Genomic DNA, 57,671 nt, shown 5'->3' with positions numbered 1-57,671 from the left:
GAATACCGGTATTACAGATAGGCATTACCTAAAAACACACCGTTTGTCTTTAAAGAATTATTACCGGATTTCTGCCGGTTTTTCCAGAATGGAGCATTTGGCCAGCGCTGCTCGCTGTGGTACAATTGTGTTCTATGGGTAAAATAAGTACGGTAGGCTTCTTTACTATGCAGGGCATAAGCCTGCATTGCTTCGTTATCCCGGAATCCGGATTCAAAGAGCCTGGCGGCAAGTTTTCCGCTGCGTATGCCCAGCGATAAGGCTTTATGAATGCCTTGAGCGGCGATAGGGTCATAACAGGCGGCGGCATCGCCGGCAGCCAGCCAGCGGGAACCGTAAGGCTTTTCCAGAAACGACGAATATACCGGAGCATGATACCAGTTGCCCTGCTGCAGCTTTATACCCGAAAGGTGTTTGGATAACAGGAGCGTACGGTCGAGCGCCTGCTTACGGTATACAGCATCATTATAACCGGTCTGTTTTAATAATGGCGGTTCGGTGACAAATAACGTCACCAGCCGGTTTTCCGGCAGCCGGGCCATATACCACCAGCCGTTTTCTTCGGCTTCGATGAGCGTCTGAGCCGTAAGATGTCCGTCGGTAATTTTCTGCATACCGATAAGTGCCACCATTTGATCGTCGATGTGGCGTACAGCACCTTCAGCACGGGCAAAACGGGCACGGGTTCCGGATGCGTCAATTACAAACCGGGCAGTAAATTGCTGGTGTTTTTGGATAGTATGTTCGGCAAATAAAAGCCTGTAACCTGCTGTATCCGTATCAGGCTGATGTTTTATATAATTGCGTCTCCAGGCAAGCGTTACATTCGGACAGGCATCAAGTGCGGCAACCAGCATTTGGTCGAACTGCAACCGATTTAACCGGAAGGGAGGTCCCATAGGATCAAGCAAGGCATCGTTATAACCCGGTTCATTCCGTCCCCATACCGATGCATGGCCGGGATAACTGAAATGCTGTCCGTTGCTAAAAGATTCCGACAGTCCAAGCGCATTGATGTAGGAAAGCGCTGCGGGCGGTATGCTTTCTCCCGGACGATCAATACCGGGCAGACCGGCATCTGCAACCAATACTTTTAGATCGGTATGCCGGCCTAAAGTAATGGCTGCAGCGAGTCCGGCGGGACCTGCTCCGAGGATAACAATATCATAAGTATCTGCGTTCACCTGAAAAACTATGATTTGGGTGGATTGGTATTAAAAGGCCATTGCAGGATAGGATTATCCGAAATAAGTGAATCGTCAAACTGGTTTTGTACTTCCAGATAGTATTCCGGATCGAAATCGGGACCGATAGCGGTTCCCTGAATCACGATACCCAGCTTATGCCAGTCGGTTACAGCCTGTAGTGCTTTTTGAAAAGTACTGGCACTTTTCGGATCCAAGGCATAGGTGCCCGGACCGCGGATAGCCCATTTTTGGTGTGGCAACACATTGTCTACAACTTCATCGGCAACATACACGGCATCCGGACGTTGTGCCGGCCATGACCAATACAGGGTAGTACCGCTTCCGTTGGTCATGTTCACGCCACCGGTATTGATGCTCGGCTGGTGGATGGAACAGGAATTATAATCCGTTTGCCACGGTATCGCCATAAACTTGGAAAGATCACCGGGTTCAAGGCCGGAAGCGTTGTTTTGCATCGGAAACCAGCCGCCGCTAAGAAAAGGTGCCGCGGTTACCGCTTTGCTATAATCAAGCGGAATGGCTTTTACCCGGAAAGGACCGGCGCCGCTTTGTTTCCAATCCTGATGGTAGATCTCGGGACAACGCACCACATAGCTCATTTCGATACCGGGTACATAACGGCCGCCCAGGCAGTTGCTGAGTGAAGCCATGTCCAGTGTTTCACCGGGACCGAGTTCCGGGCCGTTACCTTCGTTATATTTTTTCCTGCTCCATTGCTCGAGGAAGAAATACTGTGTTTTGCTTACCGTTAAAAAAGAGGTGCCGGCATCGCCTACGGATAAAGGCATCAGCGGTACGCCGGTGTTTACCTCTGTTGGCGTGGCATTCGGGTTCCGGACGAAATTCAATCCGGCCATAATGGTACGATCCGGATTGTCTTTTGCCGTAATGGCATCGACCGCTTCATGCGCCCGCACAGCCATTTTGGGCAGGTTAACGGTCCAGCGCTGCAACAAGGCCGCCCTGAAAACCGGTCGGACCATCGATTCAAATGCGGGTAGGTAAGCAGGGTTAAAACTGTTGGTCTTGGTATTGTATAGCTCCGGCTGAAGGTTCATTTCCCTTACCCAGGTATCATACACATCATCCCAGATGGAAACTACATTTCGAATCTGCGGAGCATAGGCAGGATCACAGCAAACGACCCAGGCATTAAAAGCTTCTTCTGTAGATCCGTCTTCAAATACAATAGTGGCGGCTACCGGTCCGTCGGAAGTATCGTCAAACCAGCTGGCATTATTCAGGTCGCCGGTAAGCGGAACCGGATCGCCGTATTCGTCATATTGTGCCGCGGTACAGCCTTTTCCGGCTAATACCAGCAAACGTCCCTGCTCGTCGGTTTGTACGGAGCCTAACGATTCCAGTTTACCGGCCGGATAAAACAATTTCCCTTTTGGAAAATGCTGCGGATAGCTGTCGATCGGGGTGATTACGCCATTATGGGCATAGGTCGGTTTGCTGCTACTGTCGAAGTCGACACTGTTTTGTTGCCCTGCCGAAACGGCTCTGGGACCCGGATCGATCATCAGGCTGTTAAGTCTGGAAGGAGAATTGATATCGCCATATACCTGCGGATTGCGCAGCTGAGGTACTTTGCCGTCCTGATAGGCATCGATGCCCACAAGCGGCACGACATTATAAGCAGCCGATTTTTTGTTGGCCAGGTGTACCGTCCATACAATATCTTTTACGACACGTCCATCGGCCAGGCGTACGCCTTTTACGATCTCTACAGGTTTGTCGGGGCAGGGGTAAACACTACTGTCTGCCAGTTCGTAATAATACAGGCGGAAACGTGCTGCCTGGCGTTTCAGGTTGCCGTCCTTGTCCCTCAGGTCGTGAATATCGATAGCCGTATTTTCGGTTCCTGCCTTGATGGGCAGTCCGCCGGTAGTGTTGGTATCTTTTACGGGTAATCCGGCACTGGTTTCCGGCGAAAGATAATATTCGTCGCTGGTACCGATACGGGCAAAATTTATAGTAGGATGGATACGGAAAATTTTAGATGACATAGTTTTGGTAGGTTAAGTTTAGCTAAATTGAGGAGTAACGCCGTTTTTCCAGCAGTTCTGGATGGCTGCGCCCACACTGATCATTACGCGGACAAAGTCTTCGGGATTTTCACCGGCAAAGAGCAGCTCGATGCTGCGGCATAATTCGGCAAAATGCTCCTTCAGGATCTGTAGCAATTCCTGGTCATAGGCAGTGTATTCACTTTCCGGTTTCACGGGATAAGTGGGCTGTAGCTGTTTGGCCTGTTTGATTTGCATGAATTTAGCAAAGTGATCTTCTTCCATAAACTTATCATCTGCCGTGTTTTGAAAAGCGTCCTTGATCTGTACCTGCTGACTGGCACCTTCACCCTGATCGGTAATCAGGTTGATCAGCATCTTAACCTGATAAAAGCCATCGGCTCCGTTTTCGGTAACATTCATATTGGAAAGGTTGCGGTAAAAGGCGGAAAAATGACTGACCTGGCGGATACCACCTTTGATCTGATTTTTGAATTGCCCGGCTCCGTATTCCAGTGCCTTATAGAAATCGGCGATATTCGCGTATTCTTTTACATTTTGCTTCAGAGAAGGTTTTGAGGAAGAATCCCAATCGGGATATTCTACCAGACACATCGCGTTGATACGGGAAATGTCGAGCGGACCGATCTCGGCACTATACGGCAGGTATTCGCTGGTGGGATTGGGCACATCCAGGTTAAAATCAAGATGCGGAATGGCCTGCCCGGTATATACCGGCGGTGTGATCTTTGGCGAATAGCCGTAAGCATTGGCAATATTGGCTGCACTTTGCAGGTGTAACATTTCCTGATTCACGATGGACTGTATCAGCTGAAAGGAATCGGAAGTACGGTCGATAACGGAGTACATGGCCGACATATAGAACGGGATCGTCCACAGCTCCAGATCGGCAGCATATTGCAGATGCTCGTGCAGGTGTTTGATGTTCCATGACGGATTATCGGTTACTGTTGTCTGAGTTTGAGTTTGCATAAATGTTGTTTTTGTTGGAATAGTAAGGTTATTGAAAACGACCCAGTGATATGGCAACGACTTCAAGGTTGGATGTTTGTGCTACATCGGGATTATACAGGTAGTGCGGGGCTTCCATTCCGCCTTTCCAGGGACCGAAAATAAAACCGAGTGGCTCGTCGCTGCTATTGGTGAACATATAGAGCTGACCATAGCCAACGCCGGAGTCGGTATCGTTATCACCGGCCCGGGAATCGTTAAAATGCAGGGAGCTGCCGGATGCGGTACTGTCGTATACCGAAATGCGGTAAGCCTTACTGACAGCGCTGTCTAAGTTGTCAAACAGGCTGAGGGATACCTGTTCCGGAGCTTCGGTAAGTACCATAAAATGACCGTTGGATTCCCCGCCCTGATAGGCCATACAAACGATATCGCCAGCCTGGGCATTGGAAAAACCGCCTTTTGGAGCGCCGTTATAAATTTTTCCGGTTTCCTGTTTTTGTATGTTGGGTACATAAACATTGCCACAAACATAAGTCCAGCGTCCCGGACGAAGTACCGGCAGGGCTACTGCAAATTCAAAGGCAGAAGGAACCCAGCCCGGTGCTGAAAAATGTGCCGCATCGGGGTTGACCTGATTTTGAAACAAACAAAAGGCATTTTGTGCCGGATCATTACTGCCGGTTGCGATGAGCACTCTGGATGCGAAACCGACGCAATCGATATTGGCATTAAAAGAAGCTGTTGCGGCATCATAAGCGGCATTAGGGAAGCGATTGGTTTTGGGCCATACATTGGAAAAAGTATCCGGCGTAGGGATATAATATCCGTTACCGGGATTGATGTAATGGGTGCTTACCGTAAAAGCATTACCGTTGTAAAAGACCTGTTTGCCGGTTACGTTTATTCCGGGAAAGGTCTGGTTTTTTTGTTGTACAAGAAAGGGGGCGGCTATTCCGGCCGCGGCATCTAAAACAGTAGTGTAATACTCCGGTGTATAGCTTTCGGGATTGGCAAAAAAATTGATTAAGGCCATCTGACTTCAGGTTATTTATGGTTATTAATTCAGGACTTATCTCAAAGATAAAAGGATGCCTTTTTATGCGATAAGGTGTAAATACCTGATGTCGTAAAACCGTATAAATACCTGATTTCTGGTCGGTTGATTTATGATTTAAGAGGTGTTAATGTCTTGTTTATAAGTGTTGTAGTTCGGTAGTGTGGATTTTCTTTGACCGTTATTTTGTTCGTATGTCATTCGGGAAAAACAAAAAAACCGATAACTTGTGGTATCGGTTTTTTGTAGTGAAAGCGGAACGCCTTATGATATGATTAATGTCTTGTTTCCTAATGGTGGGAACCTGTAGCAGCAATCCGTTATTTTGTCCGGAATGAAATTTTATATTCCGGTTCTGCAAACAGATAGCCATCGATTGATTTGGTTCCCCGGTCTGTTATATAAAAATCATATTCGGTGTTTGGTTTCAATTCAGCCGTTTCGAGTGTTAAGATGGTTTTTCCCGCATCCAGACCTACGATATTTTTTAACGGGAAATGGTCTTTTCCGTTTTTAGAAAAGTTAATCGAAACCTTTTCATACATCGGTTTGGAGAAAACAATATGAATCTGTTTGATAGCGGTGTCTACATTTTGGTCGCCGTTTTCAAACTCCACGATACGGGCAACTTTGGGCTGACTGTTTTTATAGTCCGATTTTATTTGCCGGGCATTTACCGGGTCTTTGAAATACTTCGATTTTTCTAAAAACTCCAGAACAGCAGCTTCATTGTTGAAATCCAGGTCAATAATGTCCCGGATTGCTTTTTTCTTATCTTTTGCGTTTTCGTAGTATTTTTTAGCAATTACGTAGCCGGTAAAATAGCCTGAATCGGGATTTTCACTAACATCACTGTTATAAAACCAATTCCCGAAATTCTGGCTCAGCATTTCTTTTTTAAAGGCAGTCTGTACCGCATCATAATTTTTATACCCGTAAGCAATGTAGTGCGAAACGAATTTTTTGTTTAATGTCAGCTCCGAAATAAAATCGCAGGAACCTTCCTTAATGGCTTTCGACAAAACATTGATCTCGCCCGCTTTTTGAAAAGTATGTATAAATTCGTGAATGGTAATTTGTTCTAATTGAGCAGCATTGCTAAATTGAAACAGCTTCCGGAGGTTTTCATTTTCAAACTCTGAAACAACCGTGTTTTTGTCGCCTACAATTTTTTCAATTCCTAAAAGCAAATCCTGATTGTTCGTTGTACCGCCGGATTTTAGCGTTCCGATGGTATAATAGATATTTCCGTTTGAATTATTCGGATAAAGCGTTTTTAGTTTTTTCAGCGCTGTATTGATCTTCTTAATTTTTTGAGCATCAATTACCGTGTTGGGACGGATTGTATTCCAAAACTGAGGGTATTTTTCAATGACTTTCAGATAATCGTTTTCGTCAAATTTTTTAATGGCCATAAAGGCTTTCAGCCCTTCTGTTTTTTTGTTTAAAAAGAGGTTTTCAAGAACCTGCGTTTTATTGTTATCCGTCTTTTGGATGCTGTCGTATGCCAGCCAGAAATTAGTGATGTCGGATGTGTAAATCTTTTGGGCACCTGCATTATTGGAAAGTGCCAGCATAAAGATTGCCGGTAAAATGCGTTTCATTAGTGATTGTTCGTTTTGATGATTGACGGGCAAATAAACAAAATAAAACGATAACAGGATTATATACTTTTGGCTGTTATATCTTAAAATTTGAAGTGTTGCGTGGATGTGCCTGATTGTGTGGTTATAGTGATTATTCCAGAGGATCAGGATGAAAATTACGGCTGGTTTGCCCGATACAATTTATATTGCCGACCAATTACCGTTAACAGATTTGCTTAATTGTTTTGATTCTGCGCCTCAAAACCGTATCGTATTGCGGCCAGAAGGGGTTCAATGTGTATGTCTTTTAGCGCTTTGAATTTAATGCAATATCCGGTCACGCTCGCATTGCCTATTTCTTTTCCATACGTTTTGGCTAAGTAGGTCTTGTCATCAATACCAAGGATATAGACCGAGATTCCGGTTTTGTTAGCACTGATACCAATCTGGTAAAATTCCCTGGTTTTTCCGTCGGCATATTTTATTGTGTAGAAGCCGTATCCTATATTCGGATTAGCAACCGTTTTGTTTTCACTGTTTTTACCATCCAGGAACCATAATTTACATGCCGGCATGATTTCCAGAATGAGGTGGTGCAACGTTTGCATGTCGCTGCGTTTTGGTTCCGGCTGACTGCCGATATACACTTTGATCTGCTCTTGTGTGTCCATATAAAATGAGGGTTGCTGTTATTTCTTTTTATAATGCTTTAAGAGGAATGCGATGGAAATGATAAAGGTGATGCCATACACAACAGCTAATGCCGGTTTTTCAAATTTCAGATTCTGAAAGTCGAATTGCTTAAACAATGTTACTCCTAAAATGATTGCTATAATGGTAAAAACAAATACTAATGTGCTGTTCTTTTTCATGTTTTAATAGTTTTTCATTAATTATTGTTTGGTTGCAGTACAACAAAAATATACAAATATGCTAACTGTCGGCAGGGTGGGAGGGCATTATTTTTTAGTGTATCAGACCACAATTGGAATATATTACCGGGTGACAGCGGTTATTTGGCTTCAGCATAACAGCCTGATCCGATGCAGCAGCACGTTTTTTGGGATAGAAAAAGCAATATTCTTAAAATTAGCATTGATTAGAACGTACAACGGGTAAAAAACAGGTTGCCTGTTTAATTATATATTTTATTTTTGTGCGATTAAAAATCAGAATAAATAAAAGAAAACTCTTAAAAAATAAAATTATGTTTAAATTAAAAAGCCTGTCTTTATCTGCAATTGTATTAATTTTTGGTTTATCCTCTTGTAGTAACGACGATTCCTCGCCGGAACAAGCTCCCGTTCAGATTGAAGGTAAATGGCAATTTACAAAAGAAGGAAAAATAACAAACAGTCAGGAAGTTTTAAATGATTATCAGCATACTTCAGGCTGTTCCAAAGATTACACAGAAATACTTGCCGGTAATGTCATCAAAGATCATTATTTTGACAATCCAAACTGCCAGGAAACAATTGATACGGGAGTTTGGAATAAAAGTAACAATTCGATGACATTAGTATATCCGAACGGGTCTGCCATCAATGCCGAAATTATGGAATTGACCAATACTACTTTGAAAATGAAATATGTACTTTCCGGAGATACAAAAGTGGTCATTTTAACTAAGATTTAATCGTAAGTTAAACCACAGGTTTATACGATTGCTTAGTATAACTCAAAAAACAAAAAGCGCTGAATGGATTCAGCGCTTTTTTGTTTTCTTTATTTTAATTCAAAACGGATACACTTTTACAGCATCAAAATCCACCGTTTTTTAGCCTGTATTTTATAGAAGCACTTCTGCCGGATCGAGATTTTTTAATTTAAAAGTTCAATTATTTGTTTGTTTCCCCTTCCAATAGCCAAAGTCAATGCTGTGTGGCCTTCTGTTTGAATATTCTTGTCAGCACCATTCATCAATAGCAATTCTACTATTGCTGTATGCCCCATTTCTGCAGCCCTATGCAAAGCTGTAAATCCTCTGTTGTCTTTTGCATTTACCAACGCTCCAAATTTTAATAATAGCTTCAGGTGTTCTATTTTATTAGATTGTGTTGCGTTCATAATGGGTGTTGCACCCTGGATTGTCGTTACATTTGGGTCAGCGCCTAATTCTAATAGTTTTTGCATGGGTTCAACACCTTCTGTTACAATTGACCAATGCAGCGTAGCCAATCCGTCACCAGCCAGAGAATTGATATTTATTCCATTATTGACCTGCGCTACAATTCCATTGATATCAGATTTTGCTGCCGCAATATGCAATAAAGAATGGGAACGCAATGTTCCTGTTGTTGGGGCTACAAATGTTTCATCGAAAACCCCTAAGTGTGCCATATTACCATAACTTGAAAATGCCCAGAGTCCGGCATTTCTGGTGTTCAAATTTAATTCTTCCGGCAAAGGTGCAGGAATAACTTCTCCGATAGCATGGCTGATCAATAGAAAATTTAAATATGAATTCGTGAATGCTTCTGTTTCACCTTCCGTAAATTCACCGATTATATTCTCGATAATTAAGGTGTTATTTCTTTGTGATGTTTTAGCCAAAACAAAAACTTCCCTTAACCAGCTGCGAATAAAAATTAAAAATTCGCCATCAAAATAAATGGCCCATTTATGCTCCATTGCCTCAGGTTTAAATAATACTCCCGGTGCTAAAGAACCATCAATAGGAAATGTCAGGTCAGATACGATTGTTCTGTTATTTTTTGGCTTTTCTCCCCAAAAAGATGTTCCGTCTTCTCCTCCGTAAGAAATGGCGTTGGTAGCCATTTGTGAGTTTTGCGAACTTGAAAGCATTGTCTGACTAATAGGTCTTAAGTCAAGCAGTTTTACGTTCCAGGGGTTTTCTGAGGAGTCTATCCAGGGCAAAATCGCCTCTGTAGTTTCAGGTTCCGGTTTATTTTCTTTACCAAAAAGTTTCTTGAAAAATGACATATTTTTTTGTTTGTTATAGTGTCTTATTAAATTTACGCCAAATCCGTGTTATGGCTGTTTCCTTTTGTCTCAGAATTATCGATTTCTGAAAGGTCAAAGTCCTTTTCCGTCAGGAATATCGCTTTAATTTGTTTGACTGCTCCAATAGGTTTAAGTCTTAATAGATCGTCGTCGTCGTTTAATTCGGTTAAAAATCCGGTTTCAGAATTTGCTGTACCAAGAATAATCCATGGCCACCCGGATTCTGTCGCCATATAGTAAATATCCAGTTCAATATTTCCTTTGTCAGCATATAACTTGTCACCAATTGGATAGCCTTGAAATTCGCCAATAAATTCAAAGTTTGTCTTGTCATTCCGGTTATAATTTTTTCCAATTTGGGTCAGAATATATTCCCGTTTATTCTGCTCGATTTTGTCGGCTGCATTTTCCTGAATTTGGGAAGCATTCGAAAAACCCGGTCGTTCCGTTTGAAGTAAGAAGTATTTTTCCTCCTTTTGAATGCTGTAAATGGTGAAAATTTTCAATTCACTTGCCATAAATCAGTTGTCTTTTTAGCATGATTGGTTATCGTGTCGCAGCGTTTTCGGGCTTTGCGTTCGGACGGGAAATTTAAGGATTCCATTCTATATATTTTGGGGTGTCCACATTTTTAGAAACTTAAACTTTTTCGGATATTCCTCTCTTGGGCAAAATGCCAAACTAACTTCTTTATTATCGAGAGAAGATTCCGTTAAGACTACAAAATCAGTTTCATTTTTAAGGTTATCAAATTCCGTCTCATTCGTCAGGCAGATTACTTTTTTAAATATCCCATTGATCCATTTTATCATATTTTCATTTTCTTCAAATTTTCGGTAACAGGCTAATGAGGCGTGTGCTGTTATTACAGGAACTAATTTGTCAGGAATATTGTCTTTTACGATAATGTACATTTTCATACGCTGCTGTTGTCAATATGGTGTCTAAACATTGTTTTTTACAAGGCTTTTACCTGTTTTCGTGAAAAGCGATAGAGCCGTATTTCGTAAAACGGGTTTGCTAATGTAATTAATTTTGACCCTTATATTCAGGGATCAGGCATAATTTTTCCATGTTAATTATGATCAATATGATTATGGATATTGGTAAATTAAAATATATAGTTGTTTATATTTCCTGACAAAATGCTTCGGGTGTGATCCATTCCTGCTAAAAAAACGACAAGAAAAGAGAATGTTTTTTTGTTTGCATATTCCGTTTTTTCTTTCTGATCTTTCCAATATATTTGTAAGCATCAGTAATAAAGTGTTGCAACTTTAACAGGCAGCAATGCGTTAGCGTAAATTAAAAATAATGAGTGAATTTTCAGGATATGAAAAGATGCCTAGTAGCATGAAAAAACTAGGGCTAAGTGAAAAAGATTTTTCCGAAATGGAAAAATTAAAATGGGTTGTTACAGAAAAAGTCCATGGAGCAAACTTTAGTTTCATCTATGAAAAGGGTACTTTGAAATTTGCTAAAAGAAAAGAATACCTGATGTGGACAGACGATTTTTTTGGTTTTCAATTGGTTGTAAACAAATTAGAAGATGCCATACTTCGTCTCTTTGAGCAGCTGAGCAACGAAATAATCGGGGAAAAATATATTGTTTACGGTGAATTGTTTGGCGGCAAATATCCGCATCCGGAAGTCAATGTTATAAAGGATTTATATGCCATTCAAACCGGAGTGTATTATACGCCAGCAATTGAATTTTGTGCCTTTGATATTGCCATTGAAACAAATGGTTCCGATTCGAAATATTATCTGGATTATGAAACGTCACTGGCGTATTTTAAGCAGTTTGGAATATTTCATGCCAAACCATTATTCATTGGAAAATTTACTGAAGCGATGAACTTCAATATCAGAATAAACTCCACGATTCCGAAAGAATTTCAACTTCCGGAATTACAGGACAATTTAATTGAAGGTGTGGTGATCAAACCTTTTAATCAAATCGATCAGAGCACACTTTTATCAAGACCGATAGTAAAACTTAAAAACGCTGAGTTTGACGAAGAAGATAAATTTCATGAGGCCGAAAAATGGTCGTTCGTTCCGGATATTTCCTCTAAGACAGAAGATTTGTCTTTTATTGTAGCGGAATTAAGGAATTATGTCACTCAAAACAGATTGGAAAGCGCCGTCTCTAAAATTGGTCCGTTAGACAGGAGTAATCCGCTTCGGGTTTCTGAAATTAAAACCGAATTTTTAGATGATGTGCTCATCGATTTTAATGAAAACAACAACAATCTTTTAAACGATTTACTGCTTAGCGAAAAAGAGTGGATCATAGAAAGAGTGGATTTTGAAATCAATAAAATAATGGCTTCTGCTAACGGATAAACAGATGAATATTCTAAACAAGATAATGGCACTGTGCTCCGTTATGACGCTTTTTAGCTGTGTACAGGGCAATACTCAGATAAACAGGAACGAAAATCCTTTGGCCAGCTATACCAAACTGGAACCGTTCCAAAATGGATTTGCCCCGGTGGAAATGAATAAACTATCTGGATATATCGACAAAAAAGGGCGTAATGTTGTACCCTGTAAATACAACTTTGTATACGGATTCTATAAGGGGTTGTCGGTAGTTGAAGTGAATAAAAAACACGGTGTTGTAGATAGTACAGGCCGTGAAATAGTACCCCTCAAATATGATTTTATTGATGGTTTTGACGAGAGTAACAGAGCGTTGGTAAAATTAGCAGGAAAATGGGGCTATATCGACAGAAAGGGAAACGAAGTTATTCCTGTTATTTATGATCATGCCAGTTACTTTCGTGAGGAAATAACTACCGTTGAAGAAAACGGACAATGGTATATCATGGATACTATGAATAACAGAAAGCCGGTTCAATACGATGTTTACAAACTGGGGTCTTTTAATGACGGATTGGCCTCCATTAGCCTTTACGGACAATCGGGCAAAGGGTATATCAATAAGCAGGGGAAAATCGTTATTGCGCCTCAATACGACTATGTTTATGATTTTAAGGAGGGTCTTGGAATGGTAAAACGCGATGAAAAAGCTGGTTTTATTAATAAAAAAGGCGAAGTCGTGGTGCCTTTGCTTTATGATGGTTATCCTGATTTTATTAACGGAATGGCGGCGGTACACCTGAAAGACAGTGAAAACTATGGGTTTATCAATAAAAAAGGAACCCTGGTTATCCCGATGAAATACACGGGTCTACATGACTTTTATGACGGTTTGGCCATAGTCAGTGTGTCAGGAAAATATGGGTGCATCAACAAAAAAGGAGAAACAGTCATTCCTTTTAGCTATGATCAGATGTATTCAGGTGAGGGAAACTTTGCAGTGATGAAAGGCGGAAAAGGATATTATATAGACACTAAGGGAAAGGTACTGTTTCCGGAAGTGTATCAGGATGTGTATGCCTTTAAAGATGGAGTAGCCCTGGTAAAACAAAACGGCATCTGGTTTTATATAGACAAAAAAGGAAAACGGTTATTTTAAACAGGACAGAAGGCTAGCCTAAAACAGAAGGCGCAGATTTGCAATCCGTTGAACAACCGGTATCGTGACGGGTAGGCCACATTAAATTAAGAAAAAAAGATATGTACGATTACAAAAAGACAGCTGTTTTGCTGATAACTGTTATGATATTTTTCAGTTGTTTGAAAGGCAATTCCCAGGCATACAAAAGCGAAAATCCCCTGGCTGACTATACTGAATTCTATCCGTATAAAAATGGATATGCCACAGTGGGAATCAAAAGGAAATATGGATTTATCGACAAAAAAGGACGCAATATTGTACCCTGTAAATACAACTTTGTATACGAATTTTATAAGGGGCTGGTAGTTGTTGAGCTGGACGGAAAACACGGGCTTGTTGATACTACAGGTCGTGAGGTCGTGCCGCTGAAATACGATTTTATCGGTGGTTTTGAAGAGAGCAACAGAGCCATCGTGAAATTGAATGGCAAATGGGGCTATATCGATAAAAAGGGCAACGAAATTATTCCCGTTATTTATGAAAGTTCCAATCAGTTTTATGAAGACAAGACTACCGTTAAAGAGAATGGGCAATGGTACATTATAGATACCCTGAACAACAGAAAACAGGTCCAATTAGATGTGGACGGGCTCGGCTCTTTTCACGAAGGACTGGCAGCCATTAACTTACGCGGAAAACCGGAAGAAGGTTATATGGATAAGCAGGGAAAAATTGTCATTTCTCCTCAATACCAGAGTGCTTCTCATTTTCACAACGGTCTGGCATGTGTGAAGCGCAATGAAAAAAGAGGTTTTATAAACAAAAGCGGTAAAGTAGTTGTGCCGCTGCTTTATGATGGATATCTTCATTTTAAAGATGGAATGGCGGCTGTAAGTAGCAATGACCGATATGGATATATCAACACAGAAGGAACCCTGGTTATCCCAATGAGATACACGAATTCCTATGGCTTTTATCACGGTTTGGCAATAATCAGAGAGTCAGGAAAATATGGCTGTATCAACAAAAAAGGGGAAACGGTTATTCCGTTTAGCTATGATGAGATGTATTCTGGCGAAGGAAATTTTGCAGTGAAGAAAGACGGAAAAGGGTATTTTATAGATGCTAAGGAAAACGTGCTGTTTCCGGAAGTGTACCAGAGTGTGGATGCCTTTAAGGACGGAGCAGCCCTGGTAAAACAAAACGGGATCTGGTTTTATATAGACAAAAAAGGAAAACGACTATTTTAAACAGAACCGGACAATTAAAAAAAGAAGTCTTAAAAAAATCATAGACAACCACAGATAGCGCGAATTTACGTCGTCAGTTTGGCTAAAGCTGTACTTCTTGTTGTATGATTATTACATAATTAAAAAAAACCTGTAAATTTTGATTTACAGGTTTTTTTTATAGCCTTTTGCGAATACGGATACCGGACTTTTTATCGCTGTTGGCATAGGATAGCAAGAGAGTAACATTCGCTGCCGGAATAGGTATTTTTACCTGTAAGAAATCTGTGAAAATTTTATAGGTTCGGCATTCGAATAGGGAATGATTAAAAAGCGTATAAAAGCACTAAAAAAGCAACAGATGAAAAAAAAGGACATTATACTATTTCTGGTTTGTCTAATGGCAAATGTTTCGGTATTGTTTTCTCAAAATGATGCTTTAAAAATACTTCCGAACGGGAATGTCGGTGTAGGCACAACCAATCCGAAGGAGAAATTACAGGTAGCCGGAAACATTAAATCCGATGGACGGATCGAGGATAAAACCGGAAGTCTGATGCCGGTAGGTTCCGTCATTACTTTTGCCGGAACGCAGGCGCCGGATGGCTGGCTGTTGTGTGACGGAAGATCCTATCCGGTATCCGGCGATAAAAATGACCTTTTTAAAGTAATAGGAAATACGTATGGAGGCGCTAGCGGTCAGTTCAATGTACCCGATTTAAGACAAACCTTTGTTATGGGGGCAAATCCGGCAAACGGAAACGAACAGTTGGGCAGAAAAGGAGAAGCCGACAGGCATAGTCACAGTATAAATCCTCCTGCCCAGTCCTTTACCACATCGACAAACGGGGCGCATACCCATAAATTTAATTCCGGCTGGTATAAAAGAAATTTTGGAGGAGGAGGTTATTCCGGGATCGATACCAATGGTACAGATATTAAATACCAGACAACAGAAAGTGATGGAAATCATTATCACTCGGTTTATGTAGCGCTGCCCGCTTTTACAAGTGGGGAATATACGGGACAAAATCGACCGAAATGGACAGCTCTGAATTATATCATTAAATACTAAACATTAAAAATTAAAAAACTAATCATTATGGCAGTAACAATCACAGAAATTAAAAACCTTACTACTTCGGCCACTGTTGATGCAGCAGCTTTGGCAAACTTTAGTTTTAAAGGGACAGCAACCGATACCATTACGATTAAAGGAGATGCACCGGACTGGAAACCTACAGACAACATCCAGGTAACCTGGACCGATGGCGCTAAAGCAGGAGGAAGAGCTGTTAGCGGAATGCTGGATAAAGAAAATAAAACAATAACCGGATTAGTGGATGTTTCCAAATACAGTGTGAGCGTTAACGGACAACTTGGAATTGGCCCGGAAACAAAACCGGATGCCGTTTTAGTGAGCGTACGAATTGGAAATATTCCGTCGGAAAAAAATCCGAAAGGCGACTTGATCATCGATTTTAGCGATAAACAGGATGGAGCACCGGGTACGTCTATTAAATTAAACGAGCTGGTAGGCTGGATTCAGGGCAAATCAGGTGATAAGACAGCTGTTAGTTTTCCTCCGGGTCAGGGCGATGGTAAAGACGTCAAAGATTATGAAATCGAATTTAAAGAGTTTTACTACAACGTGACACAAAATACGTTCGATTTTAATGTACAGTCAAAAGAGGGGAATGAAATAAAATTTGGAAATTTCACCATTAAAAAAGCAGGTTTCAGAGTAACCAATACGCCCGTAACAGTTGCAACCAAAGCAATTGAAAAATAATATTCCCGTAGGAAAAAGATTTTAAAAATATAACATTACCATTCAAAAGGGATCCGGTTTATTCTATAAATTAAGGGTCCCCTTTGTATTGACTGACCTGTTGTTTTCTGATCAGGTTGATCAAATAGTAGCATTGCGTTTATTATGGCAGCGAGTAACTCTTTTTTAGTAGAAATCACAGGGCAGACGGAATTTCATTTAGGAAATCCGGCTGCTCCGATTGCTGTTGCTATTGCTCTTGGTTACAGAAGCAGGATTACAGAAAATACAAAAGAAGAAAGTTTTTTGTATGCCACCCTGACATCCGGAAATAAAAACGGGATTAGCGTACAGGATATTATGAATTGCTGTACGGCAAAACAGGAGGTCATACCGGAAATTCTAAATGCCGTTACGTTTAAACAGTTTTCGGTAACCTATGGTTCCGGCGGAATGGATGCCACGGAATTTAAAATCGAATTTAATTGTAAGATCAATATCAACGGAAAGTATTTTGATGCCGTTATAACGATCGATTACCAGAAAAACGGTTCGCAGACACGTTTTGCCTTCGGAGGCGTTTTATTGGTAGATGAGCACCGTTTTACCTTAAACTTTGTCCAGGAAACAGCGGCCGGTTATGTATATGCCGCTTATCAGTATTCCGGTAAAACAACGATCGATTTACGCGCTTTGGCCACGAAATTCTTTGGCGAAAGTGCGACCGGTAAAATGCCGGCTCTTTCCTTTACACTCGAAACATTTAAGGCCTTTTTACTGTATAAAAAAGAAAAAGACACCTCCGGTCTGTTCTTCGGAATGGGCGCCGGGCTCAACCTGGATGTAAAAGAGCTGCCTCTGGCCGGACCTGTTTTAACACAGGGCAATGCCTTTGCTTTTAAAGAAGTACTGGCAATTTATGCCAGCGGAACTTTTGAAAAAGAAGAATTAGAACGCTTTGACGGATTACCGCCGGTAGCGATTAGTTCCGGTTTTAATATTACCACACAACTGGAGATTAATGGCAATGAGGAATATTATGCTTTAAATGACGGAACAGCTCAGGAGTATAAAGAACCGGAGCAGCCGCAGCAAACAAATGTTACAACGGTAGCACCGTTAGGCGACGGCATAATCGCTAAGGCAAAATGGAAAAAATTAGATAAAAAAATCGGCCCGGTAACGTTACAGCGATTAGGCTTTGCCTACCAGGACAGTAAAGTTGTTTTGCTGCTTGATGCCACGATGGAAATGAAAGGCATGGGCATGCAGCTCATGGGATTCGGTCTGGGCTTTAAGCTCCAATGGCCACCCGGAACACCTGATTTCTACCTGGAAGGCCTCGGACTTTCCTATAAGGCACCGCCAATCGAAATATCAGGAGCCTTTTTACATACTACAGCGTCCTACAACGGAAAAACCATTGATGTCTATAATGGCGGCGCGATCATAAAAGTAAGCCGTTTTACCATCTCGGCCATCGGATCCTATGCTAAAGTAGCCGATGAAGCGTCCTTATTTATTTATGGCGTATTTGACGGCCCTATTGGCGGTCCGGCTTTCTTTTTTGTCACCGGAATTGCCGCCGGATTTGGTTATAACCGCAAAATAAATGTGCCTTCAATTAACGAAGTAGCGCTATTCCCATTGGTGGCTTTGGCCATGCGACCGGAAGAAGATAAGGGATTATTACCCTTGCTGGCTTCGCTGGAAACACCAATGAAAAACGGTAAAAAACCGATAGAGATTTCCATTGGTGATTACTGGCTGGCTGTTGGAATTAAATTTACCTCATTCAAACTCATTGAGTCGTTTGTACTGCTAACGGTTAATTTCGGAACACAGCTTGAATTTGCAATCCTCGGACTTTCCCGACTGAGCTGGCCGGAAAAATCAATGGCTCCGGAACCGATAGTTTATGTAGAGCTCGCTATTCTGGCACATTTCGGACCGGGTAGTGATGTGATTTCCGTGGAAGCCGTTATTACACCAAATTCCTATGTCCTTTCAAAAGACTGTAAACTATCCGGAGGATTTGCTTTTTATACCTGGATAAAAGGACCTCATGAAGGCGATTTTGTCATTACGCTGGGTGGATACCATCCGAAGTTTATAAAACCGGCACATTATCCTACCGTACCGCGACTGGCATTAAGCTGGAAAATAAGCAACCTGCTATCCATTAAAGGAGAAATGTACTACGCGCTTACCGCTTCAGCAATTATGGCAGGCGGTAAATGGGAAGTACTTTTTAAAACCTCAATTATTAAAGCGTCAATTGTTATCTGGGCCGATATGCTCATTTCCTGGGCACCGTTCCATTATTATATCGATATGGGTATTACGGTTAAAATCGAGGCCGATATTAAAATTGCCTTTATACGGATTCATTTCAGTTTCGAAATGGGAGCGGAGCTGCATATATGGGGACCGCCATTTGCAGGAGAAGCCTATGTGGACTGGACGATCTTTTCCTTTACCATTCCTTTTGGCGATCATTCCAGAAAAGAACCGAAAAAGCTGCAATGGGATGAATTTGCAACTGGTTTTATACCACAGAAAAAAAGCAATACAGCAACCAATGCACGACTTAAAGAAGGTAAAACAACAGCGGTTTCCAATCCTGATCCAACCAATATAACCATCAGTAACGGTTTGATTGAAGTAAAAGGAGAAACCAAATTCCCGGTAATCAATCCGCAACAGCTGGCCATTACAATTGATTCTTTTATTCCGGTATCGCAATTAAAAATCAATAATAAAGAAGTGTCCGGAAGTACCGTGATAAAATCGGAAACGGGTACTCTTGTTTATGCTGACAGAGAAAAAAATATCGGAATCCGTCCGTGTGGTTTTACAAAAGGCACCGTAGCATTCGAAATGAATGTGGATGTTGTGTTGGGTAATACAAAAATGGATGTAACGGTTTCCGGTATCGCAAAAGGAGTCGCCGAAGCCTTATGGGGAGGTGAGGAATCGAAAAGCAATAATGCCAATCCGGGAACCTCGAAAGTACTGACCAATGTGTTGAGTGGTGTTATCATTCAGCCACCGGTGCTGCCGCAGGTTGCCCAGATACGAACGTTTGATTTTTCAGCCTTATTCGATGCTTCAAGCGGAACATTCGACTGGAAATTCACGCTGGCTAAAACAGCAGAAGCCTATCATGCTGTTGAGGTTTTAGGCTATTATGATGAAATCAATAATATCAGGGTAACCGGTATTCTTGAAAAAACGTATGAAAAAAGCAGTGTAAAAGAAAAACGGGAAAACATTGTTACCCTTCTTAAAGCTGGGTTTGACAAAAGCTTCCCGGATATTGAGGAGGAAGCAATAAACAGAAATATGACCAATGAAGATAATTATTTTACCGGTATTCCGGTGATATGCGAAATAGGTGAACTGCCGAAATATAGTACCGATGTAAAATAAAAACGTACAGGGTAAAACGTAAAAAAGAATGAGCGAGAATACGAAAATAGTGCAATGTTTTTTACCGGCTATGGTTGCCGGAAAATATACTACGGAAGTCAGTCAGCGGGTTATAAAAGACAAGGCAAGCATTCAGGATATTAAAAAAACATTCGATTTTGGTGTCGATGCGGCCCGGTTTACACTTAATCCGAATGATATTTATTCCGTTTATCCGCCGGCCAATAAATCGGGAAACTATTCGGAATCATTGCCCCATTTGGTATTTACCCGGCGGACATTGCCATGGGAGCGTACTCTGGACGGAAAGCTTCCGGTTTTCCAGCGGGCATCAACCCCGGAAAACAAGCGTAATCCACAGGAATCACCACCGGTTCCCTGGATGGCATTACTGCTTTTTGACGAGGAAGAAATGAAAGGCTTGCCGATTAGTAAAAATACCATTGCTGCCGTTATCCAGCCGAATCTTTCCGATGGCATTATCCGCCCGGAAATTTTTGACGCTAAGGCGGCCGGAAAAGAGGGATTAAAACTAATGGAATGGGAAAAAACGACCGATGGTTGTTTTACAATGGACCTGACAAAAGAACAATTTGAACACTATATTCCGTCCATGAAAAGTCTTTCCCTGCTGGCACATGCCAAAGAGGTAAGCATTGATAATAAGGACAAAGAAGGAATTACAGATATAAATACCGACGGAACCGGCGTTTTTGCGGTTATCGTCGGAAATCGCCTGCCGGCAAAAGGAAAGCAGCATACCGCCATTCTGGTATCGCTGGAAGGATATACCGACTATTTAAAAGGCACCAGTTCAAAAAAGAACATTCCGGACGATCATAAAGCCCGGCTGGTTGTACTGGCCAGCTGGAATTTCAGCGATTCGGGAAGTTCCAGCTTTTCGCAGCTGGCAGACGGACTGGAGTTGAAGAGTATCAAAATTCAGCGGGGCAACGAAGCTCCGGAACTGGTATCGTATTTTGATTCGGGTTATGTCCCGCTGGAACATGTAACACGAACCGGTGCGGGTACGATTTCCTGGTACCATGGTCCGTTTGTACCGAAACTATTTCCGGCAACTTCAAAGTGTATTTCATTTGCCTCATCCGATGCGGCATTGCGATATGATAAAACCACCGGTTTTTTTGATATTTCCTTTGCGGCAGCCTGGCAATTGGGGCGTATACTAGCTTTACAGAACCAGGAGTTTTCCAAAGCCATTCTGAATTGGCGTATGGCACAAAATCAACTGGAAGCCGAAAAGTTAAGAAACAATACGCTAAATGCCATTTTGGAAGATGACAGTGAAACAGCTGCAAAAGATAAAGTAATTCGTTATCTGGGTAAATTACATGCGGTAGAAACGACAGTACCGGCAGAAAAAATCACCGATTTACCGACAACTGTACCGCAGGAGGTGAAACACTTTTTAGGCAATTTGTACAAATTAAACGGAATCCCGTTTTCGTATATCGTTCCCCATGAATTGCTTCTGGAAAAAGAGCATCAGAAAAATACGGGAACCTATACCGGAACACTTTCCCTGTTTTATGTCGATCCGAACTGGATAGAAGCCTTGCTGGACGGTGCGCTTAGCATTGGCAGGATCCATAAAAGTGATGCCTTACTGGAACAGGCGGTGAACGGTAATTTTATAGACGGTTATCAGACGCAGTCAATCGATATCAGCAGTGAAACAATCACAAGAAAAGGACGACGACTCAATACCACCGGATTCCTGCTTCGGTCGGATCTTGTTTCCGGTTGGCGCGGACTGGAAATTACGGCTTTTGATGCCGGTGGTCAGCTGCTTCCCGCTCTGCGTTTTGAACGTATCGATTCGGATATCTTCCTGGGTATTTTTGACGGTAACATTGCCGGCATCACGATAAAACAGCCTTATGAAGGATTGCATTTCGGTATCAAAAACAATAGTGCTTATATCAAAAATCTAAAAAATGAAGACGGTACCAATCAGGAAATAACAGATGGTACGGCAGATGTTAACGCCGAATTAAATGACGGACTGATTCAAAACGGTGTTATCGATATAGCTGGTTTAGCCGGTGTGATGCAGGAAAAATTAACCGCTAAACACTGGATGAATACAACCGGTGAAAGCAAAGGGATCTATTTTACATCGGCAGAATTCGCCTATCAGATGATCGACAGTCCGGTAAAAAAGAGTATAACAATTAATATCCTAAATACCGATAGCCATGCATAATACTTCCAGACTTTTGGTACCCATGTATATGGAAGCCCTGGCATTGGGGAGCGATAAAAACGATTGCATGGATCTGGGTCCGCAATTGCAACAATACAATCAGAGTATTCTGGGGAATGTTTTACAACCGGATACGAACAAAACAATATCGCTTAAAAAAGGAATACACCTGCATTGGACCTTACCCAAGGCATTAAAACACGCTTTTATAAACGAAGGGGAAGACGTGCAGTTTCCGTATACACCTAACCGGTGGATGGTTATCCGGATCCGGACGGACAAAGGGATAAAAAGTATGGAATCCCGCATGTGGATCGTTAAAAGTGATGAAAAAAATAGAATCAAAAGCAATAAACCCATACCAAACTGGGTCACGATACAGAATGACAAGCTGGATTTCGGCAATCTCGGAAAGGTTGTCGAATGGTCTGAAGCTTATGAGGACACTGTAACACCACCCGTTTTAACCGGTGTAGGCGCAGTGAACCCGTATTTTGCTTCCTTGTATCAGAGTAGCAAAAATGTTTTTGCGTTCCACGATGATATGGCCGACATCGATTCCGATTGTACGGTTACGTATGTGGTTACCGGCTGGTATAATGATCCTGCCGCAGATCCGCTGGCACCATTCGATTTTGACGAAGCAAAGGCAACAAGCGAACAGATCCGTCAAAAAAGAACACAGGATTGGTTTAAACAACAATGGAAATGCGATCAGGAAACCTATCCGGAATCCTGTTTACTGCATGCGTCCATCCATAGTATTCAGTGGAACAGCGCGCTAAAAAGCGGCGTTCCGGACGGAGCGGTACAGGTTTATGCCGGCAATACGGCTATTGAATCGCTAAGCGCTCAGATTATCAAAAGCAGTGCGATTGAAAAACCGGGTGTGGAAACCCTGTTAAATGCCCTGCAATACCAGTTTCTGGAAGACAGCAAAAATGAACCGGGCCTGAAATCCATTCAGACAGAAATTCATAAAAGAGGCTTTACGCCTAAAAACAGGAGCTCAGTCTGGGAGATCACCCGGGTTGAAGCGGCCGATTCAGCATTGGAAAACAAGCAGGACGACAGACCGCATTTTCCTGAAAACAGTGCTGTTCTACAAGAACTGAATGAACTGAATACAACTCAGATTAGCTGTAATAAGATCAAACAGGAGATAGTAAGCCTGCAACAGGAATACTATTTCCTGTGGTACAAACAGGCATATAAAACAGTGAATGATTATACGGTTCCCAACTTTGATTATAATACTTCCAGGGAAATTATACTGGATTTGCTTGTCAGTAAAAAAGTGGAAGCAGATGTACTGGAACGGGAAATCCAGCATCTTGTTTCGGGCTTAAGACAATATAAAGAATTCGCAGCAACAAATCCGGAATTTGAACTAAAGGAAACTCTGGAAGACCGTTTTTGGGAGCCTAATGATCCCGTTTTGCTGTTTTGCGGATCGGGTATCGGAAATACCGAAAAACCGGCTTTTCAGGCCACCGATAAAGAAATCAACTGCAGGCAGGAAGACCAGTTGCTTACGAAGCTTTATCTGAACGTTCCTTATAACGATACCAGCATTCCGGTAACGATACCGGCTGCCCTGATTAACGTTCCGGGAGTAAATGCATTGCAGCATCCCAAATTGCCTTTTGCCGCTATAAAAGCATTGGTGTCTGAAACACTTTTACTGGATCATTCGCTTTCACTGGATATTGCGCTGCAAGCCTATATTGAAGCACAATTGGGAGAAGGAAAAGACAAGACCAGTGCGGTTATCAGGGCTTTTAGCCAACAAGTAACAGCCGTACAGGATAAACCGGATTACAGGGAAAAAGAAAAGGCACACGAACGTTTTGCCATTATCCGATGGGAACAGGCATGGACACCGTTGTTTATGGTTTGGGATATTGTTTATACGTCCAATAATCCGGATATAAAGGATCTGGACCTTGTGGAAGATACAGCAAAATGGAAACTGGAAGAAGGGCTGTATTTTAAAAAACAAGCTGCGAAAGAGCAGGGAGCGCCTGTTGCGATTAGCGGCATAAGTCCGTTTTCCAATTCGGTTTTTGCGAACCTGAAAAAGACGGTTCCGGAAGCTATTGTGTATAAATACGGAGAATTAAATCTCATTGCACAGGCATTGAGTGGTTTGCATAAAAATTTACTGATGCAGCGAACCGATATTCAGTTACCGCCCTTTCAGTATAGCAGTGATCCGGATTATAATTTTAATACGGAATATCAGCTTGACCGGAACGAGTTAAATGTGATCGGGGAAGACGGCTATAAGCTGGGTTGCGATCCCGGGAATATAAACGGAACGGATGCTGCTGTTTTTAATCCGTTGCGTTCGGGAACACTGAAAATAAAAAACCTTTCGATAGTGGATGCTTTCGGTCAGGTAAAAAAAGTAATCGTCGAAAACGATACGAATAGTACAGATATAACCTGTTCGGCTACCCTACAAGGTAGTGAAAAAGAATCGGATATGATCATTCCGTTACCGCCAAGGATCATTCAGCCTTCCCGTTTGCAGTTCAATTGGTTAAACACGAGTGACAGTATTATTTATCAGGATACCGGAAAAATGGACAGTCCGGTTTTGGGATGGCTTGTTCCCAATTATCTGGATAATAGTATATTGGTTTATGACGGGGACGGCAATGAAGTGGTTGTTCTGCAAATAGCATCGGATCTTACCGGAAATAAAGGACTTAAATTAATTAAACAACCTTTTCCGGGTGGAAATGGAATACCGGAACTCACTGCAAATCCGCAGCTGAAAAAACTGCTGGAGGTTCTCAATAGCGGGAGCAGGGTTTCGGGCATTATGGATCTGGCCTATAAAGTGAGCATGCATGCCATCGGGAATGCGGCCTTGCAGAATACAACATCGGCCTTGTTATACGGTCAGCCTTTGGCTTTAGTGCGTTGTTCGGTAGGTTTGGAATCGTTGGGACTTCCGTACTATGACCAGCGTTGGAGTCAATCCGGGAAAGAAGATACCGGGAATATAGAAACCGTCAAATTCCCGCTTACAATAGGGGATTACGATATGGAAAAGAATGGCGTGATCGGTTATTTTACCGATGCGGAAACGGATGTATTTCACACTGTTGCGAATGCACCGGAATTTAATTTCAGCGATTCGGATTCCTTTTTTACTAAGAATACGACATTAAAAATAAACCTGAATCAGGAGCCGGTAAAAGCAACTTTACTGCTGTATCCTTCGGCCGGGGTACATTTGGCAACCGGGATTCTGCCCACAAAGTTTGTGGCATTATTTAACCATAATTCGGAGCGTTTGTTATCGCAACTGGACATTGGTTTCCGGGTAGCCCCTTTTATAGCCGAAAAAGTGGCTCCCGATATTCCGATACCGGCCGGGATTAATGCCAACTGGAAATGGACCCATAAGTCGGATGTGATAACCTGGCAGAATGATGAAGCTTTGGCCGAAGGAAAAAACAAGCAGGTTTCCGGTTTTAAAAAACAACAGGTTTACGAAGGATGGCTGCGGCTAAGCAATTTAAAAACGAATAATTAAAACATAAAATATGGGATATGTAACTACAGGCAGCAGTAATTCGGTCACGAATAGGGAAGCGCTGGCGTTGGATATAATGATCGCTCAGGAGGAAAAAAAGGCCATCTTACTGATGGGGGTTTTTACGGTTGAAAATTTGGATACACTGGTCGCGGCAGCCGATTTAAAAAAGCTGAGTTGTGAGCTATGGGCCAAAACGGACGACGGAAATAAAACAACGACTTTTCCCGTGAAAATCTGTGAGTTTTTATACGATAACAATAACCTGGGCAAACGGACCTATAACTTTCCGAGAGATTATAGCGATGCCTATACCTATCTGATCGTAAAAATAAGAGCGGTAAAATGTACGGTTACGACACCATCGGCGACTTTACAACTAAGCTTTAAAGATAAAAACGTTGCCACCGATCCGAAACCGCTGGTGTCACTTCCTTTTACAGTGATCGCAGAAGAGGCCAAACCGGAAATTAACGGGTTTGAATCGGATAAAACAGTGGTACAGCGCAACGCACCGGTTACTTTATCCTGGAATGTTAAAGGCTCCCAGTATATTTTAAGGGAAGGTCTGGAAGAATTAAAACGAGGTACTGCCGAAACGGATTACCATACCATAGCCAATATTGCTAACGGGGATCATTCGTATACCTTAGAAGTACAGAAGGGGACTGTTTCCATCACCAAAACGATATTGGTCCGGGCGTTAGGGGAATCAAAATTATATTCCAATGCGAACCCGACCGGAGCGTTTGCGGCCTATAAAATCGGCAATTTTTGTGCGGCTCAGGATGCATCCTATCTGTATAGTGTAATGTTGAAAACCGAAAATAAAAAAACGCAGATCGATCATATCGGCTATACGAATACGAATGAAGGTTTTTCGGAGAACTGGCATAGAATAATACTTTCCGATGAGGAGAAAAACAAACTGAAACCTTTTGCTACGGCTCCTTTATTGCACATGAAAAGTGCGGGAGAATTATACGGACGCCTGTTTTTTATCGGCGGCAGCTATATTAAACCGATGGAGTCCGGTAATGCCGTTGCCATTGTTAATATGGATGCCGAAACCGGTTCCAGAGTAATGGTTGTCGAAAATCGACCGTGGGCTTCCCGTACGGGGCATTCCTGTGCGATTTTCCCTCATGGTGATCAGGATAAAATCTGGCTGATGGGTGGTGTGGACGAATGGGGTGCTGCATTAAACGATATCTGGGTATCGGGTGATGGTAAAGTATGGGATAACATCGGCGCAAACGGAAATGTGAATCCGGACAAAACCAGTACTGTAAAAATGCCGTGGAAATCAAGATGTCTTAGTGGTGTTGCCACTGAACTGGATGCCAACGGAAGTAAAAAAGCCTTATGGATGGGCGGTGGTTTTTCCGAAATAGGCGGGACGGAAACCCCGGATATCTGGAAATGGGACAAAAATAACTGGACTTTGATCACACCATTGACCATCAATAATAATTCGTATTTGTCTTCCGGTTTGTCCTTTTTAGGTAAGGATACGATAGACAGCACGGGAATTTTTTTATTGGGAGGTTATCAGGAACAGGAAAACAAAAAGAAATATTTTTACAGAGTAACCTTAAACAATGGTAAATATGGCAGCAATCAGATGGATACGGCTGCCGGTGTGGACAGTTTTGCCACAACAAAACAGTCCAAGATTGTAACGGGCTTTTTTAAAGGCTGTTTATGGTATATGGTCTTTACCAACGAAGGTGATCTGGGGATTACCTATTCTGACTTGTTTTACTGGGTACCGGTGGCAACGGGTCAGACTTTAATTTTAACATAGTTTACCAACTTAAAAGAACGATTATGAATAAAATAGGGTATAGCTACGTGCTTTTGTTGCTGTTACTGCTAACGAAATCGCAGGCACTGTTTGCGCAATCCAGGTACACCGCTTTATTGCCGGAAATTGATAAGGCAGTACCGGCAGAAAGTAACAGCGATTTACGGGTTGCGGCAGATGACAAAGGAAACGAAACCAATAAGTCATTTTTTAAATTTGACTTTAGAAATTTGCCGGCTAGCGCAAAGATTGAAACCTTGAATCTGAAATTATATAACAGGCCGAATGTTAATATGTCTGATTTTTTGGTGCAGCTGATAACGGCTTTACGAGGTACAAACGAATGGACCGGAAGTGAAACGAGTTTAACCGACCCGAAATTAAGCTGGGCGATTTTAAAAAATAATACAGAAGGACCGATAGGTCGCGCCGAGATGCGGAAGAGTACAACAGCCATAACGATGAAACTCAAATTGCCGGGTGCCCTTAAACCGGTTACGGATTTTCTGCCGGACGGTATTTTATCCCTGGCAACACGATCGCCGGAAAAAGGGCAGGATACCCGGTTTTTCTCTTCCATAACAGCCGAAACGCCTTTCAATTTTTCCAAAAAACCGAAATTACAGGTGTCTTACGAAATTGATCCGTATCCGTTTCGGGAAGACTGGGCGCAGCCTTTTGGAAATGCACAGCACAATAGTTTGCTAAACTGGAAGAGCAATGCTGTTGTTCAGGAAGCGCAAATCCGTACACTTCCTTATGGTGGCGGGTATCTACAGGAAATCGGTCCTACCGGAGCTCTTGCCATCTATAAAAATCTGCCGGTAGTGTTTACACAGGCAACTTCGGGAACATCGGCAGTCTTTTATGTAAAGCAACTGGATTCGAAAGGAAATGTTTTATGGCAGCAAGGAGTTGACGATGTGGCAAAATCATGGCCATTGATTGATGAACAGGGGCGTTTATATTATATTTCCAAATCCGGAAAACTGAGCATATTGGATTTAAACAATGCCGGAAATATACTGTTCAGTAAATCCCTTTCGGAGATTACGAACAAACAGTTGTCAACCATCAACAATAATGCGGCTATAGGATATGACGGGACGCTTTACCTGCCATCGGATACCGGTATTGTTGCGCTTTCGGCTTATCCGCAATGTAAAATACGTTGGAAATACGAACCGAAGGCCAATGAAATTAACGGTCCGGTTTCACTAAGTCCGGATGAAAGCAAAGCTTTTTTTATAGCGGTTGATACCCAGCAAAAAAAGAGCCGCCTGGTCGTACTGGATAATATGGACGGAAGTATAACAGCCACATCCGATTATGTTTTGGACGGCTATCAGAACGATACTAATTTTTATATTCCGGCACCGGTTGTCCGGGATAATGCTAAGGTTTTTGTGCTTAATGGTTTTGACAACGGTAACAAACTCTTTGTATTTGATATTGACGATAAAGGCGGTATTGCCCAAACGCAGTTTATAGCATCCGGAAGTTCCGTCAATACAGGGATTTCCCAGCCGGTAGTTGATGCCGGATCGAATGTCTTTTTTGTTTTCAACTCAAAATTAGCAAAGTATAATGCGGATTTGAATAAAGCTGAGGTTTTCGAAAAATCGGCAGCTTTGGATAATGCTTCGGTATTGCTGACAAATGCTTCGTCCCATATTTATGCGACAGATCCTTACAGTACGCCAAAAATGATACTGGGATTTCAAAACGATACAGAAAACCCGAATGCCTTTGCAGTAGCTGTCGATACGGCTATTGGCAATACAAAGAAAAATATAGTCCTGGCTCCGGACGGAACGCTTTATACGGTTACGGCTACGAATCTGATAGCGGTTACCGCGGCTAAAGTTGCTGCAAACGATATCATTATCAGTCAGACGGATTTAAAAACGAATACCGTTTATCGTGCCACGAATAGCATTACGGTCGAAGGCATTACGGTGGCGCCTTCTGTAAATACCATTCTTAATTCCGGCGGAAGTATTTCTTTTAAACCGGGATTTACCGTGACCAAAGGAGCACAACTCAATTGTAAAACAGCTAATTAATACAACGCTTATCTAAATATATACCTACCATGAAAAAAAATTATCGGTTATCAGGAATCCTACTCTTTATCCTTTCGAATCCATTATATGCACAAAGTACAGATGCCATGAAAATTCTTCCGAACGGAAACGTTGGTATCGGCACATCTACGCCCACACAAGCCAGATTGGTCGTTTCCGGAGAACAAAGCTCTAATATGGGCGGCATTTTTGTCTACGGTTACAGAAGTTCCAAAGTTATGGACTCGGGGACTGTGAAAAATTCGATATATGCGACAGACGGTGTAACCGCGCAACAGTTTAATGTGGTTTCAGACGCGCGTATCAAAAAGATATTGGGTGTGAGCAACAATGCCAATGACCTTGATATTCTTTCAAAAATTGTTATCACGGATTATAAAATGATCGATTCGGTTCAAAGAGGCAGTCAGGTGTATAAAAAAGTGATCGCTCAGCAGGTGAAGCAAGTATATCCGCTGGCTGTGGCTACTAAACAGACCGAGATTATTCCGAATATTTATCAGTTAAGTACCATTCAAAACGGATGGATACCGGTCAACACAAAAGACCTTGCGGTTGGTGATAAAATCAAACTGGTTTTTAGCGGAGATGCAATACTAACCGATATTTTAGCGATTAACAAAGATAGAATCCGCGTTAATTGTACCAAAGAAGGAAGTGTTTTTGTGTACGGAAAAGAGGTTCATGATTTTCATTCTGTGGATTACGAAGCGATTGCGATGCTTAATGTAAGTGCTACTCAGGCATTATTAAAGCGTATCGAAATGCTGGAAAATAAGAATATCAATCTGGTTCAAACGGTAAGCAAACTGGAAAAAGAACAGCTAAAAACAAACGATCGCCTGAAAGCAATAGAACAGTTGCTATTACCGGTAGTGGCGGAAAACGAAACTGTAAGATAATAAGAAGCAAGAGGCGAGAAGCAAAAAGCAAGAGGCAAGAAGCAAGAAGCAAGAAGCAAGAGGCAAAAAGCAAGAGGCAAAAAGCAAGAGGACCATTAACAACCTAAAAACGATACTATGACAATTACAGATTTTACACAGGTTCCGTTGGGAACAATATTACCATTTGTATTTAATGATTCTTTAATACCGGATGGCTGGTTAAAATGTGATGGCAGTGAAATACCGGAAAAATATAAAACCTTAAGAGAATTGTTAAAGGGATATACCCCTAATTTTGCAGGGAGAACATTAATTGGTGGCGGAATTTCGAATGATGGCAGGCAGTCCGATGGGACCTCTCCTAATTTTGGGGCTACAACAAGATGGCCTTTAGGGAAAACAGGTGGAGAGTTTCAGCACAAATTAACGGTTGGTGAAATGCCAAAACACGGGCATACTATAAACGGAGGTGATTTTGGATTGCACCATAGAAGTTTTGAAGGTAATGGTGGTTCCGATATACCATTTAAAACGGAAGCGGGAGATGGTAGAAAATTGCGCGGTGTTGATACTGAAGGTGGCGACGGATTCCATAATACCATGCAGCCGTATTATGTGATTAATTATATCATTTATGCAGGAAGTGAGTAAAGAGTAAAGAGTAAAGAGTAAAGAATGGGGATATTATGCCCCATTTTTGCTTCGTTACCATACTGGTCAAAGATAATCGGGGACTAAAAATCACGTATTTTTTCGTATTGACCGGTAAAGGCTAAGTTGTTAATTTAGATAGTCTTAAGAGATCAAAAAAGCTGTGCTATGGAAGCAAAATACGGATTTACCAAAATGACCGTTGCAGAATTTGAAACCTGGATTTCAAATCTGAGAGTCGGACGGACTATTTTAAAAATTCAACAACATCATACTTATGTTCCCGGTTATATTCATTTTACGGGAAACAATCATTTTGACCGGCAATTAGCGATGAAGAACTATCATGTCAATCAAAACGGATGGCAGGATATCGGGCAGCATTTTACTATTTTTCCGGACGGAACGGTTGTGACCGGCAGAAGTATGGAAAAGTCACCAGCCTGTATTACAAACCAGAATGCGAATGCGATTTGTATCGAGAATTTCGGAAACTTTGATCATAATGCCGATGTGATGACGAATCTGCAAAAGGATGCGATTATCGCGATTACTGCGGCTTTATGTAAACGGTTTAATCTTCCGGTTAATTCCAATACAATAGTCTATCACCATTGGTTTCGTTTGGATAACGGTGTCCGGAACAATGGAACCGGAAACAATAAATCGTGCCCGGGAGCCAACTTTTTTGGCGGCAATAAAGTACCCGATTTCGAAAACCATTTTGCCCCTTTGGTAAGAGCAAAACTAGGCAGCCATCCGATTAAAACCGACAGCAGTGCTATCCGGAAATATGTATACGTAACGGCTAACAGTCTTAATGTGCGTACGCAGCCGGATGCCGGAAGCCCTAAAGCCGCTGATCGTCCCGGTATTCCTTTGGGAGCTGTTTTGCGTGTGTATGAAGAAAAAGACGGCTGGCTGAAAATATCCAATACCCAATCCCACTGGGTTGCGGCCAGATATACGGTTGCGGTGAAAAGAGCCACCGTAAATGCTACGATTTTAAATGTGAGAACCGGTCCCGGTACCAACTTCCCTAAAATTGACCGGATTGAAAAAGACGAAGAAGTTTTTGTTTTTGAAGAAGTAAACGGCTGGTGTAAAACTGACCTCGGTGAAAAGTGGGTGACCCGATCTTATTTGAATTTTTAAAGGTAAATATAAATCAGTCTGCCGGATCCAAAAACCGTGTTCTCAGGAGTTTTCCCAACTTTTCATATTAAATGGTGTCTGTATTGAGCTCGGTTTTAGGGAATTCAGGTCATGCAATAGTTCCAGATCAGTATAGTCAACGGAACCGTCGGCGGCTATTTTTGAAGCATATAATTTCCCTTCCTTAGTAGCAATTATTCTGTTGCTATTATCAATGTCTGCCCATGTAATGTCTTTGAGTTTTGTTTTCCCGTCCTTTCTTCCCAGATAAAACAGATCCACGTTTTTGCGTTGTTCAGGATGGTAAAAGGTGATCATATACAAAGCAGCACTATTGGTGATTGGTTTTTTCCAAAGTTTCGGAACGATAGGTTCTATACTTTTCGGGTCTGCTTTCGACCAGCTATCACTGACTACAGTTAATTGTTCCGTTTCTTTTTGAATAAAACCAGGATCATTTTGTTCTGTCCATCCGTTCATTTCCAACCGATGTTCGTGTAATAAATTGACATGTCCTTTCCGTAGCGAATATTCTTTTTGTGTTCGAAATGTAGAAACGTGAAGGTGAGACGGTACGGGATATTTTTCAAGTACCTGCGCGGAACCTAAATTGAGCAATACCGTTTTTTCGTCAGCGAATAATCCGCCTCCGGTGTCAAAAAGTGCATCGCCGTGTTCCCAAACGGTAAGCGCGGTCCAGAATGGCGGTTTACTAATGATTGTTCTGCTGTTTCCGTATTCAAAATTATCGACAAAGTAAATCAGGTAGTTTCCGGAAGGCGAGACATCACAATTTCGCATCGGTACTTTTTTATTGATCCATTGCCCGGGTTCCAGCGTGTCGTTATCCAAATTCCAGACACTCATCTGAATCCAATCGGTAGGCCCGCGTCTAAAAACAATGGCATTATTCGTTATTCTTGATTTCAGAAAGAAAATCCTTGCGCTGATACTACTTGAGTGATTCAATTTGAAATGATTTTTTTGTTTTTCTATTTTTTAGTTGATTAAGCAACCTGCAGTCTCGTCAAACCATTGTTATAGGTGGTTTTTCATGTCCATCATACCGTGTGAAATTCTAATAACTTCGATTTCTCTTTCTGTCACAATTCTGTGAAAAATTACATGTTGTCCGGTTTTATAACCTAAAACATTTCTTTCTACTACATCATATGATTTTCCTTGATTTGGCTTACTCGCTAATTCCTGAAAGGAATCTATAATTAAGGAATAATAAATTTCTGCTTGATTTTCTGACCATGTTTCTACGGTGTAATTCCAAATGTCACCCAAGTCTTCTACAGCTTTATTGGTCAAGTAAAATTTAGCCATTCTTCTTTTTTGACTTTAAAGTTTTCAGATGCTTTTTAGGATCAAAGTTTTCGGCGCGTCCACTTTCAATTCCTTCTTGAATGGCATTTCTTAAAACAGTAATTCTGTTTTCTTCTTCTTCTAATAGCCTAAGTCCGGCTCTAACAACTTCACTTGCGTTGCTAAAGCGCCCTTTCGAAACAGTTGATTCAATAAAACTTTCGAAATGAGGACCTAATGATATAGATGTGTTTCGTTCCATGGTTGTTTCTTTTTGATAAAGTTACCGAAATTTGGTAATCATACTTTTTTAACCTTAAGTTATAGAAAAATTAGCTGTAATGGTTTGTGGCCTGGCGAAGTAGTGAAACCAGCGAATCGGTTAATTTCTGTTAAAGATAGCGCTTTTTCGGGAAGAGAGAACGTAAACTGCCCATTTCGTAATCATTTGTTAGCCACAGTTTTATCGCCAAGCTGTTACCTTATAATTGCTATAATTCAAATCCATATCTTTCATTCTGTTGTTCAGACTAATTATACCGTCCCTCAGATAACCTTCCTGTTCTTCTTTTGATAGCTGGTAGTAAACGTCTAGACCGATTCCTATATTTTTACTGATTGAAATGGCATAGGTTAAGTCGGGGTTTTTATAGATCATATAATCCATGCCTTTATAGTCAATTACAATTGGATGAGCAGGTATAATGGTTTCCATGTCGATTAAATCTTTTCTGATAACCCGATATCTTTTTTGGGCTCCATGTCCGCCTAATTCTAAATAATAAAAGAAAACAGTATTGCATTTTTGACATTGAAAAATTTCACAACCGTAATACGGGTAACGGTCTAATTGAATTTTAGCATCCTGTCCCCAATATTGGGAATCCCATTGTTTTTCGCTTGTCTGAATTGCAATTTGTCCAATCTTCGTTAAGCTCGTTTTCAATTCTTCCGTTTCGTTATGCCACTCCAAAAAATCGGTATGACCACCACAGGAATCATCAACTTTTGTTGAGGTCAAAAAATGTAAAAGTTTCTGGTCGTTAATTTCAAATGCTGTTTCCATAAAATAGTGGCTTATGTTTCGATGTTTCGTGAAGTAGTTATTTTTCCCACTCGTAAAATTGCCCTGAATCCCATTTATAAAAGTTGCTGATTACGTCAAAAAACGCTTGCCTTGTTGGATTGGCAGGTAATACTTGTTTCGGGAATATTCTATTTAAAAAAACAGTATAGTCGTTAACCAGTACTTCAAAGTCTTCTTCGCTTAGTTTTTCAATATCCGCAACACTATCCGGAAAAGCGTTACTTGCTATTTCATCCCGTACATTTTCACGGTTTGGTCCGCTCCAATGATCACCATTCGTTTCCCAAATCGTAATGATTCCTAATAATTGTAGCGGATCTTCAGCAATAAAATCCCGGTTTTCTTTTATCGCCCGTACCGTAAAGGTCATCACTTTGGTCGGGATATAAAAATATTTTGTAGCCTTTGGATTTTATAATCCGTAATGCCGAATTATAGGTATTTGCTTCTGCCGATAATCTGAAACTTTCATTTGAATCCATATTTCCGATATTGATAAAATTGTTTTTGTTTCTAACGTTTGAGGTTTAAAAACGATGCGTCAATTTACAAAATATTTGTTGTGAAACAGGATACCCGAAAACCCGAAGGATTAAACAGTAATGATTTATATTGCTGTCAATTTATTTAGAGTAATCAAAAACGTTTATATATTTTTCCAGAACCGGATCCTGTATCAGTTCACAAACATATTCAAAGATACTTTTCATTAGCTCCGATTCATTTGTATTTGCATAATAGCTATCCTGAAGAACGAGATGGATGGAAACAGTATCTTGCAGACTGATTTTTCTAATGATACCATCATTAATTGTTATGCCTTCGGGGACGGATGGAGTAGTATAACATGCTTTTATAAGGTCAGCAATTTTGATTATCGTTTGATTGTCTTCAATTTTTTTATGCCAGGACCTACCGTTTTCCTGGAAGTATTCCGATTTCGATAGGATCACGATCAGGTTATAGTGATTGTCATTTTTTTTGATTTCGATGTCAAGTTCGCCTGCAAGAGCATTTATGTTTATTTTAATCATGGTTGATCTTTGTTTGCTGTTAACAGAAAAAGTATTGGCAAAATACTAATTGATTACCAATTTTTGCTATCAATTTTATTTATGTAATTGTCTGGTATATAACAGAAATCTTTAATAAGTTCTATTTTTGTAAATACTTTAGTAATAAATTTCCTTATCCTTAAAACATTTTATAGAATCATCATGTCTTTTTATATTGAAAAAACAACGAAATGTTTACTCTGTGCAGCATTGATAGATAATTTCAAAGAATCTGTATTATTACCTCACATAATTGCTGATCAGAGTTCACCTCTTAATTATTATGTGAAAAATTATGTTCATCGTAAATGTTTTGATACTTGGAGTAAACATGATGAGTTTGTTCAAAGTTCATTTAATTTAGGAGAAAGAATGATACAAGGAGGCTGTTATGAAAATGTAATTCTGTATGATAAATATTTTATAATTGACTATAAAAAACAAGAAAACGTTTATCATATTAGAGATTTTTACTCAATATTTGAAATAAATATAAATATCGAACAAGCAAAAAAAGCATATAATTTTTTTGAAAAAGCATGTGTGGGAGATAACACTAAATTGGAGTTTGGAAATATCGTGTTCAATGTAAAAAACAGAGATGTTTTGGTTACTGATTACGATGGGGGTAAAATTAATGATGAAATTACAATACCCCATTTCCGAATCAATGATTACATAACAGCTCTAAAATATATATTACAATAAAAGGAGTATAAAATATAGGAAACGGAATATTTCTTATATTATTGAAATCATTAATAAAACGTAATTAAATGAATAACGAAATACATGAACTTCTTTATCACTATAATGAGGAAGGGTATGAAGGATACGATTTAAGCGAAGTACAACTCCTTGAAAAAACAGATTTTGACAGAGTTGAAAAATTAAAATTGCTTCTTCACAATGACAATCAATATATTGCTTATCAGGTCATGCTTATTTTACTCGCATGGTCTATACCGGAAGGATTTGATTTACTTGACAGGTTCATAGCTGAAAAATGGGACGAAAAAGAAAATTTTGAACCTCACAGACTATATAATGAAGATAACGTATATGATGTAATCACAAATGCCTTATGTATTGCTACGCTAAAAGGAAAAACCGAACAGGAACTTTATCCATATATTAAACATTTTTTGGATATTTATGGTGATAAATTTTTTGAATCCAATCTAAAAGATTTTCTTTTAAAGAAAAATTGCCTGCTGCTTTTAAAAGAAATCGAGCAAGCGATACAAAGTGCTTTAAAAAATAAAAGATATTATCAGGCAAGTCAACTGTTTCCTGTTATTGTTCATTATGACAAAGGAAGCTTTAATAAGTACCTAGATATTTTTAATGACTTAATCAGTCAGGATGATAGAATTGTATATAATATAGAAGAAGCAGAAAAAAGCATTTAACAGACTTATTATACAATTTAATGTCAGTTTAAAAGCATTTTGATTTATAATACCAAACCACACGAAAGGATTTGTGCGGTAACAATAAAATTATCACTTCGACTTCAATAAATATGTATGGAAACGCCTGACAAGAGAGCAGACAAAGCAAAACAATAAAGTATGCAGGTTCATTCTCTACTGACTATGTGGTGAAGAAAGGCAAGAAGCGGATTGAAGAAACATACAAAGGCAGTTGGTATATAGACAATTTAAAAACACTTTATGAATATCAAACGAGAATTTAATTACTCTATGGATTACTTTGATGCTACATGTGAAGATTCAGGTATTCTATTCTATTATGCAAAGGACTTTGGCTATGAGAAGATAAAAGATATTTTTGGAATAAGCTTAGGATGGGGAGGAGTAGCAATAATCTTTTTACCGAAAATTGAAAATGTGCAAAATTTTTGGCCTCCTATTGCAAATTATGATCTTCATGAACAAGCAGAGGATATATATAAAGCAATGTTGTATGACGAATCTTATATTGTCATTCCTTGCAATGAATGGGCAGGACAAGTAAAAATTTTAGAACCCAGTATTAAGAATTCTTTAATTCAGTCTGAAAAGGAAATTATATTTAAATATAAAAGTTCTGTTTTTTTTATTAGTGACGAGGAATATGAGATTTATAAACAAGAAGCAAAAGAAATACAAGAACTAAATACTCTAGAAGAGGAAAAAGAATATTTAATTATAAGTCACACCCGAACAGAAGATCTGGAAAAACGTATGAAAATTCCTGTATTCATTAAAGAGAAGATCATTCCTTGTTTTGATAAACATGATCTTCATGCTATAGAAAGAGCAAGAGATGAAAACGATAACATTATCTTTACAAGATATTAATTATGCACGTAATACCAAAGTATAATTTTAGCATTAGTTTCTTAGAGGAAATAGATAATGAACTATATCCTGAAGATTTAGTAATTGATATTTTTGATGTTATTATGAATTCTAAATTAGGAATATATATAAAATTTATTCCTGAAATAGATGGAATAGATGAAAGGTAGCCATTCGACTTCGTTAAATATAATGACCCTACGATTCAGGGTTTATGAAAAATATTTCTTTTAGAATCTAAATATGTAGTAACTCCTTCAGATAAATGGAAAGAGGAAACAAAAATATTAAGTAAAGAATTCATAGCAAAATGTTTTCACATTGAGAATTTAGAAAAAATACACAATGTTATTGTTTTCTTCATTTCAAAAGAAGATTTTGAGTTATATAAAAATGAAAAAGAAAAAATATCAATTTGTGATATGGCTGCAGAAGATAAATCAGGCAAACGGTTTATGGAAGATTTGGAAAAAGAATATAAGTTGCCTGGATTCTTAAAAAATAGGATTATTAATGCTCCATATTTATCGGATGAAGACTTATCATATTTAAAAAGAAAGAGAGATAAAAATGGTAATGTAATTCCGATGGAGGATTAAGTTTCTTGCAATATGAAAAATTATAAAAAAGAATTTAATTATATCTTATATTATATTGATTGGCAATCAGATCCTATGTTTATCGCTCAATTATTCTGACCTTATAAAATACATATATATTTCCGTCTTCTTTCTCCTCTGTAACCAATCTGAAGTAGAGCATATTATCATCTGTCCAGAATTCCTTTTCTATAAAGCAAAGCCATTCTCCGGTTTTATTTTGTAATCCGGTTCAGTCGATTTATTGACTAATATTGAAACAGGATTTCGTGTATTTCGTCCGGACATTGCAGACTCTTTATTATATCTTCTGTGCGGTTAACAACGATTTAAAGTAAAACAAAAGACAACCAGTGTACTTATATTTGTATCATAGTAACGCAATGTATATATTTGGTTTTAAGTGGCATTCAATAAATAATAAGCCTGAATAATAATTAGATAATGAATTTGAAAATAATATTCCCGTTTTTATGCTTTGTGATGAATTTCAGTTATGGACAGCATAAATCATTGTTAGATAAAACGTTAAAAAAAGATAGTATTTCTTCAGAATTTACGCAGCTATATAACTTGACAAATACGATTCATCCGGGACAGTTTATGTTTTGTTCGAAAAAAGAATTTGACAAAACCTATTTTGACTTGAAGAATTCGATCAAAGGAGATCTTTCCATTGTAGATTATTACAAACTCACAGCCACACTAATGGCAAAACTCAAAGATGGGCATACAACCGTTGATAGAGGGCAAATTACGGCATTGTTAAAAGAAAAACCCGTTTTTCCATTCAGTATTTATCAGATTAAAAATAATTATTATTTTGATAATTCAATAAAGGAAAACAACACTTATTCAGGTTTACAGATTCTTAAAATAAACGGAGAAAATATTGATGCGATAGTAAAAGATGTCAAAAAAAATATTCATCTTGAAGGTCGAAATGAAACAGGATTAAATACGAAATTTAAGAATTTCCCTTTTTATTATTTTATTTACAACCAAAGTGAAAAATTTGAAGTTGAATTCATAGACAAAAATAACCAAAAGCAGAAAGTAGTATTAAAAGGAATTACTTTTGACAACTTCACAAAAAGCACCACCGAAAACATTCAACCTTTAACAACTGAAATTAGAAAAGATAAAATTGCTGTTCTCAAGTTTCATTCCTTTGGAAATGGTTATAATGAGGCCGATAGAAAGATTGCGCAAAATCAATTAGATATTTTTTTCGCAAAGCTTGACAGCCTGAAAACTAAAAATCTAATTATTGATTTACGCGATAACAGCGGTGGAGCTGCGGAAATTGCCAATTATTTGTTTTCTTATTTAATCGATAAACCCTATTACTATTTTGATTATGTTGGCGCAAAGTATAATAGTGTGAAAAGCTGGAAGCATTATGCGCAATATCCCGAAAGCATTGAAGAAATAAATTTAGCCGAAACTAAGAAAAGAAACGGACTGAATTGCAACTCAACAACCAATAGTGCAGCTGATTACTGGTGGTTTAAAAAACAACAAAATAAACCAAATTTTTACAAAGGGCATATTAGTGTTTTGATTAATGGAGGTTGCTTTTCAACCACCGGGCATTTATTAGCATTAATGTGGGAATATAAAATTGGAAAATTTTATGGAGAATATTCTCAGGGAAGTAATTATAGTAATTCGGGTGGTCGGGCATTTGTTCTGCCTTATTCTAAAACATTGGTATGGATACCTGTATTTCAGTACAAAATGAAAACTCCGAATTTTAAAAATGATCCAAAAGGAATAAAGCCAGACGTCGAAGTACAGCTTCTGGCTGATGATTTAAAAACGGGGTTTGATAGACAAATGGATTTCATATTAAAAACACTTTCAAGAGTAGAATAGAAGCGAGTAAAGCCCATGTGCTACGATGAACATTATTTATCTTTCAAATAGTCATTATGTGAAAAAGTGATCATAGTTTCCGGGTTCGGAATACCTTTCTGTTTCAATAAATTTACCAGGTTTTTTAATATCTGAATCGGATGGATTATAAACACTTTCTTTTCAACCGGTCACTTTCTTGTATAATTCCTTTTTTAATGTATGTAAAGTGTCGTTTTCTTTTTGGCAGAGGGCACCGTCTTTATATAGTATTAAATCATCAAAAGACCCCATTCCTCCATATATTGAGATTATTTTTCTATAGGCTGAATTATCTTTTGATAGTTCCAATTCTGATATGAAATTTTCAAAACATTTTGCCCGATTTAATTCCCCGACTTCCGTTAAGAGTTTTTGTATTTCAATGCAGCTGTCATATTATTAAGTTTCGATGTGACTATGATTTGTTAAACGTATTTGTAACGAATTTATAGTAGCATACATCCGATGTCATATATTTCAATTCGTTTCAATAATCACATAAATTTTTTGAAATTCACTTTGACTATACTTTGCTAAAATATTAATAGAATCATTTTTTTTATTTTAAATATTTTCGAATTTCTTCTATCTTTTCAATTTCCAATTTATAAGAATTTCCATTTATTCTTTCATAAAGATTTTTACAGGCATTTAAAAATTCTTTAATAAATATATCCTTGTATAGGAAAACGGGATTTTCATTACCTATTTTGATACTTATAAATTCTTTTTCTTTTGTTAAAGTAACTTCAACAGGTTGGTCCGGGAAACAAAATTTCTCAAATTCTTTATTCTTTATTGTTATCTCATAAATAGAATTAATAAAATAGGAACATAATTGATCTATTAAATCCCAATGTTTAAATCCGATGAGTTCTTTTCCATAATATGCTATATACATAGCACCTTCTATATAAAAACTGTCTTTAGCCAAATATTTGTCTAATTCGCTTTCGTTTAATTCATTAAACCGAAAAAAATAAAGTTCCCAATTATTGTTAATAGTTTTAAAATCATTAACAATAATATCTCTCTTTTTTAGGAAAAACTCGATATGAATTTCTGTATTTTGTATAAAACGGACTGATTCTTCCACCTTTATGTTCTGTTTTTATGTTCAGATCTTCTATAATTCCTCCCTGCCACACGATACAATCGTACGGCAGCAAAGGGGAATTTTATTGAATGCAACAAAGTAAAATTCAAATGAAGTTCCAGATAGTGCGATTTATAATCCTGTCTATCATGAACGACAAAAAAAGCCCTGATAAGGTTATCAGGACTTTTTATAAAGCTGCGTAAGAGGTGTCACAATCGAACACCTGATGCTGCTTTTGTTGTGTTTTAATAGAGTTAGGTGATTAGTATAGGCTAATTATTTATAACGTTTCAGGGCTTGACGTAGTGGTGGATTAAGGAAGCCTAAAGCTTTCGGTTAAACACTGATTTTAAAAGTACAAAGTCAACTTTAAATTAAGCCTAAAACCTGCCATTTTCTCAAACCATTGTTACCAGTAAGCTTAATCTTTCGGCAAAGGAGTTTGGTCTTCAGATTTTTCTCTTCTGTCTTCAGGGAAACTTGGTCTTTCTAAAGGTCGGTTTTCTGGTTTTTCATCGTCTAACATAATTGAGTGTTTTTAGTGATTAATATTATAGAAATTATAAATAATGATATTAAAGTTAAAATAATAAAGGTTTTTGATAGATACAAATTATATGAGCGTGTGTCGTTTATTTTGGTATTTTCATCAGTAATAATTATCAATCTTTCAATTAAATCGTCATCAAAATTTATCTTCATATTTTCTTCTACTTTTTCGTTATAATTTGGAATAGTTATAATCTGGAATTCTCTAATTTGTTTTAGATAAGCAAAATTTGGATAGTTAAATCCTCTTAAATAATTATTATATGATTTTATAAGAAAGAAAATACTAATTCCGATTAAAAGTATAGATATAATAAAAAATATCCATAAAGTTATATTACATTCAATATGTTTAAAATATTTTTTATTTGAAAATATAAACGTAACAAAACCTATTAATAAAGAAATTATGCCAACAATCGGATTTATAGAATCATCTAATTTTGAACGTCTATTCAATTCTCTATCATAAATGTATTTATAAAATTCGAAATGATTCATTTTTGATTAGGTTTAGTTTTTCAAAGCTTATTACTAACGTTTTCTGGTTTTGTGTTCAGAAGGGTTTCAGAACACAAAGTTTTAATTTATTACTTAAGTTTATTCGAAACACAAAGCCCTAAGATTATACGTCAGCCCGCCCGCCTGACTCAAACCCCGTGTTAGCCACAGTTTATATTTTGTTAGCACTATGAATTATCATTGTGTAACAGTGAACCTAAATGTTCTCCCAAGTCTTACAGGGTAATTATCAATAATTAATGCTGGTTCAGCCTCAACAACATAAGTTTGTGGAGGTGTTGAAAACGAAGCGTATCGTGGAAACGCAAAATATGGAATTGTTGAGCACCAACCCAAGTTGAGAAGTCCTTGAGAAGTTGAAATTGGAGGTGTAGATGATATTGCTTGTCCTGATTGTAATTTAAATTCAGGAATATACCCTTGTAAAGGAGTCCTTCTTCCACTTGGGGCAACCAAATAGTAATAAATAATAATTTGAGCCGAATTTCCAGTTTTATTAGGCACTGAAAGTAAACCAGTAATGGTCATATATCTATTTTGCGGTAAAATTTGTGGATGTGAAGAACTATTCATGTGTTGGACATTTGTAATACTAAGATTTAGTCCTATATTGATATCATTATTGTTTAGGTTGTTTCTGTTTTCTGTTAGGATATTGTTTACAGTATATGAGTCTGAGAAAGAAGGCTTCATTATAAAGGCCTGCTTTACTACACCATTAAAAACTGAATAGCTTATCCATCCAAATCCATCATTACCCCATGTTTTACCATAAGAGTTAAGAAACTTAAACGCTTGGCGATTATCGTCATAACCAACGATAAGGATTGCATGTCCCATCCTTGGGTCAAAATTCCCTATAGTTTGCCATACATAAGGAGTATTTGGATTGTTTCCATACCCACCTCTAAGGTAATTAATGTCGGAAATAGCACTTGCAATAACCGGATGGGAGTTTGCCAATTGTTCTTTTACATCTGAAAACAAATTCTGTCTTTCACCAAGTCGAAAATAGCGCTCAATTTTAAAATTGACAGCTTGTTGTTTTGCCATTTGAGTTGGAACTGACCGAAAATCATTATCAGAATATGGCATTGAATTCCATGTACAAACTCCCTGGTCTTTTAGTAGGTTTAAAGCGTTAATATAACTACTACCATTATCAACACCACCATTTATTTGGTTATAAACAAAACTTGGTGAAAAGAGATTGTCATAATTCAACTGTCCAGAACTATTGGTAAAAGTCCAATTGTCTTTTCCTTTTTTTGCATAATAGGTTTGTGCACCATATGCGATAGCCCAAGCGACACATGAATTTTGATTCCCTTGGTTTCCGACAGGAGGCAAATATATTGATAGATCAATTGAGGAAGGCAGGCTAGCAACAGATGTTTGAGGTAAGTTGCCTGTAATTCCAGCATACTCTGTTTCTTCGATTAATATAGATCCGGTAAAAATCTCTTGCCCAAAGGATATCAAGAAATTTAATAATAATACGACAGTAAGTGAAATAGTTCTCATATTAAATAGTTTTATTAATATTCTTTCGTGTATTGTTCTTACTAATTGCGGCTAACCAATGTTATAAGGGGTTGTTCTTTCTCTTTTTACGTATTCTGCCCATTTTAGACATTTCTTCAAAACTGTCTGTATTGTGTAAAAAACCAATGTTCTTATTGTGTGATTTGTCAATGACGTTAATTAGCAAGTCAATATTTGTTTGTTGGGTTGCTGTTAATGTTTGAAGATCATTATCAATTTTTTCTCGTGAGCTTGTATTCAAATAGTTTGTCAGTTTGCCCATTAATCCAACGAAAATGTCTGACAGTTGAATTAATTGTTCTGATTTAGAATCTACAAATGTGTAGTTTTTAATTTCGTCTTCACCGTCAAGTATTTTATATTCTTTTAGAGTTTCAAATATTGAATCTTCATTATCAAAAATATGAGTTGAGTTTTTGAATAAGTAAATTGGTCTCAAGTAGAAGTGTGATAAGTCTTTTAGAAGAACATAATCGTCTTCGTTCTGAATAAATGGTAATGAGCCTTTTTTCTTCGCTTCCTTTAAAATTTGTCTTAAAGATTCTAATCCAAAATGATATTCGTGAGTATCAATATATCCGCTAAACAAAGAAGTTAATTCTTCTATAAATGGAAGCACAGAATCACTTTTGATATTTGGATATTTATATCTATAGAATAGATCAATTACTACATCAATTTCAAGTCTTGAAAGTTTATACAGATCATTCTTTAAATGATTGAAAAATTGCGGTCCAAGCTGTTGGGCAGCTTCCGAACTTATTATTGCTGAATCAACTATGTCAACTAAAGACCAATAAAGAATATTTAGACTTGAATAATGGACATACAAATTGTTGTCTTTTAAAAATTGAAGAAACAATTTTAACTTTTCCGATTTTAAACAGTCAAGAAACTGTCCATTTGCAATATGTTTAAATTTAACTTCTATTACTGTCTTTTGAAGTTTAAAGCTGTCAATAAGAGGCTGAATATTTGGTACCTGTCCCAAGTGAACTAAACCGCCTAAAACAAAATTTGCTGTAAATGTGTAGTTAAAGTCATTTTCTCTGACATAGAACTTTTTAATATTGTTCGTTTCGTCATAGTAAAATGTAAATGTCCCGTCAAAGTCTGCTGTCGGTGCAACCATTTTTGTAAACATTCTTATTTCACTTATTTCGTAGTCTATCATTGTTGTCGTGTCTTTTTACAATATCCTATAACGTTCTCGGGCTTTGCGTTCGGGCGGGTTTTTGGAGTACAAAATTTCAATTTATTACAAAGCACTCAGCTTGAAGTTTACACGTCAGTCCGTCTGACGCAAAACCCTTGTTAGTGGCAGTTTTCATTATTTATAATACTTTCAATTAAATTTATTCTTTTCTCTTTTCGTGATTTATATTTCTCAAATTTCTTTGCATTTTCAAAAAGACTATTATTATAATAAATAATTGCAAATATTGAAAAGAGGGTTCTCGCACTAGCACCTAAGAAACCATAAAATAAAATGTCACTATCCACTTTAATTACAATTAAATAAAGAATTATCAAAAAAATAAACAATCCAAGACAATAATATAAGTCTCGTATTAATTTATTATAAGATTTTTGATCATTGTTTTTTATTTTTTCGACTTTTATAATATCTTCTTTGTAGGTTTCTAACAGGTTTTCCAAATTTCTTTTGTTTAAACTTGAAATACCTTTACCTGTTTTTTTTGCAAGGAATTTTGTAGATATAGCTGCATAAAATATACATTTCTTAAATAAATCTGTAAGTATATTTCCAACAACTGCAAGAATCATCACAGAAATAAAAGTATTTTGTCTGACGAAATCATTTAAATAATCAAGTATTTCTTGAAATTGCATTTGGTTAATTTTTTATTACATGATTGTTTGAGAAATTGCCACTAACGTTTCAGGCTTGGCGTTCGGGCGGGTTTTGGAGCACAAAGCTCCAAGTTTGCGCGTCAGCCCGCCTGATGCAAAACCCGTGTTAGCACTTGTTATTTAATTCGTCATATTTCACTTGAAATCTTTTTTCATTGTCAGGAAAGTTGTCGAACATAAAAAATATTCTTTTATGTTTTTCAAAATAGTCTTTTTTAGATTTCAGTAATTCTGTCCTAAACTTAATTTTGTATTGGTTTTCAAGATTCCTGTCTTTGATATTCAAATTGTTTTGTTTTAGTCCATCTTCAAACCGAAGTTTTATCTGTTCTTCAGAAAACTTCTCCCTAAAATATTTTCGGTTAATATTTTTGAAAGTGTCTTCTGAATTTATGAAGTGGTAAGTTGAAAGAACAGTGGGGTTAGCTTCGTGAAGTTTTTTAATTGCTTCGTTCAAGTCATAATTTCTAAGAAAAACATCGTAAAATTCGTTGTAGCGAATTAAAAGGTCTGAAACTTTAATTTCGTCAAATGAGCCAATGAAGCCCCAATAGGGTGCTGACTTGTTTATTTTGATTAGTTGCATAATGTATCCACCGTGACAAACGGCCAATGTGATAAATAAATTATTTCCAATAATACTGTTTAGGGCAACTAAGTCTTGATACAGTTCGTTCCAAGCAACTAATTCGCCTGATTTAAGAACCAAACCTGTTGTGTCTGAACTTCCGTGAATTTCAAAATGCAATATTGGATATTGTCCTTTTGTTAGGCAGTCGTCTTTGATTGTTTCAAGCGTTTTCAAAAAGTCTGTTTTGTTGTCAACCGGAATGTATTCAGCTTTGAAGTCTGTTATTTGAGATTCTTTCCACCTTAACAAGTCATCATACAATTCTTTACCCGTCAATTTTTCTTTGGTTACGTCAAGCGATTCTATAACGTAAACTTTATTAAATTTAAATCCTGTCATAGCTTTGTCAATTTTGGGGTCGTCCTTATAATGAGTGCTAACGTTGTTTTTTTGCGAAACTTTTAACCTGCCTGTTTCCTGAACAAGCACATAATCTTATTTCGTAAAACTTATTCTTTAATAATTGCAATACTGTTAAACCCGAAAGAAACTAATTTATATACAAAAAAGCAATACGTATTTTTACTTGATTTACAGCTAATGAATTTTAAAATAGAATTAGAAACATAAATAAAAGAATATCTTACAGGTTGGCTTGAGGAAAAATAGAAGAAATAAAAAAAGCCTTAAACATTTCGTTTAAGGCTTTTATAAGAAAATTCTTGCGGAGAAAGAGGGATTCGAACCCCCGGACCTGTTACAGTCAACAGTTTTCAAGACTGCCGCAATCGACCACTCTGCCATTTCTCCAATATGTTACAACCACTTGCGGATTGCGGTTGCAAATATAGTGCGTTTTTCGGTTTTTACAAGCCTTTTTTGCTTAAAACTATCGAAAAAACAAGTGGTTTGACATAACTTGCTTACAGTGATAGTTTTAGAAAGGTAAATAAAAATTAAAAACCTACGTATTCCGTGATTTCAAGTCCGTATCCGATCATTCCCACGCGTTTTGTCTGCTCGGAATTGGATAATAAACGGATTTTACAGATATCCAAATCGTGCAACATTTGCGCTCCGATACCAAAATCTTTAGCGTCAATTTTAATTTCCGGCGCTTTGTGTACGCCCTGTGACTGCAGATTTTTAAGTTCCGACAAACGGTTTAGCAGGTCGGAGGACTGTATTTCCTGGTTGATAAACAAAATAGCGCCCTGTCCTTCTTCGTTAATACGACGGAACATATCGTCAAGACGTTTGTCGGCATTATTGGTCAGCGTACCTAATATATCGTTGTTAACGTGTGTAGAGTTAATTCGGGTCAGTACCGGCTCACCGGCGCTCCAGCTTCCTTTTGTCAAAGCAATATGTACCTGTTTGTTTGTGATTTGCAGGTAGGCTCTTAAACGGAAAGTCCCGAAACGGGTTTCGATTTCAAAATCCTCTTTTTTCTGGATCAGACTGTCGTGCTGCATTCTGTAGGCAACCAATGCTTCAATAGAAACGATTTTAAGGTCAAATCGTTTGGCTACTTCCATTAATTGCGGCAAACGGGCCATTGATCCGTCTTCGTTTAATATTTCAACCAGTATTCCGGCCGGTTTTAAGCCTGCCAGACGTGCTAAATCGATAGCAGCCTCTGTGTGTCCGGTTCTTCTCAATACACCGCCCTGTTTGGCACGTAAAGGAAAAATATGTCCCGGGCGACCCAGGTCTTCCGGTTTGGTTTCGTCGTCTACTAAAGAAAGGATGGTTTTGGCTCTGTCATGTACCGAAATACCGGTAGTACAGCCGTGTCCTTTTAAATCTACCGAAACGGTAAACTGTGTTTCGTGCAGTACGGTGTTGTTCGTAACCATCAGGTTAAGATCCAGTTCCTTACATCTTGCTTCTGTTAAAGGAGCACAGATAAGGCCTCGTCCGTGAGTAGCCATGAAGTTGATCATTTCCGGAGTTACTTTTTCTGCCGCAGCAATAAAATCTCCTTCGTTTTCACGATCTTCATCGTCAACAACAATAATAATTTTACCTTGTCTTATATCTTCAATAGCTTCTTCTATAGTGTTGAGTTGTATGTGTTCGTTAGTTGCCATTTTAGTTGTTATTATTTTTAAATATTTTTTCTGCAAGTTTCTGGAACGGAACGGTAATCCAGTCAAAATTAATCATCACGCCAATATCGTTGGTTGCCCGGTAGGTCAGGAATATTGCCAGCGGTGTTAAAACCATCGAAGCCATCCAGGTTCCCAGGAAAGGAGGGATCCCGTTTTCCTGTGCTACTTTCTTTCCGAAAGTATTAATGAAGTGGTAGATAATGAAAATCAGTACCGCAAATACAATGGGCAGTCCCAAGCCTCCTTTACGGATAATGGCTCCCAGCGGTGCCCCGATAAAGAACATCAGCAGACAGGAGAATGCCACTACAAATTTTTCATGCAATACGATCCAGTGTACGTTGATGTTTTTTTGTTTTTCCAGCAGGTCATTACTGTTACTGTCTATAGAGTAGATCAGGCTGGTTACGTTATTTTTGGAAATTTCCAGTACTTTATATTGTAAATCCAGAGGCAGCAGCGCCATCATGTCTTTGGTCTTGTTGGATGCTGTATTGGAACCGGAGAATTTAGGTTTCAATGCAAAATCAGTGCCCTGAACAATATTGTCGGCAAAGGATAATTTATCTTTTTTAATATTCGATTCTAAGGAGTCAATGGTAAAATTCAGCTCATTTACCGTAAGCATGGTATTGGTATTCGTGATCTTTTCATCTTCATCAACAGGGTTTAAAGCTGTTAAATCGATATTGACACGGTATTTTTTAAAGGCCGCTTTGGCAAACGGTTCCCGTTTCCGGTCTTCATAATTTTTTGGCATCACATCTTCGTAGTAATAGCCGTCAATTAAATCCAGTTTTAAAATATTGGAATTGGCATCGTTAATTAAAACCCCTCTTTTGGCTTTAATAACCGATTTATTCCCGGTTCCCAGGTTCGATTTCTCGTGCATGGTAACACCTTGCAGCTGTTCGCCTTTTTCCCCGGATTTCTTATCTACTTTAATGGAGAAATTCCCGATCTTGTTAAAAAGACCTTCTGCAATGGCCATAGCCGGTTTGGTATGGAAAATCTCTTTACGAAGGTTTACAAAGTTATATTCTGCTTTCGGAATAACATTATTGGCAAAAAAGAAAGAAACAAAGCTTAAAATCACGATAAAAATATTCAGACTCTGCATTGCTCTTTTCAACGATATCCCGGAAGATTTCATCGCTGCAAATTCATAATTCTCCGAAAAACTTCCAAAAGTCATGATCGAAGCAAGCAGGATGGAAAGCGGTAAAACGAGCGGAATCATTTTTGGCGAGTAGAAGAGTAGGAACTGGAATACCAGCCAGGCGTCCAGGTCTTTACCGGCTAATTCGGCAATGAACAGCCAGATTCCCTGCAAAATGAATATAAAAAAAAGGATTACAAATACCGTAGCAAATGTAATCAGGAAGCTTTTAAGAATGTAACGGTCTAATATTTTCACCCGATAATTAATCTAATTTATTGATGTAGTAATTAGGATATTTACTTTCGGTAAAGGTAAAATGATTTTTCGAAATAGGCTGATTCGTTTTAAAAGAATTAACAGTCAAAGTGGTTTTTGTACCGTCTTTCGCGATTTCGATCTTATTGTAGATGTGTTTTGTCTGAGTATCAATACCTAAGTAAATTTCTTTGGTTTTATCTTTGGCGCTAAGCGGCGTAAGTTTGATGTATTGTATCTTACGGCCTCTGATGTTTAGTAATTTGTCCCAGGCATATTTGTAGCCGGAATTGAAGAAGGTCAGTATTTTAGACGGCGTAATGGAATTTTCATCATTCTCGTCATATTTGGATACGGTAATTTCTTCGTCTTCAGGGATAATCGTATAGTTTTTCTTTCCGTCAAACATTTTGGTAACGCCCATAAAGTTCAGTACAAATAAATTGCCTTTAAGGGTCACGTTTCCTTTACTGTCCTGGTCCTGGTTTTGTTTGGTGTTTTGAAGCGTAAAGCGGAAATCAATAACAATATTGTCATAGCTTTTCGCTTTGGTGTAAACTTCATCCAACAGGTCTTTTGCCTTTTTGGCTTCCTGTGCCTGTAGGGTTAAACCAAAGAATAGTAAGGTGATAAACTGAAAAAAAGTACGCATTTTAAAAATCATTTTGTTCATTAGCAAAGAATTGATCCAGGGATGATAAGTCCGGAATGAGTACACTTCGGGCTTTACTGCCTTCAAAAGGACCTACAATTCCTGCAGCTTCCAGTTGGTCGATAAGGCGTCCGGCTCTGTTGTATCCCAATTTCAGTTTTCTTTGTAATAAAGAAGCCGAACCTTGCTGTGCGGTCACAATAATTTCTGCGGCTTCTCTAAATAAAGAATCTCTGTCGGAAATATCTATATCAAGACTTATGCCACTTTCTTCACCAATATATTCCGGAAGCAAATATGCATTCGGATAGGCTTTCTGAGAACCGATGAATTCCGTAATTTTTTCTACCTCTGGTGTGTCAACAAAGGCACATTGCACACGAACCAGGTCATTTCCCTGCGTGTATAGTAAATCCCCGCGACCGATTAACTGATCGGCTCCCTGGCTGTCCAGAATGGTTCTGGAGTCAATTTTAGAGGTTACACGGAAAGCGATACGTGCCGGGAAGTTGGCTTTAATGATACCGGTAATAACGTTTACCGACGGACGTTGTGTTGCGATAATCAGGTGAATACCAATAGCACGGGCAAGCTGTGCCAGACGGGCAATAGGCGTTTCCACCTCTTTACCGGCGGTCATGATCAGATCGGCAAACTCATCCACAACCAGAACGATATACGGCAGGAAGCGGTGTCCGTTTTCCGGATTTAATTTTCGTTGTCTGAATTTCTCGTTATACTCTTTAATGTTACGCACCATCGCATCCTTCAGCAGGTTGTAACGGTTGTCCATCTCGATACAAAGAGAATTCAGTGTGTTGATAACTTTGGTATTATCGGTAATGATCGCATCTTCCGTGTCCGGAAGCTTGGCTAAATAATGTCTTTCAATTTTATTAAAAAGGGTCAATTCCACTTTTTTAGGATCGACCAATACGAATTTTACTTCTGCCGGATGCTTTTTGTATAAAAGCGAGGTTAATACGGCATTTAAACCAACCGATTTACCCTGACCCGTTGCACCGGCCATTAAAAGGTGAGGCATTTTTGCCAGGTCAACCACAAAGGTTTCGTTAGAAATGGTTTTTCCTAAAGCGATTGGCAGTTCCATTTCTGCTGTCTGGAATTTCGGAGAAGCGATAACGCTTTTCATCGAAACCATAGTAGGGGAGTTGTTCGGAACTTCGATACCAATGGTTCCTTTACCCGGAATCGGAGCGATAATACGGATTCCTAAAGCGGCAAGCGATAAGGCAATATCATCTTCCAGGCTCTTGATTTTGGAAATCCGGATCCCGGCTTCGGGTACAATTTCATATAAGGTAACTGTAGGACCAACCGTTGCTTTAATCTGGGCAATGTCGATTTTATAGTTACGAAGGGTCTCAACAATTTTGTTTTTGTTTTCTTCCAGCTCTGCCTGATTGATGGTGATGCCGCCGGATGTATATTCCTTTAATAGGTCAATGGATGGCAGCTGGTAGTTGGATAATTCCAATGTGGGATCAAACTCCCCGAAATCACGGACAAGTCTTGCCGCCAGATTTTCTTCCACCACGGCTTCCTCTTCGATTTTTTCGATTACAAAATGCTCGTCATCGGTTTTTATAATTTCCGAAAGAGGAGCTGTCGGGATTGTGGCTGCCGGCTCCGGTTCGACAGGTTTTGTTTTCAGGCTGATTTCCGAAGGGTGTGCGATAGTGGGTTTTAAAGCTTCTTTATTGATCTCAAATGCAGAAGGCTTGGTCTTTAATTCAATATTGGACAATACTTCGTCGTCCTCTTCATCGTTAAAATCAAGACTTGGATTGGAAGTAATAATGGTGTCGTCAATTATTTCATCGGCTAAGGCTACCGGTGAATTGTTCTGGTTTTCGGCAACCGGCGTGTCCAGGTTTAACTCGTCTGTAAAGGATTTGTTCGATTTTTCAAAGAAATCTTTAATGCCTTCGGTTGAAATTTTTATTTTGAAGATCAGGTAAATGATAACGCCAAACAGCAATACTAAAAAGGTTCCGGTTTTGCCCAGGTAATCCTGTACAAAAAGGTTCATTTCATACCCGATGATACCGCCTAACTGCGGTACTACATTCCAGAAAAAACCAAAGAGTACAGAAAGGATAACCATTACAAAAAGGTCCCAGAAAATGGTTTTTTTAAGTTTGGTTAGCGACAGATCTACCAGAAGATAGGTTCCGGCTAAAAAGAACAGGCGCACAAAAAGAAAAGAAGCCGCTCCGAATCCTCTATACAGGAAAAAATCGGACAGAAAAGCCCCGAATTTTCCTAACCAGTTGTATGTTTTCTCACTTCGGTCACCAAAGCTTGTTAACGAACTCTGGTCGTAATCGCCATAGATATAATAGGAGATAAAAGAGAGCAGCAACGCAACCGAAAATAAAACAAGTAAAGCCCCGAACAGGACTTTGTACTGACGTGAAATTTGCCAGGAGAATTTCGGTTTTGCTGTTTTTTCTCCTTTATCCGGAGTTTCTTTTTTTGTTGATTTTGCCATTTACAATAGTCAAATTTTGTCGCCGTACGGTGAATCAGATTATCCGTGGCAAATATATAATTAATCCCACAGCAATAGCGGCAAGGGCTGCAAAAAATACAGCACCTGCGGCTATGTCTTTTATAAAACCTATTTTTTGATGGTAGTCCGGATGAATAAAATCGGCAATTTTTTCAACAGCCGTATTCAATCCCTCGATACTTAAAACCAGTCCGATTGCCAGTGTCTGCACCAGCCATTCCACCTGCGATATTCTGAAATAGAATCCGGCCAGTGTAACCAAAACAGCCAGGCTGAACTGAATCATCACGCTGTGTTCGGTTGTGATTAGTTTGTAAGCTCCTTTAAAAGCATACACGACACTTTTCAGCCGACCGGTAAAAAAGGAATTATCTTGTTTCATTTAAAATTTTAAAGTGCTGCCAAAGCATTTTCGTAATTAGGTTCGTCCACAATATCCGGAACCTGCTCACTGTATTTTACTACGCCGTTTTCGTCCAGAACAATAACAACGCGGGAAAGCAAACCTGCTAAAGGTCCGTCGGCAATTGTCAGGCCGTATTCTTTACCGAAGCTACCGTCTTTAAAATCAGAAAGATTGATCACGTTCGATAATCCTTCCGCTCCGCAAAAACGAGCCTGTGCAAATGGTAAGTCACGTGAAATACACAATACTTTTGTGTTTTCCAGATTGCTTGCTTTTTCGTTGAATTTTCTAACTGATGCCGCACAGGTACCGGTATCCACACTCGGGAAAATGTTTAAAACAACTTTACTTCCTTTAAAATCGGATAGGGAAGCTAACGAAAGATCGTTTTTAACTAATTGAAAATCTTTTGCCTGTGTACCAACCTGCGGTAATTCTCCGGCAGTGTGAATTGTATTTCCTTTTAATGTGATTTGTGCCATTTTTTTAATTTTTTTAGTACTCCAAAAGTATGAAATTATATCGAAAATACGAAAGTGTACCGGATTTGCCTGCCGAATTTACACAAGGGGTAATTTTCAGGCGGTTATGTGGGCGTATGGCGTTTACCGGCTGAGGAATAAAGAGGCGCGATTATTAGTAGGTGTAATTAAAGAGTGCTTCTCTTTTGGGATTCTGAGCCCAATAGCCGCATTGTCATTATGTGTTATTAATATACTCCTGAGCACTACAGGCCTTATGCTTTAAACCAAACGGATAATAATGATTGTCTTCCATAATGGAGGACACTCCTGTAAAACTATTCTCCGTATAGGACATCCCCAAATCCATAGGTAGCACTAACATAACCCTCTGCATGCTGGAAAAACTTTAAAACATCTTTTTTGTGCTGAAAGCCAACTAAATAAGAGGTGTTTACCAATGTTTTTTAGTCTTAATAATATTTGTGACCATTCGATCAATTTCATTACTAAAAGTTTTTTTTGCATCGGGATTTGGTAAAAGAAAAACAAATCGGCTAAGAACATCATTCTCCGTTGAGAGATAGACGATTCCTCTTACGAATTCGCTATCATTGTAAGAAAAATAAATCTTTAGATTTCCATCCTGTTTTTCAATGTCCGTAATAACCAGCTCATACAAATCCGTTAAAAAATCTTCAAAGTTATTCTCATCAACTTTTACTGCTCCGCTCATCTTATTAGACATCAGATACAATAAATATTTAACCTTGCCATCTGCTCCAAACTCATAGATATCAATATTCGCTTCTGCCTCACGGGTAGCGTTAAACATCGTATAAGTTGTATTTTCTGGGACAGTAACGGTATAAAACTCAGTTTTAAATTTCGTTTGCGAATAAATTCCGGTTACAAGTAACAGCGATATACCTGTAAAAAATAGTTTATACTTATTCATCCATCATGTACTTATAATATTTATATTATCTGATGTTGTCAATATAAAACGAATATAACGATTCTTTTTTTTATCTCCGAAAGTTGTTATACAAGTCAGAGAAGACAGAAAAATAACTGTCTTATTTATTTTTGAATCATCTTTTTATACGAACTATTGATAATCATAGTTTTAATTAGGGATTAAATTAAGGAGACTATACTTAGAATAATTTTACAAAATAGTTCTTTTAATAATTCCTTTATTCTTAATAAACTTGGCAGTCTTTGGTAAAGGATAAGCATTATAAGTAGGGTTTTTATTATCTATTAAGGTGACCTTTTCTAAAATTCTTACCATTTTTTCTCCATTAATAATTGTATCCAAAGACAATGTTTCGTTTATCATTCCTTGTACTGTATTATTTCTAAAGTCTACATAATCAAAATTAAATGTTTTTAAATCAGTAGATGTTACCTTAACAAAGTCAACACTATCTTTATTAATATTTTGTAAATAATAAAACTCAGCTCTTCTTTCATTTATCTTTTTTTTATCAAATCTTTCAAAGTCTGAGTAATATTTGATCGATCCTTTATATTTCCCTTTATCAGTACTCCTCAATTGAAGTGTATAAAAATTGCTATGAATAGTATCTACTTTTTTATTCTCATAAAACTTGAATTGATTTACCAAACTATCTCCATTATTGTACACATAAACCTCTTCATCCATGTGATTAATATTATCTTTAAAATAGGTCCTAATATTTACTATTTTAACAGTTTCAATTTTAGATTTTATGGTATTTTCTTTTTTAATATCATCTTTACATGATATCATTAAGAAAGGAATTATTAAAATCATTTTCATTTTAATTGTCTGGCCTAATATATCCCTGTTCTTCTCTTGCTCTTCTTCTAATATCATCATTCTTTTTTTATATTAAACCTCCAAACTTTTTTTAATGAACTATTTGTGTTTAATAACTGACTAATTATCAGTAGTATTTGTAAATAGAATTAACCAATGATCTAATCTTAAATTTTATTCATATTTCTTTTCATGATTGTTAATTACTACTACTTTATAAGTGACTCTGGTTTCATTTTCTATGAACCTTGACAAATAATCTCCATTTTTATCTTTTTTATTAAGATCTATTAATGCAATGTCATTGATAATACCATCGATATAATATACTCCCGGTTTATCAAACTTTATATCATAAAATGGTATTGTTCTGTTGTTTAGTGCACCAAAAGTGTCCTTAGCAATACTTTTTAAGTGTTTGACATCATAATTTACATTATCTGATGTTGTCAATATAAAACGGGTATAACGATTCTTTTTTTTATCTCCGAAAGTTGTTATAATCGTATCTAATACACTACAGTATCGAACTTGTCCATTATAGTATTTATTAACAAAAACTGTATCAGGAAAATCAACGGTAAAATCAATTCTTTTTTCTTCAAAGGAGCTTTTTTTATTCTCATTACTAATATTCTCTTTATTCTCGTTCTTACATGAAAATATTATTAGACCAATAATTAATATTGCAAATACTCCTTGTACTCTTATAAAATGTGTTCTCATTATTCCTTTTCTTTATACGGTTTTTACAGAATCTTTGGTGTTCATTATAGGAATCATGGATAAATCAGTAGTTCATGAACTATTGCTTTAGATACTTCAAACTTCAACATACCAGCTATATCTTTTGCTATGTTAATCCAAGAAATAGCTAATTATAATTGATGTCTGTGTTATACTTCAAATTTAAAGATGATACATCGAAGATTAATCACCTAATTTTTACAATTGTAGTGGGAGCGAATTACAAATTCGCGCTATAGAGGCTATACAAATGCAGTTAACTTTTTCCTCCCTTTTTTGTTTGCATATCTATCTATTCTCTTACAGGTAAATCAACACGACCCGATAATTTAAGCATAACAGTATCCATTCTAAAAACAGCTACAACTCTTAAAGTTTCATCATTTTTATTCTTTGGAATAAAATCAAATTCAAACTGATTGTCTTCCTTAATTTGAAAGTTTAATTTATTAGTTTCATCAAAATCATAATTTTCGTCAGCAATAAATAAATCATACTTTGGAAAAGTCTGTTGTTGATAGAACATTCCTGTAACCTTGTTTTTATTATTTAATTCAAACGATAAAGCATGTGGTAACAAAACTAATTCCGACGAAACAATTTTGTTGTATTCCGATTCTTTTAATAAATTTTTAAGCTTTTGATTCTCTGATTTTAATTCTTTGACTTCTTCCTCTAATTCTCTTGTTTCATTCTTCTGACAAGAAAAGAAAGTACATAACACTATGAGATATATAATATTTTTCATAACTGATGTATATTTAACGAACATTGTTGAAGTTTTAGTCATCCTGTTCTCTTTCTTTTTTTCTTACTTTTTGTACGTCTGATTTGTTCACTGTTGTGTCTTTGGTAATAGTTACTCTTGGTGCTATACTTTTTTCTCGTGAATTACGATTGGTATAGTCGGTATAATGAGTTTCAGATATTGAAATCACAGTATCGCTCTGTGTTTGATTACTCATAGTACTTTGAATTGCTTTTCCACCCTTTTCAAGACCATCTCGAACTTCTTCAATATTCTCGATAACTTTTCCTGTTCTCGTTAG

54 protein-coding genes and 1 tRNA gene are annotated in these 57,671 nt (G+C 38.2%); 19 read left to right on the top strand and 36 right to left on the bottom strand.

Annotated features, from left to right (window positions below):
- Positions 1-11: 11 nt before the first annotated feature.
- The 7 genes from B3394_RS02440 to B3394_RS02410 all read right to left on the bottom strand — a co-directional run bounded on the left by B3394_RS02440 (position 12) and on the right by B3394_RS02410 (position 7,707).
- Positions 12-1,184, bottom strand: a complete 1,173-nt coding sequence (locus B3394_RS02440; RefSeq protein ID WP_286912639.1) for an FAD-dependent monooxygenase — start codon at positions 1,182-1,184, stop codon at positions 12-14.
- An 8-nt stretch (positions 1,185-1,192) separates the two neighbouring features.
- Positions 1,193-3,220, bottom strand: a complete 2,028-nt coding sequence (locus B3394_RS02435) for a LodA/GoxA family CTQ-dependent oxidase (protein ID WP_286912635.1) — start codon at positions 3,218-3,220, stop codon at positions 1,193-1,195.
- Positions 3,221-3,238: 18 nt separating this feature from the next.
- Complete coding sequence (locus B3394_RS02430) at positions 3,239-4,213, bottom strand: ferritin-like domain-containing protein (protein WP_286912634.1); 975 nt, start codon at positions 4,211-4,213, stop codon at positions 3,239-3,241.
- Between the two features lie 28 nt (positions 4,214-4,241).
- Positions 4,242-5,228, bottom strand: coding sequence for a hypothetical protein (locus tag B3394_RS02425; protein WP_286912632.1), 987 nt, complete (start codon positions 5,226-5,228; stop codon positions 4,242-4,244).
- 341 nt (positions 5,229-5,569) lie between these two features.
- Positions 5,570-6,853, bottom strand: coding sequence for an Ig-like domain-containing protein (locus tag B3394_RS02420; protein WP_286912630.1), 1,284 nt, complete (start codon positions 6,851-6,853; stop codon positions 5,570-5,572).
- Positions 6,854-7,071: 218 nt separating this feature from the next.
- Complete coding sequence (locus tag B3394_RS02415) at positions 7,072-7,506, bottom strand: DUF1801 domain-containing protein (RefSeq protein WP_286912624.1); 435 nt, start codon at positions 7,504-7,506, stop codon at positions 7,072-7,074.
- Between the two features lie 18 nt (positions 7,507-7,524).
- Positions 7,525-7,707: a hypothetical protein gene (locus B3394_RS02410; protein WP_286912622.1), complete on the bottom strand. Its 183-nt coding sequence runs from the start codon at positions 7,705-7,707 to the stop codon at positions 7,525-7,527.
- Between the two features lie 335 nt (positions 7,708-8,042).
- Between B3394_RS02410 and B3394_RS02405 the strand changes: the two genes are divergently transcribed.
- Positions 8,043-8,471, top strand: coding sequence for a lipocalin family protein (locus B3394_RS02405; protein ID WP_273246767.1), 429 nt, complete (start codon positions 8,043-8,045; stop codon positions 8,469-8,471).
- A gap of 185 nt (positions 8,472-8,656) precedes the next feature.
- Here the strand turns inward: B3394_RS02405 and B3394_RS02400 are convergent, their stop codons facing one another.
- From B3394_RS02400 to B3394_RS02390, 3 genes are all read right to left on the bottom strand, one after another.
- The gene (locus tag B3394_RS02400) at positions 8,657-9,778 is read right to left on the bottom strand and encodes an ankyrin repeat domain-containing protein (protein WP_286912620.1); all 1,122 of its coding nucleotides are present in this window, start codon (positions 9,776-9,778) and stop codon (positions 8,657-8,659) included.
- A gap of 32 nt (positions 9,779-9,810) precedes the next feature.
- Positions 9,811-10,317 carry a hypothetical protein gene (locus B3394_RS02395; RefSeq protein ID WP_286912617.1) on the bottom strand — a complete coding sequence of 169 codons (507 nt, stop codon included), beginning with the start codon at positions 10,315-10,317 and terminating at the stop codon, positions 9,811-9,813.
- Between the two features lie 87 nt (positions 10,318-10,404).
- The gene (locus B3394_RS02390) at positions 10,405-10,719 is read right to left on the bottom strand and encodes a hypothetical protein (RefSeq protein WP_286912611.1); all 315 of its coding nucleotides are present in this window, start codon (positions 10,717-10,719) and stop codon (positions 10,405-10,407) included.
- 433 nt (positions 10,720-11,152) lie between these two features.
- Between B3394_RS02390 and B3394_RS02385 the strand changes: the two genes are divergently transcribed.
- The 13 genes from B3394_RS02385 to B3394_RS02325 all read left to right on the top strand — a co-directional run bounded on the left by B3394_RS02385 (position 11,153) and on the right by B3394_RS02325 (position 32,061).
- Positions 11,153-12,148, top strand: a complete 996-nt coding sequence (locus tag B3394_RS02385; RefSeq protein ID WP_286912609.1) for an RNA ligase family protein — start codon at positions 11,153-11,155, stop codon at positions 12,146-12,148.
- A gap of 4 nt (positions 12,149-12,152) precedes the next feature.
- Positions 12,153-13,286 carry a WG repeat-containing protein gene (locus B3394_RS02380; protein ID WP_286912607.1) on the top strand — a complete coding sequence of 378 codons (1,134 nt, stop codon included), beginning with the start codon at positions 12,153-12,155 and terminating at the stop codon, positions 13,284-13,286.
- Between the two features lie 143 nt (positions 13,287-13,429).
- Positions 13,430-14,518 carry a WG repeat-containing protein gene (locus tag B3394_RS02375; RefSeq protein ID WP_286912605.1) on the top strand — a complete coding sequence of 363 codons (1,089 nt, stop codon included), beginning with the start codon at positions 13,430-13,432 and terminating at the stop codon, positions 14,516-14,518.
- Positions 14,519-14,858: 340 nt separating this feature from the next.
- On the top strand, positions 14,859-15,572 hold the full coding sequence (locus B3394_RS02370) for a phage tail protein (RefSeq protein ID WP_286912600.1): 714 nt from the start codon (positions 14,859-14,861) through the stop codon (positions 15,570-15,572).
- A gap of 27 nt (positions 15,573-15,599) precedes the next feature.
- Complete coding sequence (locus B3394_RS02365) at positions 15,600-16,289, top strand: hypothetical protein (protein ID WP_286912594.1); 690 nt, start codon at positions 15,600-15,602, stop codon at positions 16,287-16,289.
- A gap of 144 nt (positions 16,290-16,433) precedes the next feature.
- On the top strand, positions 16,434-19,700 hold the full coding sequence (locus B3394_RS02360; protein WP_286912587.1) for a DUF6603 domain-containing protein: 3,267 nt from the start codon (positions 16,434-16,436) through the stop codon (positions 19,698-19,700).
- A 28-nt stretch (positions 19,701-19,728) separates the two neighbouring features.
- Positions 19,729-21,927 (top strand): hypothetical protein, encoded by a 2,199-nt coding sequence (locus tag B3394_RS02355; RefSeq protein WP_286912583.1) that lies wholly within the window; start codon positions 19,729-19,731, stop codon positions 21,925-21,927.
- On the top strand, positions 21,920-25,477 hold the full coding sequence (locus B3394_RS02350) for a hypothetical protein (RefSeq protein WP_286912580.1): 3,558 nt from the start codon (positions 21,920-21,922) through the stop codon (positions 25,475-25,477). Before B3394_RS02355 ends, B3394_RS02350 begins: the two co-directional genes overlap by 8 nt.
- 10 nt (positions 25,478-25,487) lie before the next feature.
- A complete protein-coding gene (locus B3394_RS02345; RefSeq protein ID WP_286912578.1) occupies positions 25,488-27,284 on the top strand; it encodes a hypothetical protein in 1,797 nt (598 codons plus the stop codon).
- Between the two features lie 23 nt (positions 27,285-27,307).
- Positions 27,308-29,350: a hypothetical protein gene (locus tag B3394_RS02340; protein WP_286912576.1), complete on the top strand. Its 2,043-nt coding sequence runs from the start codon at positions 27,308-27,310 to the stop codon at positions 29,348-29,350.
- Between the two features lie 29 nt (positions 29,351-29,379).
- Positions 29,380-30,273: a tail fiber domain-containing protein gene (locus B3394_RS02335; protein ID WP_286912571.1), complete on the top strand. Its 894-nt coding sequence runs from the start codon at positions 29,380-29,382 to the stop codon at positions 30,271-30,273.
- Between the two features lie 117 nt (positions 30,274-30,390).
- Positions 30,391-30,906 carry a phage tail protein gene (locus B3394_RS02330; protein WP_286912570.1) on the top strand — a complete coding sequence of 172 codons (516 nt, stop codon included), beginning with the start codon at positions 30,391-30,393 and terminating at the stop codon, positions 30,904-30,906.
- A 168-nt stretch (positions 30,907-31,074) separates the two neighbouring features.
- Positions 31,075-32,061: an SH3 domain-containing protein gene (locus B3394_RS02325; RefSeq protein ID WP_177735148.1), complete on the top strand. Its 987-nt coding sequence runs from the start codon at positions 31,075-31,077 to the stop codon at positions 32,059-32,061.
- Between the two features lie 42 nt (positions 32,062-32,103).
- On the opposite strand, the gene B3394_RS02320 is transcribed toward B3394_RS02325, so the two are convergent.
- The 6 genes from B3394_RS02320 to B3394_RS02295 all read right to left on the bottom strand — a co-directional run bounded on the left by B3394_RS02320 (position 32,104) and on the right by B3394_RS02295 (position 35,493).
- Positions 32,104-33,030: a hypothetical protein gene (locus B3394_RS02320; protein WP_286912568.1), complete on the bottom strand. Its 927-nt coding sequence runs from the start codon at positions 33,028-33,030 to the stop codon at positions 32,104-32,106.
- Between the two features lie 69 nt (positions 33,031-33,099).
- Positions 33,100-33,393 (bottom strand): type II toxin-antitoxin system RelE/ParE family toxin, encoded by a 294-nt coding sequence (locus tag B3394_RS02315; RefSeq protein ID WP_286912564.1) that lies wholly within the window; start codon positions 33,391-33,393, stop codon positions 33,100-33,102.
- Positions 33,386-33,634, bottom strand: coding sequence for a type II toxin-antitoxin system ParD family antitoxin (locus tag B3394_RS02310; RefSeq protein WP_286912559.1), 249 nt, complete (start codon positions 33,632-33,634; stop codon positions 33,386-33,388). Before B3394_RS02310 ends, B3394_RS02315 begins: the two co-directional genes overlap by 8 nt.
- A gap of 201 nt (positions 33,635-33,835) precedes the next feature.
- The gene (locus B3394_RS02305; protein WP_286912557.1) at positions 33,836-34,438 is read right to left on the bottom strand and encodes a hypothetical protein; all 603 of its coding nucleotides are present in this window, start codon (positions 34,436-34,438) and stop codon (positions 33,836-33,838) included.
- Positions 34,439-34,475: 37 nt separating this feature from the next.
- A complete protein-coding gene (locus B3394_RS02300; protein ID WP_286912555.1) occupies positions 34,476-34,829 on the bottom strand; it encodes a hypothetical protein in 354 nt (117 codons plus the stop codon).
- A gap of 253 nt (positions 34,830-35,082) precedes the next feature.
- Positions 35,083-35,493 (bottom strand): hypothetical protein, encoded by a 411-nt coding sequence (locus B3394_RS02295; RefSeq protein ID WP_286912553.1) that lies wholly within the window; start codon positions 35,491-35,493, stop codon positions 35,083-35,085.
- Between the two features lie 183 nt (positions 35,494-35,676).
- On the opposite strand from B3394_RS02295, the gene B3394_RS02290 reads away from it, so the two are divergent.
- The 5 genes from B3394_RS02290 to B3394_RS02270 all read left to right on the top strand — a co-directional run bounded on the left by B3394_RS02290 (position 35,677) and on the right by B3394_RS02270 (position 40,297).
- Positions 35,677-36,222, top strand: coding sequence for a hypothetical protein (locus B3394_RS02290; protein WP_286912550.1), 546 nt, complete (start codon positions 35,677-35,679; stop codon positions 36,220-36,222).
- Positions 36,223-36,290: 68 nt separating this feature from the next.
- Positions 36,291-36,926 carry a hypothetical protein gene (locus B3394_RS02285; protein WP_286912549.1) on the top strand — a complete coding sequence of 212 codons (636 nt, stop codon included), beginning with the start codon at positions 36,291-36,293 and terminating at the stop codon, positions 36,924-36,926.
- Between the two features lie 264 nt (positions 36,927-37,190).
- On the top strand, positions 37,191-37,820 hold the full coding sequence (locus B3394_RS02280; RefSeq protein WP_286912543.1) for a hypothetical protein: 630 nt from the start codon (positions 37,191-37,193) through the stop codon (positions 37,818-37,820).
- A gap of 422 nt (positions 37,821-38,242) precedes the next feature.
- On the top strand, positions 38,243-38,419 hold the full coding sequence (locus B3394_RS02275) for a hypothetical protein (protein ID WP_286912542.1): 177 nt from the start codon (positions 38,243-38,245) through the stop codon (positions 38,417-38,419).
- 444 nt (positions 38,420-38,863) lie between these two features.
- A complete protein-coding gene (locus tag B3394_RS02270) occupies positions 38,864-40,297 on the top strand; it encodes a S41 family peptidase (protein ID WP_286912539.1) in 1,434 nt (477 codons plus the stop codon).
- A gap of 162 nt (positions 40,298-40,459) precedes the next feature.
- Here the strand turns inward: B3394_RS02270 and B3394_RS18130 are convergent, their stop codons facing one another.
- The 20 genes from B3394_RS18130 to B3394_RS02175 all read right to left on the bottom strand — a co-directional run bounded on the left by B3394_RS18130 (position 40,460) and on the right by B3394_RS02175 (position 57,587).
- Positions 40,460-40,696 (bottom strand): DUF6966 domain-containing protein, encoded by a 237-nt coding sequence (locus tag B3394_RS18130; protein WP_414654239.1) that lies wholly within the window; start codon positions 40,694-40,696, stop codon positions 40,460-40,462.
- A 181-nt stretch (positions 40,697-40,877) separates the two neighbouring features.
- Complete coding sequence (locus B3394_RS02265; RefSeq protein ID WP_286912537.1) at positions 40,878-41,414, bottom strand: hypothetical protein; 537 nt, start codon at positions 41,412-41,414, stop codon at positions 40,878-40,880.
- 522 nt (positions 41,415-41,936) lie between these two features.
- A complete protein-coding gene (locus B3394_RS02260; protein ID WP_286912534.1) occupies positions 41,937-42,467 on the bottom strand; it encodes a hypothetical protein in 531 nt (176 codons plus the stop codon).
- Between the two features lie 198 nt (positions 42,468-42,665).
- Positions 42,666-44,012, bottom strand: a complete 1,347-nt coding sequence (locus B3394_RS02255) for a C1 family peptidase (RefSeq protein WP_286912531.1) — start codon at positions 44,010-44,012, stop codon at positions 42,666-42,668.
- Between the two features lie 61 nt (positions 44,013-44,073).
- Entirely contained in the window at positions 44,074-45,207 is a 1,134-nt protein-coding gene (locus tag B3394_RS02250) for a DUF3800 domain-containing protein (RefSeq protein ID WP_286912524.1), read from the bottom strand.
- A gap of 140 nt (positions 45,208-45,347) precedes the next feature.
- On the bottom strand, positions 45,348-45,887 hold the full coding sequence (locus B3394_RS02245) for a hypothetical protein (RefSeq protein ID WP_286912522.1): 540 nt from the start codon (positions 45,885-45,887) through the stop codon (positions 45,348-45,350).
- Between the two features lie 127 nt (positions 45,888-46,014).
- Positions 46,015-46,878, bottom strand: a complete 864-nt coding sequence (locus B3394_RS02240; protein ID WP_286912521.1) for a hypothetical protein — start codon at positions 46,876-46,878, stop codon at positions 46,015-46,017.
- A 326-nt stretch (positions 46,879-47,204) separates the two neighbouring features.
- Positions 47,205-47,289 (bottom strand) — tRNA-Ser (locus B3394_RS02235).
- 146 nt (positions 47,290-47,435) lie between these two features.
- Entirely contained in the window at positions 47,436-48,572 is a 1,137-nt protein-coding gene (ribB, locus tag B3394_RS02230; protein ID WP_273245285.1) for a 3,4-dihydroxy-2-butanone-4-phosphate synthase, read from the bottom strand.
- A gap of 1 nt (position 48,573) precedes the next feature.
- The gene (locus B3394_RS02225) at positions 48,574-50,010 is read right to left on the bottom strand and encodes an LptF/LptG family permease (protein WP_177735091.1); all 1,437 of its coding nucleotides are present in this window, start codon (positions 50,008-50,010) and stop codon (positions 48,574-48,576) included.
- A 7-nt stretch (positions 50,011-50,017) separates the two neighbouring features.
- On the bottom strand, positions 50,018-50,662 hold the full coding sequence (locus B3394_RS02220) for a LolA family protein (protein WP_273245288.1): 645 nt from the start codon (positions 50,660-50,662) through the stop codon (positions 50,018-50,020).
- Position 50,663: 1 nt separating this feature from the next.
- Positions 50,664-53,177, bottom strand: a complete 2,514-nt coding sequence (locus B3394_RS02215; protein ID WP_286912517.1) for a DNA translocase FtsK — start codon at positions 53,175-53,177, stop codon at positions 50,664-50,666.
- Positions 53,178-53,211: 34 nt separating this feature from the next.
- Positions 53,212-53,580, bottom strand: a complete 369-nt coding sequence (locus B3394_RS02210; RefSeq protein ID WP_177735085.1) for a diacylglycerol kinase family protein — start codon at positions 53,578-53,580, stop codon at positions 53,212-53,214.
- 8 nt (positions 53,581-53,588) lie between these two features.
- Positions 53,589-54,086 (bottom strand): thiol peroxidase, encoded by a 498-nt coding sequence (gene tpx / locus B3394_RS02205; protein ID WP_273245291.1) that lies wholly within the window; start codon positions 54,084-54,086, stop codon positions 53,589-53,591.
- Positions 54,087-54,303: 217 nt separating this feature from the next.
- Positions 54,304-54,462 carry a hypothetical protein gene (locus B3394_RS02200; protein ID WP_286912507.1) on the bottom strand — a complete coding sequence of 53 codons (159 nt, stop codon included), beginning with the start codon at positions 54,460-54,462 and terminating at the stop codon, positions 54,304-54,306.
- Positions 54,463-54,519: 57 nt separating this feature from the next.
- Entirely contained in the window at positions 54,520-55,023 is a 504-nt protein-coding gene (locus B3394_RS02195) for a hypothetical protein (protein WP_286912505.1), read from the bottom strand.
- Positions 55,024-55,236: 213 nt separating this feature from the next.
- Positions 55,237-55,935: a hypothetical protein gene (locus B3394_RS02190; protein WP_286912501.1), complete on the bottom strand. Its 699-nt coding sequence runs from the start codon at positions 55,933-55,935 to the stop codon at positions 55,237-55,239.
- Positions 55,936-56,049: 114 nt separating this feature from the next.
- Positions 56,050-56,601 (bottom strand): hypothetical protein, encoded by a 552-nt coding sequence (locus B3394_RS02185; RefSeq protein ID WP_286912495.1) that lies wholly within the window; start codon positions 56,599-56,601, stop codon positions 56,050-56,052.
- Between the two features lie 313 nt (positions 56,602-56,914).
- A complete protein-coding gene (locus B3394_RS02180) occupies positions 56,915-57,370 on the bottom strand; it encodes a hypothetical protein (RefSeq protein WP_286912494.1) in 456 nt (151 codons plus the stop codon).
- Positions 57,371-57,404: 34 nt separating this feature from the next.
- The gene (locus tag B3394_RS02175) at positions 57,405-57,587 is read right to left on the bottom strand and encodes a hypothetical protein (RefSeq protein WP_286912492.1); all 183 of its coding nucleotides are present in this window, start codon (positions 57,585-57,587) and stop codon (positions 57,405-57,407) included.
- Between the last annotated feature and the right edge of the window lie 84 nt (positions 57,588-57,671).

Source organism: Flavobacterium sp. UBA4197 (genome assembly GCF_002379575.1).
GTDB lineage: Bacteria > Bacteroidota > Bacteroidia > Flavobacteriales > Flavobacteriaceae > Flavobacterium > Flavobacterium inviolabile.
Note: the sequence above shows the minus strand (reverse complement) of the source record. Positions and strands in the feature narration are given on the sequence as shown.

Bases quoted from the DNA above. Each gene is read 5' to 3' on its own strand.
- B3394_RS02435 (WP_286912635.1), bottom strand. From the start codon at position 3,220: ATGTCATCTAAAATTTTCCGTATCCATCCTACTATAAATTTTGCCCGT.
- B3394_RS02430 (WP_286912634.1), bottom strand. From the start codon at position 4,213: ATGCAAACTCAAACTCAGACAACAGTAACCGATAATCCGTCATGGAAC.
- B3394_RS02425 (WP_286912632.1), bottom strand. From the start codon at position 5,228: ATGGCCTTAATCAATTTTTTTGCCAATCCCGAAAGCTATACACCGGAG.
- B3394_RS02420 (WP_286912630.1), bottom strand. From the start codon at position 6,853: ATGAAACGCATTTTACCGGCAATCTTTATGCTGGCACTTTCCAATAAT.
- B3394_RS02415 (WP_286912624.1), bottom strand. From the start codon at position 7,506: ATGGACACACAAGAGCAGATCAAAGTGTATATCGGCAGTCAGCCGGAA.
- B3394_RS02410 (WP_286912622.1), bottom strand. From the start codon at position 7,707: ATGAAAAAGAACAGCACATTAGTATTTGTTTTTACCATTATAGCAATC.
- B3394_RS02405 (WP_273246767.1), top strand. From the start codon at position 8,043: ATGTTTAAATTAAAAAGCCTGTCTTTATCTGCAATTGTATTAATTTTT.
- B3394_RS02400 (WP_286912620.1), bottom strand. From the start codon at position 9,778: ATGTCATTTTTCAAGAAACTTTTTGGTAAAGAAAATAAACCGGAACCT.
- B3394_RS02395 (WP_286912617.1), bottom strand. From the start codon at position 10,317: ATGGCAAGTGAATTGAAAATTTTCACCATTTACAGCATTCAAAAGGAG.
- B3394_RS02390 (WP_286912611.1), bottom strand. From the start codon at position 10,719: ATGAAAATGTACATTATCGTAAAAGACAATATTCCTGACAAATTAGTT.
- B3394_RS02385 (WP_286912609.1), top strand. From the start codon at position 11,153: ATGAAAAAACTAGGGCTAAGTGAAAAAGATTTTTCCGAAATGGAAAAA.
- B3394_RS02380 (WP_286912607.1), top strand. From the start codon at position 12,153: ATGAATATTCTAAACAAGATAATGGCACTGTGCTCCGTTATGACGCTT.
- B3394_RS02375 (WP_286912605.1), top strand. From the start codon at position 13,430: ATGATATTTTTCAGTTGTTTGAAAGGCAATTCCCAGGCATACAAAAGC.
- B3394_RS02370 (WP_286912600.1), top strand. From the start codon at position 14,859: ATGAAAAAAAAGGACATTATACTATTTCTGGTTTGTCTAATGGCAAAT.
- B3394_RS02365 (WP_286912594.1), top strand. From the start codon at position 15,600: ATGGCAGTAACAATCACAGAAATTAAAAACCTTACTACTTCGGCCACT.
- B3394_RS02360 (WP_286912587.1), top strand. From the start codon at position 16,434: ATGGCAGCGAGTAACTCTTTTTTAGTAGAAATCACAGGGCAGACGGAA.
- B3394_RS02355 (WP_286912583.1), top strand. From the start codon at position 19,729: ATGAGCGAGAATACGAAAATAGTGCAATGTTTTTTACCGGCTATGGTT.
- B3394_RS02350 (WP_286912580.1), top strand. From the start codon at position 21,920: ATGCATAATACTTCCAGACTTTTGGTACCCATGTATATGGAAGCCCTG.
- B3394_RS02345 (WP_286912578.1), top strand. From the start codon at position 25,488: ATGGGATATGTAACTACAGGCAGCAGTAATTCGGTCACGAATAGGGAA.
- B3394_RS02340 (WP_286912576.1), top strand. From the start codon at position 27,308: ATGAATAAAATAGGGTATAGCTACGTGCTTTTGTTGCTGTTACTGCTA.
- B3394_RS02335 (WP_286912571.1), top strand. From the start codon at position 29,380: ATGAAAAAAAATTATCGGTTATCAGGAATCCTACTCTTTATCCTTTCG.
- B3394_RS02330 (WP_286912570.1), top strand. From the start codon at position 30,391: ATGACAATTACAGATTTTACACAGGTTCCGTTGGGAACAATATTACCA.
- B3394_RS02325 (WP_177735148.1), top strand. From the start codon at position 31,075: ATGGAAGCAAAATACGGATTTACCAAAATGACCGTTGCAGAATTTGAA.
- B3394_RS02315 (WP_286912564.1), bottom strand. From the start codon at position 33,393: ATGGCTAAATTTTACTTGACCAATAAAGCTGTAGAAGACTTGGGTGAC.
- B3394_RS02310 (WP_286912559.1), bottom strand. From the start codon at position 33,634: ATGGAACGAAACACATCTATATCATTAGGTCCTCATTTCGAAAGTTTT.
- B3394_RS02305 (WP_286912557.1), bottom strand. From the start codon at position 34,438: ATGGAAACAGCATTTGAAATTAACGACCAGAAACTTTTACATTTTTTG.
- B3394_RS02300 (WP_286912555.1), bottom strand. From the start codon at position 34,829: ATGACCTTTACGGTACGGGCGATAAAAGAAAACCGGGATTTTATTGCT.
- B3394_RS02295 (WP_286912553.1), bottom strand. From the start codon at position 35,493: ATGATTAAAATAAACATAAATGCTCTTGCAGGCGAACTTGACATCGAA.
- B3394_RS02290 (WP_286912550.1), top strand. From the start codon at position 35,677: ATGTCTTTTTATATTGAAAAAACAACGAAATGTTTACTCTGTGCAGCA.
- B3394_RS02285 (WP_286912549.1), top strand. From the start codon at position 36,291: ATGAATAACGAAATACATGAACTTCTTTATCACTATAATGAGGAAGGG.
- B3394_RS02280 (WP_286912543.1), top strand. From the start codon at position 37,191: ATGAATATCAAACGAGAATTTAATTACTCTATGGATTACTTTGATGCT.
- B3394_RS02275 (WP_286912542.1), top strand. From the start codon at position 38,243: ATGGCTGCAGAAGATAAATCAGGCAAACGGTTTATGGAAGATTTGGAA.
- B3394_RS02270 (WP_286912539.1), top strand. From the start codon at position 38,864: ATGAATTTGAAAATAATATTCCCGTTTTTATGCTTTGTGATGAATTTC.
- B3394_RS02260 (WP_286912534.1), bottom strand. From the start codon at position 42,467: ATGAATCATTTCGAATTTTATAAATACATTTATGATAGAGAATTGAAT.
- B3394_RS02255 (WP_286912531.1), bottom strand. From the start codon at position 44,012: ATGAGAACTATTTCACTTACTGTCGTATTATTATTAAATTTCTTGATA.
- B3394_RS02250 (WP_286912524.1), bottom strand. From the start codon at position 45,207: ATGATAGACTACGAAATAAGTGAAATAAGAATGTTTACAAAAATGGTT.
- B3394_RS02245 (WP_286912522.1), bottom strand. From the start codon at position 45,887: ATGCAATTTCAAGAAATACTTGATTATTTAAATGATTTCGTCAGACAA.
- B3394_RS02240 (WP_286912521.1), bottom strand. From the start codon at position 46,878: ATGACAGGATTTAAATTTAATAAAGTTTACGTTATAGAATCGCTTGAC.
- ribB (WP_273245285.1), bottom strand. From the start codon at position 48,572: ATGGCAACTAACGAACACATACAACTCAACACTATAGAAGAAGCTATT.
- B3394_RS02220 (WP_273245288.1), bottom strand. From the start codon at position 50,662: ATGCGTACTTTTTTTCAGTTTATCACCTTACTATTCTTTGGTTTAACC.
- B3394_RS02215 (WP_286912517.1), bottom strand. From the start codon at position 53,177: ATGGCAAAATCAACAAAAAAAGAAACTCCGGATAAAGGAGAAAAAACA.
- B3394_RS02210 (WP_177735085.1), bottom strand. From the start codon at position 53,580: ATGAAACAAGATAATTCCTTTTTTACCGGTCGGCTGAAAAGTGTCGTG.
- tpx (WP_273245291.1), bottom strand. From the start codon at position 54,086: ATGGCACAAATCACATTAAAAGGAAATACAATTCACACTGCCGGAGAA.
- B3394_RS02200 (WP_286912507.1), bottom strand. From the start codon at position 54,462: ATGCAGAGGGTTATGTTAGTGCTACCTATGGATTTGGGGATGTCCTAT.
- B3394_RS02195 (WP_286912505.1), bottom strand. From the start codon at position 55,023: ATGAATAAGTATAAACTATTTTTTACAGGTATATCGCTGTTACTTGTA.
- B3394_RS02190 (WP_286912501.1), bottom strand. From the start codon at position 55,935: ATGATGATATTAGAAGAAGAGCAAGAGAAGAACAGGGATATATTAGGC.
- B3394_RS02185 (WP_286912495.1), bottom strand. From the start codon at position 56,601: ATGAGAACACATTTTATAAGAGTACAAGGAGTATTTGCAATATTAATT.
- B3394_RS02180 (WP_286912494.1), bottom strand. From the start codon at position 57,370: ATGAAAAATATTATATATCTCATAGTGTTATGTACTTTCTTTTCTTGT.
- B3394_RS02175 (WP_286912492.1), bottom strand. From the start codon at position 57,587: ATGAGTAATCAAACACAGAGCGATACTGTGATTTCAATATCTGAAACT.